The sequence below is a fragment of the Romboutsia sp. genome (assembly GCF_056995035.1).
The window spans coordinates 1-57,671 of record NZ_JBXKIW010000073.1 but is presented as its reverse complement, the minus strand read 5'-3'; the positions used below and the strand labels follow the sequence as shown (position 1 = coordinate 57,671).

At 27.3% G+C, this 57,671-nt stretch carries 49 protein-coding genes (1 of these 49 running past the window's edge); 42 read left to right on the top strand and 7 right to left on the bottom strand.

The window, feature by feature from the left end; genetic code table 11:
* The 5 genes from asnS to AC11VW_RS11330 form a co-directional block, all read left to right on the top strand.
* Positions 1–368, top strand: the 3' end of a protein-coding gene (gene asnS / locus AC11VW_RS11350) for an asparagine--tRNA ligase (protein WP_484301534.1). It extends 1,033 nt beyond the left edge of the window; 368 of the gene's 1,401 nt are visible here — the last part of the coding sequence; the start codon falls outside the window, past its left edge; the stop codon is at positions 366–368.
* 149 nt (positions 369–517) lie between these two features.
* The gene (gene hcp, locus AC11VW_RS11345; protein WP_484301533.1) at positions 518–2,176 is read left to right on the top strand and encodes a hydroxylamine reductase; all 1,659 of its coding nucleotides are present in this window, start codon (positions 518–520) and stop codon (positions 2,174–2,176) included.
* A 98-nt stretch (positions 2,177–2,274) separates the two neighbouring features.
* Complete coding sequence (locus AC11VW_RS11340; RefSeq protein WP_484301532.1) at positions 2,275–2,463, top strand: ferredoxin; 189 nt, start codon at positions 2,275–2,277, stop codon at positions 2,461–2,463.
* A 168-nt stretch (positions 2,464–2,631) separates the two neighbouring features.
* Complete coding sequence (locus AC11VW_RS11335; RefSeq protein ID WP_484301531.1) at positions 2,632–2,820, top strand: hypothetical protein; 189 nt, start codon at positions 2,632–2,634, stop codon at positions 2,818–2,820.
* A 328-nt stretch (positions 2,821–3,148) separates the two neighbouring features.
* Positions 3,149–4,006 (top strand): alpha/beta hydrolase, encoded by an 858-nt coding sequence (locus tag AC11VW_RS11330; protein WP_484301530.1) that lies wholly within the window; start codon positions 3,149–3,151, stop codon positions 4,004–4,006.
* A 163-nt stretch (positions 4,007–4,169) separates the two neighbouring features.
* On the opposite strand, the gene AC11VW_RS11325 is transcribed toward AC11VW_RS11330, so the two are convergent.
* The gene (locus AC11VW_RS11325) at positions 4,170–5,753 is read right to left on the bottom strand and encodes an oligosaccharide flippase family protein (RefSeq protein WP_484301529.1); all 1,584 of its coding nucleotides are present in this window, start codon (positions 5,751–5,753) and stop codon (positions 4,170–4,172) included.
* Positions 5,754–5,954: 201 nt separating this feature from the next.
* On the opposite strand from AC11VW_RS11325, the gene uvsE reads away from it, so the two are divergent.
* Together uvsE and AC11VW_RS11315 are read left to right on the top strand one after the other, a co-directional pair.
* A complete protein-coding gene (gene uvsE, locus AC11VW_RS11320) occupies positions 5,955–6,914 on the top strand; it encodes a UV DNA damage repair endonuclease UvsE (RefSeq protein ID WP_484301528.1) in 960 nt (319 codons plus the stop codon).
* 30 nt (positions 6,915–6,944) lie between these two features.
* Positions 6,945–8,678: an FUSC family protein gene (locus AC11VW_RS11315; protein WP_484301527.1), complete on the top strand. Its 1,734-nt coding sequence runs from the start codon at positions 6,945–6,947 to the stop codon at positions 8,676–8,678.
* Positions 8,679–8,920: 242 nt separating this feature from the next.
* On the opposite strand, the gene AC11VW_RS11310 is transcribed toward AC11VW_RS11315, so the two are convergent.
* Positions 8,921–9,469, bottom strand: a complete 549-nt coding sequence (locus AC11VW_RS11310) for a TetR/AcrR family transcriptional regulator (protein WP_484301526.1) — start codon at positions 9,467–9,469, stop codon at positions 8,921–8,923.
* A gap of 269 nt (positions 9,470–9,738) precedes the next feature.
* Between AC11VW_RS11310 and AC11VW_RS11305 the strand changes: the two genes are divergently transcribed.
* The 9 genes from AC11VW_RS11305 (at position 9,739) to AC11VW_RS11265 (ending at position 21,054) form a co-directional block, all read left to right on the top strand.
* On the top strand, positions 9,739–10,575 hold the full coding sequence (locus AC11VW_RS11305; protein ID WP_484301525.1) for a DegV family protein: 837 nt from the start codon (positions 9,739–9,741) through the stop codon (positions 10,573–10,575).
* A 246-nt stretch (positions 10,576–10,821) separates the two neighbouring features.
* Positions 10,822–12,132 carry an ABC transporter substrate-binding protein gene (locus tag AC11VW_RS11300; protein ID WP_484301524.1) on the top strand — a complete coding sequence of 437 codons (1,311 nt, stop codon included), beginning with the start codon at positions 10,822–10,824 and terminating at the stop codon, positions 12,130–12,132.
* A gap of 144 nt (positions 12,133–12,276) precedes the next feature.
* On the top strand, positions 12,277–13,200 hold the full coding sequence (locus AC11VW_RS11295; RefSeq protein ID WP_484301523.1) for a carbohydrate ABC transporter permease: 924 nt from the start codon (positions 12,277–12,279) through the stop codon (positions 13,198–13,200).
* Positions 13,200–14,018, top strand: a complete 819-nt coding sequence (locus AC11VW_RS11290) for a carbohydrate ABC transporter permease (protein WP_484301522.1) — start codon at positions 13,200–13,202, stop codon at positions 14,016–14,018. The genes AC11VW_RS11295 and AC11VW_RS11290 overlap by 1 nt, the downstream gene beginning before the upstream one ends.
* A 26-nt stretch (positions 14,019–14,044) precedes the next feature.
* The gene (locus AC11VW_RS11285) at positions 14,045–15,697 is read left to right on the top strand and encodes a glycoside hydrolase family 13 protein (protein ID WP_484301521.1); all 1,653 of its coding nucleotides are present in this window, start codon (positions 14,045–14,047) and stop codon (positions 15,695–15,697) included.
* Between the two features lie 51 nt (positions 15,698–15,748).
* Entirely contained in the window at positions 15,749–16,750 is a 1,002-nt protein-coding gene (locus AC11VW_RS11280; protein ID WP_484301520.1) for a LacI family DNA-binding transcriptional regulator, read from the top strand.
* Between the two features lie 98 nt (positions 16,751–16,848).
* Positions 16,849–17,520, top strand: a complete 672-nt coding sequence (gene pgmB / locus AC11VW_RS11275; protein WP_484301519.1) for a beta-phosphoglucomutase — start codon at positions 16,849–16,851, stop codon at positions 17,518–17,520.
* A 33-nt stretch (positions 17,521–17,553) separates the two neighbouring features.
* Positions 17,554–19,842: a glycoside hydrolase family 65 protein gene (locus tag AC11VW_RS11270; RefSeq protein WP_484301518.1), complete on the top strand. Its 2,289-nt coding sequence runs from the start codon at positions 17,554–17,556 to the stop codon at positions 19,840–19,842.
* Between the two features lie 324 nt (positions 19,843–20,166).
* A complete protein-coding gene (locus tag AC11VW_RS11265; protein ID WP_484301517.1) occupies positions 20,167–21,054 on the top strand; it encodes a glycoside hydrolase family 73 protein in 888 nt (295 codons plus the stop codon).
* Between the two features lie 109 nt (positions 21,055–21,163).
* On the opposite strand, the gene AC11VW_RS11260 is transcribed toward AC11VW_RS11265, so the two are convergent.
* Positions 21,164–22,087 carry a CPBP family intramembrane glutamic endopeptidase gene (locus AC11VW_RS11260; protein ID WP_484301516.1) on the bottom strand — a complete coding sequence of 308 codons (924 nt, stop codon included), beginning with the start codon at positions 22,085–22,087 and terminating at the stop codon, positions 21,164–21,166.
* A 199-nt stretch (positions 22,088–22,286) separates the two neighbouring features.
* Here AC11VW_RS11260 and AC11VW_RS11255 point away from each other — a divergent pair, with 199 nt between their 5' ends.
* The 7 genes from AC11VW_RS11255 (at position 22,287) to AC11VW_RS11225 (ending at position 28,896) form a co-directional block, all read left to right on the top strand.
* Entirely contained in the window at positions 22,287–22,643 is a 357-nt protein-coding gene (locus tag AC11VW_RS11255) for a GntR family transcriptional regulator (RefSeq protein WP_484301515.1), read from the top strand.
* Between the two features lie 11 nt (positions 22,644–22,654).
* Positions 22,655–23,347, top strand: a complete 693-nt coding sequence (locus AC11VW_RS11250) for an ABC transporter ATP-binding protein (protein WP_484301514.1) — start codon at positions 22,655–22,657, stop codon at positions 23,345–23,347.
* Entirely contained in the window at positions 23,340–24,161 is an 822-nt protein-coding gene (locus AC11VW_RS11245; protein ID WP_484301513.1) for a hypothetical protein, read from the top strand. The genes AC11VW_RS11250 and AC11VW_RS11245 overlap by 8 nt, the downstream gene beginning before the upstream one ends.
* A gap of 16 nt (positions 24,162–24,177) precedes the next feature.
* Positions 24,178–25,422, top strand: a complete 1,245-nt coding sequence (locus tag AC11VW_RS11240; protein WP_484301512.1) for a hypothetical protein — start codon at positions 24,178–24,180, stop codon at positions 25,420–25,422.
* 272 nt (positions 25,423–25,694) lie between these two features.
* Positions 25,695–26,336: a hypothetical protein gene (locus tag AC11VW_RS11235; protein ID WP_484301511.1), complete on the top strand. Its 642-nt coding sequence runs from the start codon at positions 25,695–25,697 to the stop codon at positions 26,334–26,336.
* A gap of 212 nt (positions 26,337–26,548) precedes the next feature.
* On the top strand, positions 26,549–28,006 hold the full coding sequence (locus AC11VW_RS11230) for a DEAD/DEAH box helicase (RefSeq protein ID WP_484301510.1): 1,458 nt from the start codon (positions 26,549–26,551) through the stop codon (positions 28,004–28,006).
* A gap of 26 nt (positions 28,007–28,032) precedes the next feature.
* Positions 28,033–28,896 (top strand): RelA/SpoT domain-containing protein, encoded by an 864-nt coding sequence (locus AC11VW_RS11225; protein WP_484301509.1) that lies wholly within the window; start codon positions 28,033–28,035, stop codon positions 28,894–28,896.
* A gap of 111 nt (positions 28,897–29,007) precedes the next feature.
* Here the strand turns inward: AC11VW_RS11225 and AC11VW_RS11220 are convergent, their stop codons facing one another.
* The gene (locus AC11VW_RS11220; protein ID WP_484301508.1) at positions 29,008–30,102 is read right to left on the bottom strand and encodes a sensor histidine kinase; all 1,095 of its coding nucleotides are present in this window, start codon (positions 30,100–30,102) and stop codon (positions 29,008–29,010) included.
* 328 nt (positions 30,103–30,430) lie between these two features.
* On the opposite strand from AC11VW_RS11220, the gene AC11VW_RS11215 reads away from it, so the two are divergent.
* The 9 genes from AC11VW_RS11215 (at position 30,431) to AC11VW_RS11175 (ending at position 42,496) form a co-directional block, all read left to right on the top strand.
* A complete protein-coding gene (locus tag AC11VW_RS11215) occupies positions 30,431–31,825 on the top strand; it encodes a sigma-54 interaction domain-containing protein (RefSeq protein ID WP_484301507.1) in 1,395 nt (464 codons plus the stop codon).
* A gap of 277 nt (positions 31,826–32,102) precedes the next feature.
* Positions 32,103–33,167, top strand: a complete 1,065-nt coding sequence (ord, locus tag AC11VW_RS11210; protein WP_484301506.1) for a 2,4-diaminopentanoate dehydrogenase — start codon at positions 32,103–32,105, stop codon at positions 33,165–33,167.
* A gap of 88 nt (positions 33,168–33,255) precedes the next feature.
* Positions 33,256–33,564 carry a 2-amino-4-oxopentanoate thiolase subunit OrtA gene (gene ortA, locus AC11VW_RS11205; RefSeq protein WP_484301505.1) on the top strand — a complete coding sequence of 103 codons (309 nt, stop codon included), beginning with the start codon at positions 33,256–33,258 and terminating at the stop codon, positions 33,562–33,564.
* Complete coding sequence (gene ortB / locus AC11VW_RS11200) at positions 33,557–34,978, top strand: 2-amino-4-oxopentanoate thiolase subunit OrtB (protein WP_484301504.1); 1,422 nt, start codon at positions 33,557–33,559, stop codon at positions 34,976–34,978. The genes ortA and ortB overlap by 8 nt, the downstream gene beginning before the upstream one ends.
* A gap of 52 nt (positions 34,979–35,030) precedes the next feature.
* The gene (locus tag AC11VW_RS11195) at positions 35,031–35,405 is read left to right on the top strand and encodes an ornithine aminomutase subunit alpha (protein ID WP_484301503.1); all 375 of its coding nucleotides are present in this window, start codon (positions 35,031–35,033) and stop codon (positions 35,403–35,405) included.
* A complete protein-coding gene (oraE, locus tag AC11VW_RS11190) occupies positions 35,399–37,603 on the top strand; it encodes a D-ornithine 4,5-aminomutase subunit OraE (RefSeq protein ID WP_484301502.1) in 2,205 nt (734 codons plus the stop codon). Before AC11VW_RS11195 ends, oraE begins: the two co-directional genes overlap by 7 nt.
* Positions 37,603–38,994, top strand: a complete 1,392-nt coding sequence (locus tag AC11VW_RS11185) for a GlmL-related ornithine degradation protein (protein ID WP_484301501.1) — start codon at positions 37,603–37,605, stop codon at positions 38,992–38,994. Before oraE ends, AC11VW_RS11185 begins: the two co-directional genes overlap by 1 nt.
* Positions 38,979–40,073, top strand: coding sequence for an ornithine racemase Orr (gene orr / locus AC11VW_RS11180; RefSeq protein WP_484301500.1), 1,095 nt, complete (start codon positions 38,979–38,981; stop codon positions 40,071–40,073). Before AC11VW_RS11185 ends, orr begins: the two co-directional genes overlap by 16 nt.
* A gap of 716 nt (positions 40,074–40,789) precedes the next feature.
* Positions 40,790–42,496, top strand: coding sequence for a sensor histidine kinase (locus tag AC11VW_RS11175; RefSeq protein ID WP_484301499.1), 1,707 nt, complete (start codon positions 40,790–40,792; stop codon positions 42,494–42,496).
* A 47-nt stretch (positions 42,497–42,543) separates the two neighbouring features.
* Here the strand turns inward: AC11VW_RS11175 and nhaC are convergent, their stop codons facing one another.
* Both nhaC and AC11VW_RS11165 read right to left on the bottom strand, forming a co-directional pair.
* The gene (nhaC, locus tag AC11VW_RS11170; protein ID WP_484301498.1) at positions 42,544–43,977 is read right to left on the bottom strand and encodes a Na+/H+ antiporter NhaC; all 1,434 of its coding nucleotides are present in this window, start codon (positions 43,975–43,977) and stop codon (positions 42,544–42,546) included.
* A gap of 450 nt (positions 43,978–44,427) precedes the next feature.
* On the bottom strand, positions 44,428–47,589 hold the full coding sequence (locus AC11VW_RS11165; RefSeq protein ID WP_484301497.1) for a DEAD/DEAH box helicase: 3,162 nt from the start codon (positions 47,587–47,589) through the stop codon (positions 44,428–44,430).
* Between the two features lie 426 nt (positions 47,590–48,015).
* Here AC11VW_RS11165 and AC11VW_RS11160 point away from each other — a divergent pair, with 426 nt between their 5' ends.
* The 5 genes from AC11VW_RS11160 to AC11VW_RS11140 all read left to right on the top strand — a co-directional run bounded on the left by AC11VW_RS11160 (position 48,016) and on the right by AC11VW_RS11140 (position 53,277).
* Entirely contained in the window at positions 48,016–48,870 is an 855-nt protein-coding gene (locus tag AC11VW_RS11160) for an N-acetylmuramoyl-L-alanine amidase family protein (protein ID WP_484301496.1), read from the top strand.
* Positions 48,871–49,032: 162 nt separating this feature from the next.
* A complete protein-coding gene (locus AC11VW_RS11155) occupies positions 49,033–49,974 on the top strand; it encodes a DNA-processing protein DprA (protein WP_484301495.1) in 942 nt (313 codons plus the stop codon).
* 154 nt (positions 49,975–50,128) lie between these two features.
* Positions 50,129–50,656 carry a hypothetical protein gene (locus AC11VW_RS11150; RefSeq protein WP_484301494.1) on the top strand — a complete coding sequence of 176 codons (528 nt, stop codon included), beginning with the start codon at positions 50,129–50,131 and terminating at the stop codon, positions 50,654–50,656.
* Between the two features lie 96 nt (positions 50,657–50,752).
* On the top strand, positions 50,753–50,974 hold the full coding sequence (locus tag AC11VW_RS11145; RefSeq protein WP_484301493.1) for a YdbC family protein: 222 nt from the start codon (positions 50,753–50,755) through the stop codon (positions 50,972–50,974).
* A gap of 428 nt (positions 50,975–51,402) precedes the next feature.
* Positions 51,403–53,277: a sensor histidine kinase gene (locus tag AC11VW_RS11140; protein WP_484301492.1), complete on the top strand. Its 1,875-nt coding sequence runs from the start codon at positions 51,403–51,405 to the stop codon at positions 53,275–53,277.
* 61 nt (positions 53,278–53,338) lie between these two features.
* Here the strand turns inward: AC11VW_RS11140 and AC11VW_RS11135 are convergent, their stop codons facing one another.
* Positions 53,339–53,743, bottom strand: coding sequence for a 3D domain-containing protein (locus AC11VW_RS11135; protein WP_484301491.1), 405 nt, complete (start codon positions 53,741–53,743; stop codon positions 53,339–53,341).
* 243 nt (positions 53,744–53,986) lie between these two features.
* On the opposite strand from AC11VW_RS11135, the gene AC11VW_RS11130 reads away from it, so the two are divergent.
* The 5 genes from AC11VW_RS11130 to AC11VW_RS11110 form a co-directional block, all read left to right on the top strand.
* Positions 53,987–54,457, top strand: a complete 471-nt coding sequence (locus tag AC11VW_RS11130; RefSeq protein ID WP_484301490.1) for a ferritin-like domain-containing protein — start codon at positions 53,987–53,989, stop codon at positions 54,455–54,457.
* 127 nt (positions 54,458–54,584) lie between these two features.
* Complete coding sequence (locus AC11VW_RS11125) at positions 54,585–54,998, top strand: cytochrome b5 domain-containing protein (RefSeq protein ID WP_484301489.1); 414 nt, start codon at positions 54,585–54,587, stop codon at positions 54,996–54,998.
* 11 nt (positions 54,999–55,009) lie between these two features.
* Positions 55,010–55,888: a hydrogenase small subunit gene (locus tag AC11VW_RS11120; protein ID WP_484301488.1), complete on the top strand. Its 879-nt coding sequence runs from the start codon at positions 55,010–55,012 to the stop codon at positions 55,886–55,888.
* Positions 55,889–55,899: 11 nt separating this feature from the next.
* On the top strand, positions 55,900–57,306 hold the full coding sequence (locus AC11VW_RS11115) for a nickel-dependent hydrogenase large subunit (protein ID WP_484301487.1): 1,407 nt from the start codon (positions 55,900–55,902) through the stop codon (positions 57,304–57,306).
* On the top strand, positions 57,303–57,671 hold a 369-nt coding region (locus AC11VW_RS11110; protein WP_484301486.1), incomplete at its 3' end, for a hydrogenase maturation protease. The genes AC11VW_RS11115 and AC11VW_RS11110, both read left to right, overlap by 4 nt.

The following is a 57,671-nucleotide window of genomic DNA, read 5'->3' as shown; positions in this document are numbered from 1 at the left end:
TAACAGAGCAAATATTCAAAGCACCAGTATTTGTTACTGATTATCCAAAAGATATAAAAGCATTCTACATGAGAATGAATGAAGATGGAAAAACTGTTAGAGCTATGGACTTATTAGTTCCTGGAGTAGGAGAAATAGTTGGTGGTTCTCAAAGAGAAGAAAGAGAAGACAAGTTATTAGGAAGAATAGAAGAAATGGGATTAAATAAGGAAGATTACTGGTGGTACTTAGAACTTAGAAAGTTCGGAACAGCTACTCACTCAGGATTTGGATTAGGATTTGAAAGAATACTAATGTATATGACAGGTATGTCTAATATAAGAGACGTAATACCATTCCCAAGAACTCCTAAGAATGCTGAATTCTAATATGAATTTATAATAAAAAAAATAAAGGTATAGTGAAATTTCAATCATTTCACTATACCTTTATTTTTTTTATGTAGCATTATAGGAATATATTTATAGCAAAATTGGAAATAATAGATAAAGTAGTTTAATAAAAGGAGGTAGTTGAAATGGATAATGCAATGTTTTGTTACCAATGTGAACAAACAGCAGGAGGCAAGGGCTGTACTAAAATAGGCGTTTGTGGAAAAACACCAGAAATAGCAGGACTTCAAGATTTACTTATATACCAATTAAAAGGTATAAGCTGTTATGCAAGAGAGCTAATGGAAAAAGGCGAAAAGATAGATAAAGAAATAGTTAGCTTTGTTGAAAATAGTCTATTTACAACTTTAACGAATGTTAACTTCGATGGTGATGCTCATGAAAAAATGCTTAGACAATCTCAAGAAATAAAGCAATCGTTAAGAAGTAAAGCAACAAATTGTAAAGATTGTTGTGAGCAAGCTACATATAACTTAAGTGATGCTAGAAATCAAATGCTAGAAGATGCTAAATTTGCAGGGATAATGTACGATCAAAACTTAGATGCAGATATACGTTCTTTAAGACAAACTATAATATATGGACTAAAAGGTATAAGTGCATATGGACATCAAGCAAGAGAACTAGGATACTATAATGATCAAGTCGATGAATTTTACTTTAGAGCATTAGCTGCTACTACAGATGATAAACTATCACTTGAAGACTTAATAACATGGACTATAAGAACTGGGGACATGAGTGTAGCTATTATGCAAAAATTAGACGAAGCAAATACTACAATTTATAAAAATCCAGCTCCTCATAAAGTAAATGTTAATGTTAAAAAAGGACCATTCATAGTAGTTTCAGGACATGATCTAAAAGATTTAGATATGTTACTTAAACAAACAGAAGGTAAGGGAATTAACATATATACTCATGGAGAGATGATACCTTGTCATGGATATCCAGAACTTAATAAATATCCTCATTTAGTAGGAAACTTTGGTGGTGCATGGCAGGACCAACAAAAAGAATTTGATAATATACCAGGATGTATACTTATGACTACTAACTGTCTTATGAAACCTAGAGATTCATATAAAGATAGAATATTTACAACAAGTGTAGTAGGATGGGATGGAGTTAAGTATATAGGTAAAAATGCAGATGGACAAAAAGACTTTAGTGAAATAATAAATAAAGCTCTAGAACTTGGTGGATTTACAGAAGATCAAGAACCTCACGAAATATTAGTTGGATTTGGTCACAATGCTACTTTAAGCAATGCACCAGCTATAATAGATGCAGTTAAATCTGGTAAGTTAAAACACTTCTTCTTAATAGGTGGATGTGATGGAGCAAGAGCAGGAAGAAATTATTTTACTGAGTTTGCTCAGCAAGTACCTAAAGATTGTATAATACTTACGTTAGCATGTGGTAAATATAGATTCAATAAATTAGAATTTGGAGAAGTAGCAGGACTTCCAAGATTATTAGATGTAGGTCAATGTAATGATGCATACTCAGCAGTAAGAATAGCTCTAGCTTTAGCTGATGCATTTGATACAGATGTAAATAGCTTACCACTTTCTATAATACTATCTTGGTATGAACAAAAAGCTGTGGCTGATTTATTAGCATTATTATCATTAGGTATAAAAGGAATATATCTAGGACCGACTTTACCAGCATTTATAAGTCCAAATGTACTTCAATATTTAGTTGATACATTTAATATAAAACCTATAAGTACACCAGAAAAAGATTTAGCATCATGTTTAGAAGTGCCAGCACAATAAGTTCATAAAAAAATGTTTGGCCCACGTAAATTTTGGGTAAATATATAATACACTGCATAAGCAGTTAAAATAAAAGATAAAAAACGGAGGACGTAAAAATGAAAGCATTTGTAGATAAAGACGTTTGTATAGGATGTGGAGCATGTACAGGAGTATGCCCAGAAGTATTTGAAATGGATAATGATGGACTAGCAGTAGCTATGAAGAATGAAATAAGTTCAGGTTTAGAAGAATCAGCAGTAGATGCTCGTGAATCATGTCCAGTAGATGCAATAACTGTAGAATAATTCATAAATTAACTCAATATATTAAATTATCAATTTATAGAAAGTGAAAGTTATGGAATAATAATTCCTGAAGCTTTCACTTTTTTATTTAAAAAGTAACAAAAGGTAAGTTAAATGAAATCAAATTCATGTTATAATTAGACATTATAAGCATAGCAGGAGGATAGTATGACAAAAATAATGAATATAATAATGATAGTTATAGATTTAGCATTAATTACGTATTTCTTTAATTACGCAATAAGCACTACAGATATGATAATAAGGCTAATTAGTTGTGTTGCAATAACAATGGAAATATTCTTTATCAGAAGACAATTTAATGTAGTAAAAAATTCAAAACAAGCAAACCGATAATAGAATAAAGGGTTTATAAAATAAAGTGTGTACTCTTCAAAATAATGATGATAATTAAGAAATAAAATATCATTACATAGAAGAAGGGTATGCATTTTTTTGAAGTGAACCAATTAGTGAAAATAAGTATAACACCCTATATTACTATAGGCAAAGGAGAGAAAAATATAAATGAGGTTATAAAAACTATAAATTATAGGAAGTTGTTGCATAGGAGATAGAATGTAAAATTATGAAGAAAAATTGAAGATTTAAAATATTTAATTTAGTGAAAAGTCACCTCATATATGATAAACTAGAATAGTATTTAAAATGTTGGAGGTATAATATGAGTGAAGGAATAGATGAAAAAGAGCAAAGAATAGATGATACTTTCAGTATAACCATGGAACTTCAAAGGCCTTTATTTGTTGATGATGAAGTAGAAGAAATTGATAACAAAAATAATAAAGAGTCTAATATAAAAAGAAATTTATTCATAGGAATAGTTATATCAATAGGAATAGTTATAATGGGAAGTGGTATATGGTTAAGTAAATCATATTCACCACAAGATAGATCAAAAGCTGCTTTAGTCAGTGATGAAGATATCGAAGTGAAAATTGATGATTACATATCGTTTACACCAAAAAATGTAGAGCCAACAAAAGGTTTTATACTATATCCAGGAGCTAAGGTAGAACCTGAAGCATATGCACCATTTTGTAGGGCTATAGCTGCAAAAGGATATGAAGTCATAATACTTGATATGCCTTTTAATATAGCGCTACTTGGTCAAAATAAAGCTGAAAAAGCTATAAAAGATTATAGTGATATAACTCATTGGGCTGTAGGTGGACACTCATTAGGTGGTGTAGTAGCTTCTAAGTTTGCAACTGAAAATAATATGGTGGATGGAGTTGTACTGCTAGCATCATATCCTAATAATGATAATTTAAAAAATATGGTAAAAAACGTATTATCAATATGGGGAAGTAAAGATGGTGTAGTAAACTTTAAACAACTTATTGAATCAAGAGAAAAGCTACCTGAGGATACAACTTATGTAGAGATAGAAGGAGCAAATCATTCTCAATTTGGAGATTATGGGCTTCAAAAAGGAGATAATGAAGCTTTAATAACTAGCGAAGAACAAATGGAGATAACATATAAAAATATAGTAGAGTTTTTAGAAAGTATAAACTAATAAATAGCATAAAAAATACTATGGATGTCATAATCCATAGTATTTTTTATAGCACATAGGGAATTATATTCATTTTAAAACTGTGGATAAATATAATTTTCGTATATGTGCTTCAAAAAAGTATTCCTTATAAATCTTCAATTGAAGACTTTTTTATATAACACTAAAAGCGTTTAGATATTCCTAAATCACTTATTTTATCAGGTTTAATATCGTTTTTAAATGAATCTAAAAACCACATTATATCATTTTTTTGTATACATTGAAAAATAATTAAGAAAACAAAATACAATAGAATAACTAAAATAACTTGAAGTACAATCATTGTAGTAATTCCAAGATAATCGAAAGATAATCTAATAGCATAACTAGATAAGGTTACACAAAGAGCAGGTTTTATTACCCAATCTCCTAAAAGAAATTCTAATTTAGTCACTTTTAATAGTTTATTTATACTAAGAAGAGAATTCAACAAAGTACCAGTAAATAAGACTATAATAAATCCATTAACACCAGTCTTAGGTATTAAAAATAAAATTAAAAATATTCTTACACCCATGTCAATTAAGTTGTACTTTAAAGTACTCATTTGCTGGTCAAGGGCATTTAAACTTCCATCTACAACTCTATCTAAATACATAAAAGGTATAAGTGGAGCAAGTATTCTCATCATAAATCCTGCTTCAGTATCATGATATATAGTTAACCCTAATTCCTTATAAAATATTATAAATAATCCTGATGCAAAGATGGCTATTAACAAAGTGAATTTAAAAACTCTTGAAATGATATTATTTACTCTTCTATGTTGGTTAAGAGCTTTTGCTTCAGCTATTTCTGGGATAATAAGAGTTGAAAATGAAGCTAAAAATATTGCTGGAAAATATAGTATAGGTAAAACCATACCTTTAATCATACCAAAGGTAGACAAAGATACAGAAGTAGAAGAACCAAATCTTCTAAGTGCATCAGGTATAAGTATATCTTCTATAGTTTTAAGTCCTGTTTGAATATAAGCGCTACAAGCTATAGGAAATGCTATTTTTGAAACAGCACCTAATGAACAAGTAGAATTTTTAGTATATGTATTTTTATAAGGATGTTTCTTTTCAAATATGTACAATATATAGCAATATACTGTTGAGGCAATAACAGCAAGAGATATACCCACTGAAATTAAAGCACAAGTATAATCTAATCCTTTAGGTAAATAAATACTTAAAAATGAAGCTATAATTATCATTAAAGTAGAAACTTCTATTATATCAGATGTAATACTTTTTATAACTTTTCTCATACCATAGAAATATCCATGAAAACAAGCTCCCATACCAACAAAAGGTAAACTACAAGATAATATTTTAAGAGGAATTATAGCCCTTTTATCTTCTAGCCATACAATACTAATAAATTCAGCACCTTTATATAATAGCAAAGCAGTTAAAGCACTAAAAAACAAGCTATATATAAATGCTTTTTTCATTATACTTCTTATTTTTTGTATGTTACCCTTACCTAGCTCTTCTGCAATTAGACGAGTGGTAGTTACCCTAATACCAGAGATTGCAAAAGTAGAGGTCATTATGTATATACTCATAATCAATTGATATAGCCCCATACCTTCAGCACCGATTTTGTTAGATAAGTATACTCTAAATGAAGTATTTATAAACCCAAGTGTAACTGTAGTTAAAGTTAAAATCAATGCATTTATTATTAGCTTTTTTCTTTTCAAAGTTTTATTCATAATTTTATCTCCTGTAAGTCAAAGTAAATACTTAAAAATAAGCATGTTCATATATATGAAAAAATAATATTAAATATTATGGAAATAAAAATAAAAGTATATTTAAATGTGTTGGAAATATTATAGATAACATTATTAAAGAATAGTAAATCTTAAAAATAGTAAAAATAAGAGCAGATATAATATTAAGGAGAAACTTAAATGAGAATAAGACTAGGATACGTAGCTATAGCACTAAATTTATCTAAGGTAACTTCATCAAGCACTTTGACTTTTGCAAGATACTCAAAGATTAATAATGAAGAAGAAAAACTAAAAAAATTAAAACAAATAACATATTCAAATATAAAAGCATTAGAAGAAATATTAAATTATAATATTGAAAATGACTTACATTTTTATAGAATAACATCAAATTTAATACCATTAGCAACGCACCCACAAGTAATGTGGGATTATAGAAAATACTTTAAGGATGATTTTAAGTATATAGGCAAAATAATAAAAGAAAGCAATATGAGAGTAGATACTCATCCAGATCAGTTTAATGTAATAAATAGTGATAAAGAAAATGTAGTTTTAAACACTATGAAAACCTTAAATATGCAAGTTGATTTATTTGAGGATATAAACTATGAAGATGGAAAAATGGTAATACATATAGGTGGAGCTAAAGGTGGTAAGGATGAAGCTATAGAAAGGTTTATAGTAAATTTAGAAAAATTTCCTAAAAGAATAAGAAATAGATTAATTCTTGAAAATGATGATAAGAGTTTTACTGCTAAAGATGTATTAGAAATTTGTAAGACTACAAAGCTTCCAATGGTTTTAGATGCTCATCATCATGATTGCAAAAATGATGGTGAATGTTTAAGAGATTTAATGCCAGATATATTTAATACTTGGAATAAAGAAAATCTAGTTCCTAAAATTCACTTTTCTAGTCCAAGGGAATTTGAGAAGGATAGAAAACATGCAGATTATATAGATGCACAAAATTTTGCAAGGTTTTTAGATTTAGCAAAGGAAACAGTAAATAGAGATTTTGATGTTATGATAGAAGCAAAACAAAAAGATTTAACCTTAATAAAGCTTATGAAAGATTTAAAAGAAATGAGAAGTGATTTTAAGTATATAGATGAAAGTACAATAGAAATATGATTATATGAATTAAAATAAGTAGGTGTTTATATGGACAAAAAAATAGTAAAAGAATCTTTGTTGAAAGCTTTATTTATAGCAACAACACAAATGACTTATGCAAAAGTATTTGGAATGAACAATATGTTAGTTGGAATGATAATGGCAATGGGAGCTGTTTCATTTTTAATGAGAGATTTAACAGCAACACTTTTATATAGAACGGCTACATTTTTAATATTAAATGTTCTATTAGGGATATTATCGTATATATCAATTATAAATATTTGGACAGGAATTCTAATAAATTTTTCAACTATCTTTATAACTACATATATATATATGAATGATTTTAGAATGCCTACATCGTATATATTTTTAATGTCATATATATTCATGTGGGCAATGCCTGTAAATCTTAATGAATTACCTAATCGTTTATTAGCTCTTAGTTTAAGTATACTTATTATAATAGTAGGTCAAATAATATTTAATAGAAATAAATTTAAAAAAGAATCTAGCCTAATAATAACAGATATAGTAAATGACTTACAAAACCATATAGAAAATATACAAAATAGCGGATATGATATAAACAAAAGTATACAAATAAATAAAAAAATAAGAAATTTATTAACATTAATAAATGAAAGAAGTCATAGACGATTTATACATTCAAAACAAGAAAATAATCAATTTAATGTAGCAGTATTTTTAGATAGATTAAATTTAGTAATAAACCATATTGTTAAGTTTAAAGAAGATAAATATATAAAAAATAATTATTTACAAGATTTAAGAATTCAAATCAACAATATAAAAGAATTTAATGAAAATACAAAAGGTATAGATAAAATAAATGAGGATATAGATTATTTTATAAATAAGTATCAAAAAATAGAAAATAAGCCTATATTTGTGTATGAGATTATATATTTATTAAAAATATTTAAGCTTAATATAAATAATTCCGAGGAATGTAAGGATAAAATTTTAAACAAAATATATAAAACAATAAATATTCCGAGTGAATTTAAGTTATTTAATACTATGAAAGAGAATTTTAATATAAATTCCTTAAAATTTATATATTCTATAAAATTAGCATTAGCAATATCCTTATCTATGTTTTTAGTACAATTTTTTAATATAGAAAATGGAAGATGGATAGTAATTACTATATATGTAATAATACAACCTTATAAAGAAGATACCGTAGTTAAGGCTAAGAAAAGATTTGTGGGAACTCTTATTGGAGTAACTTTATTTTTCGTTATATTTAGTACAATACACGATAGCATTCCTAAAATTATAATATTGATAATAGCATTTTTCTGTTATTTTTATTTTGAAGAATATGACAAAAAGGTAATTAGTATGACTATAATATCATTAAGTTCAGTATCATTAGTTGACAATATAAATATTTTATCAATAAACAGATTAATATTTATAATGATAGGTATACTAATAGCCTTAATAATTAATAGATATTTTTTCCCTTATAATATAAGTGATTCTATATATGAACTTAAAGATAAATATAAAAAGAATAGTAAAGAAATATTAAAGGAATTAAATAAAGTGCTTAAGGGTAATGGAAATTTAGATAAATTAATAAAATTATCTCTTATTGGAAATCAAATAGAAAGTAAGCTTATAGCTAATAATAATAGAATTAAAGATAAAAATATTGAAAAGCTTATATATGAGCATAGTATAAAAATGAGCGATGCAAGATTTTTACTTTTGAGCTTATATAATGACAAATATCAGTTTAAATAAATCAATTATATAAACTGATAAGAAAAAGTTTTAGATATATAAGTTACTAAAGATTCTACAAACTTAAAAAGCTTATCTTCTATTTAAATAAGGTTTTTAGGTTTGTAAAATCTTTTTTATAACACATAGGAAATTATATTCATTTTAAAGCTATGGATAAATATAATTTTCGTATATGTGTTTCAAAAAAGTCTTCCTTATAAATCTTAAATTGAAGACTTTTTTATAATTTTAAAATTTAATTAACACCAATGATTAACTAAAAAATTAGCTATACTTTCAAATGGTATTTCTTCAGTTTTTAGCAACCCCTGAACAACTAAACCATCAACAATAGATACTAGTAAAAAAGAAAGAGCATCAGCATCTTTTGTACCTGTTTTTAAAATTTCGGATTTAAGTGTATTTCGCCATTCTTTATATTTAAATTTAATTTTTTCTTTTAAATATTCATTGTCTGTTATTGCTTCACAAAGAATATACATATGTATACGACCACGATCTTCGATAGCGGATATTTTTTCCAATATGAGATTTATCATTTGATCTTTAGAATTTTGAGAATCCATACTTTGTACGCATTTTAAGACTGCATTAGTAATAATTTCTAAGTGCATATTAGCTATATCAGATATTAAATCATCTTTTGAAGAATAATGATAATAAAGAGTACCTTTACTTATATTCACAGCTTTTGCAATATCTGCTAAACTAGTATTTTTAACTCCATTTTTTTTTATTAACTCTGTTGCAGTTAATAAAATGTTTTCTTTCATATTATTTGGTTTCATAAAATCAACCTTTCTATATATAACTGCCATTTTAATAAATCAATTATAAACTTATAAAAATTTATTGTCAATCAACCAAGATATGACTTTCATTTGTAGTCTAAAATAAAAATTTTAAATCAAATTGAATGAATTTTTAATTATTGACTTTTAAAATAAGTAAAGGTACAATAAAAATAAGAATCGGTCGACTGACTGACTGACGGACTAAAATAGAGATTGTAAGTAATTAAAAAATTAAATGGATATAAATAAAGTGAGGGAAAGATATGAGTAGAATAAAGATAATAACAGATAGTTCTTGTGATTTAAATAAAGATATAGTACAAAAATATAATATTGGAATTGTAGGCCTTAATGTATCATTTGGGGAAGAAACATATATAGATGGAGAAATGGACAAGGATACTTTTTACAAGAGAATGGCAGAATCTAAAGAACTTCCGAAAACATCTAGTCCTTCACCAGAGAGGTTTATTAAGAGTTACGAAGGTAAAGAGGAGATATTAGTACTTACAATATCATCTAAGTTATCAGCTACATACTCAACTGCAGTACTTGCAAGGAGCATGTTTTTAGAAGAAAATTCAAATAAAAGAATAGCAGTTATAGATACTCAAACTGGATCTGTAGGGCAAGGTATTTTAGTTTTGAAAGCAGCTCAGTTAGCTCACGAAGGAAAATCTCTAAGTGAAATAGTAGAGACAATAGAAAAAATAAAAAATGATCTAGTATTCTTTGGTTATCTTGAAACTTTAGAGAATGCTATAAAAGGTGGCAGAATAAATCCTCTAGCTGGAAAGTTAATAAATGCTTTAAACTTCAAGATTATAATTCAAGTTGTAGATGGGTTAGTTAAACCAGTTGATAAAGCAAGAGGAGATAATAATTGTATTAAAAAGGTAGTTGAAAGTGTTTGCTCAAGAATAACTAAAGGTGAGAAAAAGGTATTAGCCATAGGTCATTCTAATTGCTTACAAAAAGCATTAAAGGTTAAGGAAATAATGCTTGAAAACCATGGATTTGAAGATATTACAATAAGTGATGTGGGTTCTGTTATGGGGACGTATACTTCAAAAGGAGCAATTTTAATAAGCGTTTTATAAAATGATTATTTGATATATATTAGATGATAAAGTTCTTACAAATATGTAGTGTGTTTATTACATGTTTAGGAACTTTATTTTTATATTTAGAAAATAAATTAAAATTTGATATAAGCTATAAATTTTATAAAAATAAAATATAAAAAAGATTCAGAAAGCGGTTGCACGGATGGAAATGCCATGCTATAATTCAAGTACAAAGGTAATGCAAACGATTGCTCGAATGAAAAATAGGAGGGGTATAACATGGGATTAAAAAGAATTTTAAGTTTAGTAACAGTAACAATGTTAGTAGCAAGTAGTGTTGTTGGATGTAGTTCAAGTAAAGGAGATACTGCTAAAGAAGGAGATCAAATAAAGGTAGATATATTCCAATTTAAGGTAGAAGCAAAAGATGCACTTGAAAAAGCTGCAGAAGTTTATGAGGAAAAAAATCCTAATGTAGACATAAACGTAGAAACTGTAGGAGGAGGAAATGATTATGGTGCTGCACTAAGATCAAAATTCCAATCAGGTCAAGAACCTACTATATATAATGTAGGTGGCCCACAAGATGTTAAAGACTGGTCATCTAAATTAGAAGACTTATCAGATCAACCTTGGACTAAAGAGGCATTTGATGGAACTTTAGGTGCAGTAACAACTGATGAAGGAACATTCGGTATGCCATTTAATCAAGAAGGATATGGTTTTATATATAATAAAGAAGTATTTGAAAAAGCTGGTATAGACCCGGCATCTATAACAAGTTATGAAGCTTTAGAAAAAGCAGTTAAAACATTAGATTCAAAGAAAGATGAGCTAGGGCTTGAAGCTGTATTTGCACTTCCAGCAAAAGAAAAGTGGCTTACAGGACTTCATTTATTAAATACTGCGTTATCTAATGAATTTGAAAATGGAACTAAAGCTTATGAAGCTAAAGAATTAGAATTTAAATATAATAAAGAGTTAAAAGATTTATTAGATTTACAAGTTAACTATGCGTTTAAGCCAGATGGTAAAAATTCATCTTTAAATAGTGTTGACTATGCTATGCAAATTGAACAAAAATATTCAACTGGTAAAGTAGCTATTGTTCAAAATGGGAACTGGGCATATGGTGGAATAAAAGGTGTTAATGCTGATATAGCAGATAATTCAGGTATACTACCAATGCCACTTAAGGGAGTTAAAGAAGATTGTATACCAGTAGGAGTTCCAATGTATTGGGCTGTAAATAAAGAGAAGTCTGATGCAGAAAAAGATGCAGCTAAAGATTTCCTAAATTGGTTATATACTTCTGATGAAGGTAAGAAAATGATAATAGAAGATTTTAAATTCATACCAGCATTTAAAGGATATGAAAGTGATGAATTACAACCAAAAGATCCATTATCAGCAGCTGTATTAAAGTATTCTAACGAAGGAAAAACTATGCCATGGGTATTCATGGGATATCCAAGTGGATGGGGAGAAAATGTAGTTGGTGCTAATATACAAAAATATTTAGATGGAAGCATGACTTGGGAAAACTTAGTTAAGGATGCAAAATCTGCATGGTCAGAAGATAGAAAATAGTATTAAATAAATGACATGTTATGAGTGAATAGGAAAGTACAAATGTACTTTCCTATAATTGAAATGCAGGATAATATAATTATATTCTTAAGTTGAAATTTAAAATATGTTTTCGTTTTCAAAAAGTTAAAGGGGGAGAATTTTATGGCAAGTAAAGAAGCACAATTAGAAAAAAAGAAACAAATCGCCAAAAATAAAATTAGAAATAGTAAACATGGGTTAACATTTTGGGCATTTGTAGGACCTAGTTTATTTGCATTTGCATTAGTAATATTAATTCCATTAATACTTGGTATATATTATTCATTTACTAATTGGAATGGAATAGGTTCGGATATAGAGTTTATAGGGTTTGAAAATTATATAAAAACATTTTCTGATGAAGGATTCAGAAATTCGCTTTTCTTTACAATTAAATTTACTTTCGTATCAGTTATTAGTATAAATGTTATAGCATTTGGATTAGCACTTTTAGTTACGAGAGAATCGAAAATAAGCAACTTACTTAGAACAATATTTTTTATGCCTAACTTAATAGGTGGTTTAATTTTAGGATTTATATGGCAATTCATATTTGTAAATGTATTTAATGCTGCAGGTCAGGCACTAGGACAAGAATGGATGATGGGATGGCTATCAAATGCAACTACAGGATTTTGGGGAATGGTAATTATAATGGCTTGGCAAATGGCAGGTTATGTAATGGTTATATATATAGCAGGTCTTCAAAATGTTCCACCAGAGTTAAATGAAGCGGCAAAAATAGATGGAGCAACAGCTCTACAAAGAATAAGACTTATAACTTTCCCAATGATAAAGCCAGCATTTACAATAAGTTTATTCTTAACACTTTCAAACTCATTTAAATTATTTGACCAAAACTTAGCTCTTACTAATGGAGGTCCAGGAAATGCAACTCAAATGCTTGCACTTAATATTTATCAAACTGCATTTTCATATAATAAAATGAATTTAGCACAAGCAAAGGCAGTAATATTCTTTATATTAGTTACAGTAATAACACTGGTTCAAGTTTATATAACTAAGAAAGATGAGGTGGAGGCATAATGAAAAATAAATTAAGCAAATGGGCATTAGACATATTAGGGATAGTATTAGCCTTAATATGTTTGTCACCATTTTATATAATAATTGTAAACTCTTTCAAAACTAAAGGAGAGCTATTTGGAAGCACATTGTCTCTTCCAAAAAACTTTAGTTTTGATAACTATATAAGCTCTTGGGAACAATTAAACTTTATAAAAGTTTTAGGAAATTCATTGTTAATAACAATAATTAGTATAGTATTTATAGTAGTATTTGCATCTATGGCAGCGTGGATGTTACAAAGAACAAATTCTAAACTAGCTAATATAATACTATTTTTATTTATATCTTCAATGTTAGTAACTTTCCAATCAATAATGTTACCTCTTGTAAATATAATGGGTAAATTAAAACTTCTTAATATACCAGGAATTATATTTATGTATATAGGATTTGGATCAGCTTCAGCAATATTCTTATACCATGGGTTTGTAAAAGGAATACCAAAAGAATTAGATGAAGCAGCATTAATAGATGGATGTAGTAAATGGCAAACTTTTAGATATATAATATTCCCGCTTTTAAAGCCAATATCTATAACTGTTGCAATACTTAACACAGTTTGGATTTGGAATGATTTCTTATTACCTTCATTAGTAATAAATACACCAGAAACAAGAACTATACCACTTTCAATGTTCTTCTTCTTTGGTCAATATACAAAGCAATGGGACTTAGCGCTTGCAGGATTAGTACTTACTATAATACCAGTATTAGTATTCTATTTCTTCGCACAAAAGCACATAATAAAGAGTGTTACATCAGGAAGTATAAAATAAATTAATTCTTCAAGGGGGATAGTAATATGAAAAAAACTTGGTGGAAAGAAGGAGTAGTATATCAAATATATCCAAGAAGTTTTATGGACAGCAATAATGATGGAGTCGGAGATATAAAAGGAGTAATTGAGAAATTAGATTATTTAAAAGAATTAGGGATAGACATTATATGGTTAAGTCCAGTATACAAATCTCCTAATGATGATAATGGATATGATATAAGTGATTATGAAGATATAATGGATGAATTTGGGACTATGCAAGACTTTGATGAACTTTTAAATCAAGCTCATCAAAGAAACATTAAAATATTAATGGACTTAGTAGTAAATCATAGTTCTGATGAACACAAATGGTTTGTAGAAGCAAGAAAATCTAAGGATAATCCATATAGAAATTACTACATGTGGGCAGATCCTAAAGATGGAAAAGAACCAAACAACTGGGGATCATTCTTCAGTGGAAGTGCTTGGCAATATGATGAAGAATCAAAACAGTATTATCTTCATCTATTTACTAAAAAGCAACCAGATTTAAACTGGGAAAATGAAAATATGAGAAACGATATTTATTCTATGATGAAGTTTTGGCTAGACAAGGGCGTAGATGGATTTAGAATGGATGTTTGTAACTTATATTCAAAAGATACTGATATGTCAGATATCGCAGAAAATGGAGCAGAAGGTCTTTATATAAATGGTCCGAAGGTTCATGATTACTTTAAAGAGATGAATGAGGAAGTATTCAGTAAATATGATATAATGACGGTTGGAGAAACTCCAGGAGTAAGCCCTGAACATGCTAGAGCTTATGTTGGAGAAGACAGAAATGAGCTTAATATGTTATTCCATTTCGAGCTTATGGACTTACCCAATCAAAGTGACAAATTCTATAAAAAGTCATACAAGTTAACAGATGTAAAAAACATATTTATGAAGTGGTATGATGGACTTCATAATGTAGGATGGAACTCTTTATTTATGAATAACCATGATCAACCAAGAATGGTATCTAGATTTGGTAATGATAAACAATATAGAGTAGAATCTGCAAAAATGTTAGCTACATTAATACATACATTCAGTGGAACACCATATATATATCAAGGTGAAGAAATAGGAATGACTAATGTAGGGTTTGAAGATATAAATGACTATAGAGACGTAGAAACTTTAAACTATTATAATGAAAAAATAAAAAATGAAGACAAAGAAGACGTTATAAAAAGAATAATGCCAACATCAAGAGATAATGCAAGAACTCCTATGCAGTGGGATGATAGTTTAAATGCAGGATTTACAAAAGGAAATCCTTGGATAAATGTAAATCTAAATTATAAACAAATAAATGTTAAAAAATCACTAGAAGATAAAGACTCTATTTTCCATTATTATAAAAGTCTAATTAATTTAAGACACGAAAGTGAAACAATAGTGTATGGAGATGTAGAACTTATTTATCCTGAAAATGAAAATATATTTGCATATAGAAGAAATTTAAAGGATGAAAATATTGTAATTGTGTTGAATTTCTATGAAAATAATGTAAACTTTAAGATACCGGAGTTTTTACAGGAAAGAGAATTAGAAGTTCTATTATCTAACTATAATGATAAAATAATTGAAAATAATAATATAAAATTAAGACCATACGAGGCAATAGTATACAAGGTTGAATAATCAAAAGTACACAAACTAGATGTATGAAGGGTTGTTGTATAGGAGGAAAATATGAAAGTTACAATAAAAGATGTGGCAAAAGAAGCAAATGTAGCTACGTCTACGGTATCAAGAGTGTTATCAAATAATCCAAGAATAAGTAACGAAACTAAAATAAGAGTGCAAGAGGCTGTAAAAAAATTAAATTACAAACCAAATCCTATAGCTAGAAGCTTAGCAAATAATAAAACAAGAATACTAGGGGTAGTACTTCCAAATGAAGTGGAAGATTTACTAGCAAATCCTTTCTTTATAAATGCTATGAAAGGAATGAGTATGTATGCACAAAATAAAAATTATTATATAACATACGCATTTAGTAAAAATGAAGAAACAGAGCTGGAAAGTATAAAAGAAATGACACAGAGTCATCTAGTAGACGGAATTATAATGCTAAGAGTTAGAGAAAATGATGAAAGTGTTGAATACCTAAAAAATGCTAATTTTCCATTTGTTGTAATAGGAAGACCTGAATATCCAGACGAAGTACTATGGGTAGATAATAATAATTTCCAAGCAATGTATAAAGTTGTTAATAAACTTATACAAAAAGGCCATAGAAGAATCGGTTTTGTTGGAGCAATCAAGAATCTTAACATGTCAAAGGATAGATACAAAGGCTATGAAAAAGCTCTTAAAATGAATGGAATAGAATTAGATGAAAGTATTGTAACACATAAGGATGAATTTAAAGAATGTGAAGGTCAAAATTCATGCAGAGAAATTATAAAAAATAAAGATTTAACTGCAATAGTATCTACAGATGACATTTTGGCATTTGGAATTATGAAAGAGTTAAAATCTAATAAAATAGAAAATATATCTGTAGTAGGATTTAATAACACTCAATTAGCAGAATATCAAAAACCACCTTTAGCATCTGTGGATATAAATGCTGATAGGCTAGGATATCAAGCTGCAAAATTACTTATAAATACATTGGAAGAAAAAAATGATGACAACAGACATTATATTGTAAATACTGAATTTATAGAAAGAGAATCATTTATATAAATGATTCTATACAATAAAACCTAACTTGCTAAATATAATTAATATATAAAGCTATGTTTAGCAAGTGTTACAAATAGTTTGTTATAGGGGGCAAATTTATGATTGAAGCATTTATATTTGATTTAGATGGAGTTATAACAGACACAGCTCATTATCATTATTTAGCTTGGAAAGAGCTAGGTGAAAAGATTGATATAAAAATTGACGAAGAATTTAATGAAAGCTTAAAAGGTATAAGTAGAATGGAATCTTTAGAAAGAATACTTATACATGGCAATAAGCAAAATGATTTTACAATAGAAGAAAAAGAAAAAATGGCACATGATAAAAATAAGTATTATGTAGAGTTAATAAAAAATGTAACTCCAAAAGATATACTACCAGGAATCAAAGACTTATTAAATGAGATAAAAAATAATAATATAAAAATAGGTCTAGCATCTGCAAGTAAAAATGCAGTAATGGTTCTTGAAAATTTAGATCTATATGATTATTTTGATTTTATAGCAGATGCAGCTGAATGTAAAAATAGTAAGCCAGATCCAGAAATATTTATTATGGCAGCAAATGGACTAAGTGTAGACCATGTAAATTGTATAGGGATAGAAGATGCAAGTGCAGGGATTGAAGCTATAAATACTGCAAATATGTATTCAGTTGGAATAGGGGATAAGTTGATTTTAAATAAAGCAAAGCTTATATTTGAAAATACTAGTCAATTAAGCTTTGAAGAGATTATAAAAAACTACAAATGCGTTAGGTATTGTTAAAATATAGATAAAGTATTGTTTTAGGGGGATTTTATGAAACGTTTATTTGAAAATATAAATGAATGGAAGATTATACAAAATAAAATAGAGTTTGAAGAAAATAGATTAGCAGAATCAATAATGAGTTTAGGTAATGGATATATGGGGATGAGAGGTAACTATGAAGAAAGTTACAGTAAAGATAGTCATAGAGGATCATATATTGGTGGCGTGTGGTATCCAGATAAAACTCGTGTAGGGTGGTGGAAAAATGGATATCCTAATTATTTCGGAAAGGTTCCAAATAGCATAAATTATATAGGCATAGATATTTATGTGAATGGAGAGTTACTTGACTTAGCAAAAGCAGATTTAAGAGAATTTTATAGAGAACTTGATATGCAAAACGGAGTATTAACTCGTAAATTTATAGCTGGTGTTTGTGGCAATGAAATTGAAGTAAATGTCGTAAGATTTTTAAGTATAGCGACTAAAGAATTAGGTGTTATAAAATACGAAGTTAAATCATTAAACTTTGATGGAGAAATAAGTTTTGTACCATACTTAGATTCTAATGTAAAAAATGAAGATTCAAATTATGAAGAAGCTTTCTGGGTTAATGTATCATCAGATGCTAAACAAAATAATGGTAGTGTAGTAGCAAGAACTAAAGAGAATGTATTTGGTACAGAAGTATTTACAGTCGCAGCTGCTATGAATATAAAATCTAGTAAGAAACCTACATCAAATACTTATATGAATAAAGAATATTATAGTGCAAACACTTTAGTATTTGATATCAAAAAAGATGAAAATATAAGCATTGAAAAATATATAGCTATAACTACTACTAGAGATTATGAAGAAAATGAACTCATTAAAAAGTCTACTGATATATTAAATAAAGAAGTTTCAAAAGGATATGAAGCGTTATTAAAAGAACAATGCAGTGCATGGAATAAAAGATGGGAAAGTGCAGATATAAAAATAGAAGGAGATACACTTGCCCAACAAGGAATAAGATATAACTTATTCCAGTTATTTTCAACATATTATGGTGATGATGCAAGGCTAAACATTGGCCCTAAAGGATTCACAGGAGAAAAATATGGTGGAGCAACTTATTGGGATACAGAAGCATATTGTTTACCAGTATATCTTGGGGTAGCTCCAAAAGAAGTATGTAGAAACCTTTTAGTATACAGATATAACCAATTAGATAAAGCTATGGAGAATGCTAAAAAGCTTGGACTTGAGGGAGCATTATATCCAATGGTTACATTTAACGGAGAAGAATGCCATAATGAATGGGAAATAACGTTTGAAGAAATTCACCGTAATGGAAGTATGATTTATGCAATATATAACTATACAAATTATACAGGGGACTTTGATTATATAAAAGAAAAAGGTATAGATGTAATAGTTAAAGTTGCAAGATTCTGGGCAAGTAGAGTTCATTTAAATGCTAGGAAAAATTTATATATGATTCATGGGGTTACAGGACCAAATGAGTATGAGAATAATGTAAATAATAACTGGTATACAAACTACCTAGCTAAATGGTGCTTAGAGTATGCAAGCCAAAATATAGCTTGGTTAGAACAGGAGAATATAGAATCTGTAAATAGAAATAATGTATCTAAAGAAGAGGTAGAAAAGTGGTTAAACATAGGATCTAAAATGTATTTACCATATGATGAAGAATTAGATATAATAGTTCAACATGATGACTTCTTAGATAAAGAACTTATAAAAGTAGAAGATTTGTCAAAGGAAAACTTACCATTAAATCAAAAATGGTCTTGGGATAAAATACTTAGATCATGTTTTATAAAGCAAGCAGACGTACTACAAGGAATCTATTACTTTGGAGATAAATTTACTAAAGAAGAAAAGAAAAGAAACTTTGATTTTTATGAACCATACACAGTTCATGAATCATCATTATCCCCAAGTATATATTCTATAATAGCATGTGAGATAGATAATTTAGAAAAAGCATACGAATTATACTCAAGAACAGCAAGACTTGATTTAGATAATTATAACAATGATACAGAAGATGGACTTCATATAACTTCTATGTCAGGTGCATGGCTTTCTATAGTTCAAGGATTTGCAGGTATGAAAACGTTTAATGAAACTTTATCATTTCATCCTAAACTACCGGCAAATTGGGATGGATATAGCTTTAATATAAATTATAGAGAAAATTTATTAAAAATAGAAGTAAATAAAGAAAGTGTAAATATAATAAACTTACATGGTGATGCTATTGATATTACTATAAATGAAAAAGTATATAATATAAAAGATAGAAAAAATATTTTATTAAGATAGATTAATAAAGTATTTTTAGCTGAAAATTATAGAAATATAGTAAATATCAATGTAGTAAAGTGATTTATAAAAAGATTAGTATTTACGATAGAAAATAAAAAGTATATCTTTATTTGTATAAGAACAAATAGGATATACTTTTTTTATAGCGTGTAGCAAATTATATCCATTTTAAAACTGCGGATAAATATAATTTTTGAATAGATACTTCAAAAAAGTCTTCATTATAAATATTTAATTGAAGACTTTTTTATTTTGTAACATTTATAAGACAAAAGTATTATATACTATACTTAATTAAAGTACATTAAAGGAGAGACATATATGAAGAAAGTAAGGTTGATAATTTTAGTAATTACAATGGTGATTGGAGTAGGATACTTTTTTATTAGAAGTAACTCATTAAAAGAAATAAATAAAACTCAAATAAACATAAGTGACTATATAGATTATGTAGATGGAGTAAGTGCAAATAATGTACAAGTTAACTGGAAGTATGTTGCTGCAATAGTAGGAGTTATAGAAAAAAATAATTTTGAAAAAGCAACATTAGCTGAAATAAAAGAAGTAGCTAATATGTTTATAACTGAAGATAATAAATTAAATTCAGTGGAAATAGTCTTAGAAAAATTGGATTTTAATAATAATGAAAAAGATAGGACATTTAAATATATAGACGATTTAAAATATTATGGTATAACACCGAGTAAGTTACAGATAGATACAAAATATACAAGATTTATAGATAGTATAAAAGAAGGTGCTATAGAAAACTATAAAAAGTATAAAATCTTACCATCAATAACAATAGCTCAAGCAATACTTGAAACAGGATGGGGAGAATCAGATTTAGCTATTAAATACAACAACTTATTTGGTATAAAAGCTAATAAATCATGGAAGGGAGAGTATGTAACATTACAAACAAAAGAATTTTCAAATACTATAATAAACGATAAATTCAGGAAATATGAAGATAAGAACCAATCTATATATGAGCATGCAAAATTTTTATATGAAAACAAAAGATATAAAGATAATGGAGTTTTTGAATCTAATACATATAAATATCAAGCAAATGCACTTCAAGAAGCCGGATATAGCACTCTTATGAATGAAAATGGAGAAAAAATATATGCAAAAAAGTTGATACAATTAATTCAACAATATAATTTGCAGCTGATAGATAGTGAAGCACAACGTATTGACTAAAATAATAATTTATATTAATAAAAAACTCTCTCAAAGTAAATTTAGTACGCTTTGAGAGAGTTTTTTATTAATATTGAAATTACAAATATAGGATATATGAATTATTAAATTAGTTAATAGCTGATTTTAATAAATAACCTTTTTTGTCTAGTAAAAATACAATGAAAATAGAAGCAAGTAATACGAAAGTACTTATGATACCTGCCTCAGGACCAAAAACTCCTCCTGTAACAAAATCATTTCCTACTAAATTAAAATCGATTAAACTTCCTACTTCAACATTTAATCCACTAACTTCAAAACCAAATAAATTGCCTTGGGCAAAGTTCCAAGCACTGTGCATTCCACAAACCGCCCATAAATCATTAGTCTTAATAACATAAATTCCATAAAATAATCCAACCAATATAATGTTTAATATAGCAATATAATTTACATTAGGATTACCTAAATGCAATAATCCAAAGAACGTAGAGGAAATTATTAAACCTAAGATTATGTTGTATCTAGCACCTATAATATTCATTAACCATCCTCTTGTTACAATCTCTTCAGTTCCACCTTGAATTATCCATCCTAATAAAACAATTAAAATACTTGATAAAGCTGACACTCCTACTGGCTGGCTAGGGTGTTTTTCAATAGTTATATATCCAAATACAGATAGTATTACTACTATAATACCCATCATAGCAATACCTATGAAAAATCCAAATGCATATTTCTTTAACCAATTATTTTTACTAAATCCTATAGATGAAAAATTTCTTTTTTCTATCTTTGTAACTCTAAAAAATACAAACAAAGATATAAAAGCAAAGCTAAGTAAAGAAATTAATAAAGATACTATATCTTGATTTGATATAAAAAGTTCAGTTTTATTTAATAAAAATAAAAAAGGCAATGTAATAAGTCCTCCAACAAGAGAACCTCCAAACATGAATATTAATGCTAATATTATAGCCCAAATAAAGTTTGGTAGTTTTTTACTTCTATTAGCCTCATTTACAAGGTTTGTGCTTTGTGTAAACATAAATTTCTCCTTTATTGAAAATTTTAAAGTATTTATTCTTAATATTAATTATATAGCTATTTATACTAGATGGCAGAAAATATATAATATTTATTAATAAAATAAAAATTAAATTTTACTTGCAAATAAACTGTACCATGCATATAATACAGTTATAAGGTGTATTACTTTAATAATACAGTAGTACGGAGGTGTATATATGAATTTTATAGCAAACGATAGAGAACCAGTATATCTTCAAATAATAAGATATATAAAACAATCAATAGTAAAAGGGTATCTTAAACCAGGGGACCCAGTACCATCAAGAAGAGAAATGGCAGTAAGTATAAAAGTAAATCCCAATACAGTACAAAAAGCATATAAGGAGATGGAAGATATGGAGATTATAAAGACAGTTAGAACATATCAAAGTACTATAACAACTGATGAAAAGATAATAGATAAAATGAAAAAAGATCTTATACATGAATCATTAGAAATTTTTATAGAAAATATGAAAGCAATAGACGTAGAGAAGGATGAGATTATAAAAATCATAAAAGATTCATATTAGGAGGGGAAATTATGATAGAGGTAAAAAATGTTACTAAAAAATATAGAAAATCAAAAGCACTTGATGATATATCATTTACTATAGATGATGGGAAAATAACTTGTGTATTAGGAATAAATGGAGTAGGAAAATCAACAATATTAAAGTCTATAAGTGGTCTTGTTAAAATAGATAAGGGAGAAATTCTTATAGATGGAGAAAAGCCAAATTATAAAACTTATAACAAATTAGCATTTGTACCAGATATAGATATACATTTTCCACAAATGACTATAAAAGAAAGTTTTGAATTTATGAAAGACTTTTATAAAAATTGGAATTATGAAAAAGCTTATGAAATGCTACAAATGTTTGATTTAAGTGATGATAGACGCATATCTAAATTATCAAAGGGAAATAAGGCAAGGGTTAAGATAATACTAGGATTTGCTCAAGATGCAAAATACATATTGTTAGATGAGCCTTTTTCAGGAATTGATATATTTAAAAGAGAAGAATTTATAGGAATAATGGCAAAATATATGCGTGATGACCAAAGTATTGTTATAACAACTCATGAAATAGCAGAGATACAAATGATTGTAGATGATGTAATACTAATAAATAATGGCAAATTAGTATCTAAATTTAATGCAGAAGAAGTTCGTGAGATTGAAGGGAAGTCTATAATAGACAAAATGAGGGAGGTTTATAAAGGTGAATAATATATTAAATTTATACAATATAGAACTTAAAAGAATATATAAATTATATCTTGGATTGTTAGGACTTTTAATAGTTGGAAATATGATATTAGTTAATAATTCTATAAACAGAATTATACTTGAGGTTGCTAGTGAAACTAATTCTAAAAAAAGTATAGGATTAATGAAACTAAAAGAAGCTAAATTTATATTATCTGAACATGCACTTTATAAGCTACAGGGTGATACAACTTTATTATTAGGATTAGTAGTCATACTTTGCTTAATATATGGCTTAGTTATATGGTATAGAGATTTTATTGGTAGAAATAAAACAGGATATGCATTGTTTATGCTACCTCAAAATAAATTTAACATATATATAGCTAAAGCAATAACATTAGTAATTATGATATATGGAGTTATTATAACTCAGATGTTAGCATGGTTTATTGATATTAGTATAATAAAAGTCTTAGCTAATATTAATAATCAAGAATTTATTTATTTTTTAGATATATTTATGACTCAAAATAATATAATAACTTTAATTCAACCATATTTTATAGATTTTATAATGATAAATGTAATAGGGGTAATACTTGCAGTATTGGTTATATTTACAGGTGTTATGATTCAAAAATCTTTTAAAATACCAGGAATAATACTTGGGTGTTTATATGTATTTGGATCAATGTATTTATATGGGTATTTAGGTACATTTGCAAATTATCAAGATCAAAGATTAATGATTCATGGAATTTATTACATAATATTATTTGTAGTATCAGTAGGATTATCATATACCCTTTTAAATAAAAAAGTATATGTATAGAGGAGGGGGAATTAAAATGAATAAAAAAATATCAAAAATTGTATTAGTTACAACTGTAGGAACTATGCTTGCAACTAGTGTATGTATAGGATTAAATAATAAAGAAAATTATGAAGTTACAGATATAAATGGAAATAGAGAAGCTTTAGGAAATGTAAATATAGTATATCAACAAGATAAAGGATATTACAAAACTACAGAAGTAATAATGTCAAAAGATAAAATAAAAGTTGATAATTATGCAAAAGGAGTTCAAACAGGATTTCCATTAAATAATTTTTATAAACAAAATAGAAATTTATTTAATGCTTCAAGTTCAAATAACGAATATAGTACGTACAAAGATGATATAAGTATAGGATATGCAAATGTAGAAAGTCATTATAATATGAGTAATGAAGAAAAGTTAATTGTAAGTGTAAAAGATAAAAATTTAAAAACTAATAAAATTAAATCTTATGAAATACATTTAGGTGGAAAAGTTAGCCAAGAATCTAATTCAGATTATAGTGGCATTCCTCTAAAATATAATGGTGAATTATATGTAATTGTTGGGATTAACAAAGAGCGAAACTATCCATTTGGAGAAGAAGCAAATGTTTATGCTAGTAAGGAATGTTTAGTAAATATTTATAAATTAAACTTAGAAAATGAAACATCAGAGCTTGTAGTTAGTAGAATAATAGGTAAAAAAGATGACTTAGCAAGTATAGGAACTGATTTTTTCACATATGAAAACGAGTTTTATTTTACAAAAGAAAGCTATGAAAAAGTTAGTGAAAAAGAATATAAGAAAAAATATGAATTAATTAGCTATGATTTGAAAGCTAAGAAATTTAATTTTACAAATCTTCCTATAGAGTCATCATCAGAAAATGATTCTCTAGATAGGACTTACATAGAAGGTGATAAAGTTTCATTTTTATCTTATAATAATAAATCAAGTGAATTATCTATGAAGATAAGCATTATGGATTTAAAAAGTAAGAAGTTTATAACTGAAAATGAAAACTATATTTTAAAATTACCAAATGAAAAATTTGATCATAATATAGAACAAATTAGAGATATAGACAATAAGTTGTATATAACAGTTGATGCTTCTGAAGATTCAGAGAAAGTAAAACCTAGAGAGCCTCTTAATAAAGAATATGTATATGTTATAGATAAAGTAACTAAGAAAACTTTGTATACGGGTGTTGTAAAAGATGAATCTGCTCCTTATATACATACAAGTATTGTAACAAATGATGAACTTTAATATATAACTAAATAAAAATTACACTATTTAATCATAATTATATAAAAATTAAATAGTGTAATTTTTATATAATAAAGAGATTTAAGAATAAGATTCAAGCTAGTTTTAGACCAGTAGCACTTATAATTTTCATTTTATATAGAATATATAAAATGAAATTCATAAGAAAAGTTTTATTAATAATTAATAAAGATTAGCATATCAATTGGAGTCATAAAATATATAAATCCCCCATATAAAATTATAAAAATATAATTTTATATGGGGGATTTATGAATAGTCTAGATATAAAGATAAATGAGATAAAAAGTAATCTTATAAATAAAAATATAAAGGCTATAAGAAAAAATAAATTAAAAACTATAAAAAATGAAGACATAAAAAACATAAAACCAGAAGATACAAATCTATTAGAAGAATACAATTATTATGTAAAACTATTAAAAAAAGTTAAAAAATATATAAATAAAAATGAAGATTTATTAACGATACTCAATGCAAAAAATAATAAGGTAGGGAAAATAATATATATAGTAGTTAGTATTAATATAAAAGAAATAAGTATAGGCATACCAATAGACATAAGAATAATAACTGGAGATACAAATGATACATACATGGATTGTACATACTATGAGATGAAAGAACAATCAAGATTATATATAAATGATTTTAAGTCAACAAAACCCAATCAAGGTTATGGAGGAATTTTATTGAAAAGTTTAGATAATATTGTAAATGAAGTAAATAAATGTTTAAGAATATACAATTTAAAAGATATAAAGATAATAGAGGGGCATTTAGTTGCAAATAAAAATATTATTAACGAAAGTGATTTGAAAAATATGTATATAAAGTATGGATTTGAGATAGATAGCAAAAATAAGATAAAAAAGAATGTATATATGTTCTAATAAATAATCTAAACTAATTAAATCAATTAATTATAGCTAACTATTAAATTTCAATTGTCACGATATCGTGAAAGTGTAGATACTCAATTAGAATATATATTATATATAAAATAAGAATAAATAGATTTGAATTTTAAAATATCCATTTTGTATTAGTATATTTAATTTATGGTATAATGAATAGTTACATATGAAAAAATAAGGAGCGAAAAATGAATAAGAAATTTATAGATTTTAATTTAAATAAAGATATATTGAAAGCATTGAATAATTTAGATTATAAAAAACCTTCAAAAGTACAAGAGCAAACAATACCAAAGCTTTTAAATAAAGAAGATATAATAGTTAAATCAAAAACAGGAAGTGGAAAAACTGCAAGTTTTGCAATCCCTATATGTGAAAATATAGATATAGATAGTACAAATGTCCAGGCACTTGTAGTAGTACCAACTAGGGAGCTAGCCCTTCAAGTTAAAGATGAAATATCTAGTATAGGTAGACTTAAAAAAATTAGATGTAGTGCTATATTTGGAAGACAACCTATAAAGGAACAAATCTCAAGTTTAAAGCAAAGAGTACATGTAGTAGTGGCAACTCCAGGTAGAATAATAGATCATATTGAAAGAGGAACTATAAATATACAAAACATAAACTATTTAATAATAGATGAAGCTGATAAAATGCTAAATAAAGGGTTTATAGAACAAATAGATGTCATATTTAAAAACTCTCCAAATAATAAGACGATAGGTCTGTTTTCAGCTACAATAGATAAAGATATAGAATACATCTGTGAAGAATATATGAAAGATACCGTAATGGTTGATATAGAAAATCATGAACAAATTAATAAAAAACAAATAGATGAAAATTATATAAAAGTTGAAGAAAGTGATAAGTATGAGGTTTTAAAAAAACTAATATATGCGGAAAATCCAAAATCATTAATGATATTTTTAAATACAAGAGAAAGAGTCATGAAGCTTTACAGTCAAATGAGAAAAGATAAGTTTTTAGTAAGGGAACTTCATGGAGAAATGTCTCAAGAAAAGCGTATATATGCAATAAAAGATTTCAAAGAATTTAAATTTAATATACTAGTAAGTACTGATGTAGCATCTAGAGGTATTCATATAGATGACATTTCCTTGGTAATAAACTATGATGTACCAAGAGATAAAGAAAATTATGTTCATAGAATAGGGAGAACAGGAAGAACAGATAAATTTGGAAAAGCTATAACTATGGTAAGTAGCAAGGAAGAAAAATATATCGATGAAATAGAAAGTTACATTGGATATAATATTAAAGAGATAAATGAACTTAAAGAAGATAAAGCTAAAACAGGAAAAAATATATTCGAAGAAAATCAAAGAAAAATGTTAAAAGAAAAAAGAGTTAAAAATCCAGAGAAAAAAATTCATAGTGAAGTTACTAGGATATATTTAAATGGAGGAAAGAAAAAGAAAATAAGGGCTTTAGATATAGTTGGAGCAATAAGTAATTTGCAAGGAATAGAGGGTCAGGACATTGGAGTTATAGAAGTACAGGATTTATGTTCTTATGTTGATATTTTAAATCACAAAGGAGAACAGCTATTAAAAAAATATAAAGAAATAAGCATAAAAAAGAAAATGGTAAAGATAAAAAGAGACAACCAAAATCAGTAAATTATGATTTTAAAGGGAGGATATAAATGCTTAATAAAAAACAATTTTTAAGCAACTATAATATAAGTGAAGAATTTTTAATTCAAAATAATATAGAGTGGGATACATTAACAGAAATATACAATGATTTTAATAAATATAGAAAAAGCTATGAAACACAAGCTGATTTAATAGCAAACATACTAAGAGGGCATAAAAAGGTTCATTCAGTTAAAACAAGGGTTAAGGAAGCAGAGCATTTAATTGAAAAAATAATAAGAAAGACTGAAGATAGAAAAAGAAAATATGGAAAAGATTTCGAATTTACTGTTGATAATTATAAAGATGAAATAACTGATTTACTAGGAATAAGAGTAATACATATATTTAAAGAAGATTGGGAAGAAATACATGATTTTATAAGTATAATGTGGAATGTAAATGAAATAGTAGCAAATATAAGAGAAGGAGACAACGCTAAAACATTCGAAGAATTAGATATAGAAGTTTGTTCAAGACTATCAGGATATAGATCAGTTCACTACTTAGTAGAATCTTATCCAACAACAAAAAAGGTCATATCAGAGATACAAGTAAGAACAATATTTGAAGAAGGATATGGAGAAATTGATCATCAACTTAGATATTCTTTAAATAAAATACCTGAAGTATTAGAACAAAATCTAATGTTACTTAATAGAATAGCAGGGAGTTCGGATGAAATGGCATCTCTTATAAATATGTTAAGTAAAAGTTTTGATGAAATTGAGTTAAATCATAATAATACTATAAATATAAAAGATGAAAAGATAATAAGCTTAAAGCAAAAAATAGAAAATAGTAAAACGATAGATGAAAAAGAGAGAAAAGAGTTAATAAGTGAGATAAATCAAATATTACAAAAATCTTAGAATTATTTAAATAGAGTAAAATAAATATCGGATATTAAGTATAATGTATATTCTTATATCCGATATTTTTATAAAATTATTATTTAAATATTGTAAAATCAAGTCTAATATTTATTTGAAAATATCTGATAATTCTATGTTAGTAGAATTGTTAGTAGATGATATTTCATTATAAATATGATTAGCTAAATTAGCTTTAATAGGTAACGTTATAATAAAAGAAGTACCTTTACCTAATTTAGAATCAACATTAATTGTACCATCATGTAATTTAACAAAAGATTTTACAACTGATAGGCCAATTCCACTTCCTTCATTTTGTCTAGTAAGTCCATTATCTATTTGGATAAATTTATCAAAAATTTTAGATAAATTTTCCTCATCTATACCTATGCCATTATCTTTAACAATAAAATTAAGATTATTTTTATCAGCTATAATAGTTGCAAATATATCTCCGCCAGGGTTAGAAAATTTTATAGCATTTGAAAGTAAGTTAAGCACTATTCTTTCAATTTTTTCACAATCAGTAGACATCATCAATTCTTCTATATTTGTATCAAAGACTATATTTAAATTTTTAGTATTTGCATAGGGAATAACTGATAATACTGCATCTTCTATTAACTTAATAATATCAGTAGTTTTGAGTTTTAAATCAGCAAAACCAGAATCAATTTTCGCAATATCTATAATATTATTTATTAGTCTAAGCAATCTATTCGAATTTTGAGTAATTATATTTAGGTTATTATTAATACCTTGATCATTATTAATATTTTCCTTAGCTAATAATATTTTTAAAAGCTGATTAGCTGATATTATAACTGTTAGAGGAGTTCTAAGTTCATGACTTATATTAACTATAAAGTTACTTTTAGAAATATTTGCATCCTCAGCAATTTTTTTTGCTTTATTTAATTCATTTTTATATTTAAAAGTCTTTATACTGTGTAAAATTAATGCAAATATAATTAATATTAAAATTATTATGGTAAAAAACATAGCTAAAATAAGATTTTTATGTACTTCATAAGTATTATAAGAAATTTCCTTTAATTGATTATTAAAGCTTATAAATTTAGGTGAAGAAGAACTAATAAATAAAATATTTTTAATAGGATAAGCATATATATTCATTGGAGTTAATAAATAAATAGATACTAATATAATCAAGAGTATAAATTTAATAGAATCTTTTTTCATATTCACACATCCTTATTAGTTAAATATAGTTTATACGTAAAATTATAACAGAAAAATCAGAAAATTGTAAAAATATGCATGAAAATAAAAAATATTTATTTTAATATAAATCTTTTATAATAGTTTGCTAAAAAAAACAAATATAATTCACTTTAATTTTATTTAGAAATTTAAATATAAAATTTGAATATTTATAATTTTTCAATAAACATATATTAATAAAAAGGAGAATTATGATTAATGTGAAACTATTAATAGAATGATGCTTTTTTTAATTAGGTCCAAAATAGATAAAAATTATATAGTATAAAAATAGGGGGCGTAATTTATGAGAGAAGATATATATAGTGAAGTAATTGAAAAAATAATAGAAAGTATTGATGAAGGAATACATTTTATAGATAAAGAAGGAAATACGATTATATATAATAATTCAATGGCAAAACTAGAACAAATGGACAAAAAAGATGTATTAAACAAACCATTTGTAGATGTGATTCAAAGTATGGAAATAAAAAATAGTACTTTACTTAAGGCATTAAGAAATAAAGAACCTATAAAAGACAATGTTCAAAAATATTTAAATAAAGATGGAAAAGAAATTACCACTATAAACACCACTATACCTATAATGGTAGAAAATAAACTTATAGGAGCTTTAGAAGTATCAAAGGACATGACTCAAATTCAAACTCTATCAGAACAGATACTAAAATTGGGAGAAGTTAAAAATAATAAATTACATAATCCTGAAAAGTTAGGTTACAATTTTGATGATATAATAGGAGAAAGTGATTCTATTAAAAAGGCGCTTGAAATATCTAAAAAAGCTTCTAAAAGTGATGCTACAGTTCTTATATATGGAGAAACTGGTACAGGAAAAGAGCTTATAAGTCAGTCTATACATTATTATAGCAAAAGGCATGACCAGCCATTTATAGCACAAAATTGTGCAGCACTACCAGAAAGTTTATTAGAAGGAATATTATTTGGGACTGTAAAGGGAGGATTTACAGGAGCAGTAGATAGACCTGGACTATTTGAACAAGCTAATAAAGGAACTATGTTATTAGATGAGATAAACTCAATGCCATTACAACTTCAAGCAAAGTTACTTAGAGTACTCCAAGAAGGTTATGTAAGGCGGGTTGGTGGTACTAAAGATATACCTGTAGATGTTAGAGTTATAGCTACAACAAATGAAAATCCAATGGATATATTAAATGAAGGAAAGCTTAGAAAAGATTTATATTATAGATTGAACGTAATTTATATCCAAATACCTCCCCTTAGACAAAGAGGTAATGATATTATATTACTTGCTGATAAGTTTATAGAAAAATACAATAAAAAACTAGGGAAAAGTATAAAGTATATATCAGATATAGGAATGAGAAAACTTAAAAATCATTATTGGCAAGGTAACGTTAGAGAATTAGAAAATACTATATATTCTAGTATGAGCATGATGGATGATGAAGATGTATTAACTGAAGACATGATAAATATAAATGAGTATAAAACTAACATAGCCGAAAATGTATATGTTATAGATGTAGAGGCTAAACCATTAGATTGGATTGTTGCAGATATTGAAGAGAGATATATAAATGAAGCTTTAGACAAAGCTAATGATAATGTAACAAAGGCAGCTGCTATTCTTGGCTTGTGTAGGCAAAACTTACAATATAAAATGAGAAAATATAATATAAGAAGAAAATAATACGGAGTAAACAACAAAGAGCAAAAAAGTTTGCATTATATGCAAAATTTAATGCTCTTTTTTATGTTTAAAGACTTATATATATTAAAATTTTTTTATTATTAAGAATATTAAAAAAATAATCGATTAGAAATTTTCAGAAAAAATACTCATTTCAATGGGTTGAAGCTAGATTTTCAAAAAAGAAATTTAAAATAAAAATTTAAACTTAAAAATGGCATGTAAGTTGCTTTAATAAAAGACAGAAAAGATATAAATAATAAGGGGGAATTTAAAAATGAGAAATGTTAAAGTTGGAATTTGGGGATTTGGAGCAATGGGGAGCGGAATGGCTAAAATGCTTCTTAAGAAAAAAGGAATAGAAATAGTTGCTGTATGTGATATGCATCCAGAAAGAGTTAACAAAAGTATATATGATGTATTAGGATGTGAAAGAGGAGAAAGTAAAGAAGTTATAATAAATTCTGACCCTAATGTAGTATTTACTGAAGAATGTGCAGATGTTGTTTTATTAGCTACAGACTCTTTTACAAAAGGTGCATTTGATAAAATAAAACTTATATTAGAAAAGAAAATAAATGTTATATCTACTGCAGAAGAAATGGCTTATCCTAAAGCTCAAGAGCCGGAATTAGCGCAAGCACTAGATAAAATAGCTAAAGAAAATGGAGTATCAGTACTTGGAACAGGAATAAACCCAGGATTTGTACTTGATTTATTAATACTTGCATTAACAGGAACTTGTGAAGAAGTAGATTACATAAAAGCAGCTAGAGTTAATGATTTATCGCCATTTGGAACAGCAGTTATGATAGAACAAGGCGTTGGAGTTACTAAAGAAATATTTGAAAAAGGTGTAGAAGATGGATCAATAGCAGGTCATGTTGGTTTCCCTGAATCTATAAACATGATAACTGAAGGTATAGGATGGAATTTAGAAAAGATAGATCAAACTAGAGAGCCAATAATGAGTAATGTATATAGAAAAAGTGAATATGCAGAAGTTCAAGCTGGAAATGTAGCTGGATGTAAACAATGTGGATACGGATATGTTGACGGTAAAGTAAAAATAGAAATGGAACATCCACAACAAATATTACCTCACTTAGAAGGATTATCAACAGGAGATTATGTAAGCATAAAAGGTGTACCAAATATAGATTTACAAATAACACCAGAAATACCAGGTGGAATAGGAACAATAGCTATGTGTGTAAACTCTATACCTCATGTTATAAACGCAATTCCTGGTCTTAAAACAATGTTAGATATACCAGTTCCAAGAGCTATGATGGGGGATGTACGTGAATTGGTTCAATTAAAAGAAACAGTAAAAGCTTAAAACTTATATTTGAAAATAAAATCTATATCCGTGCTAGCTAGCTGTCTCAAACCTAGTTAGCACGATAAATATAAAGGAGAATGTTAGTATGGATGCTAAGCGTGGAGATTGGGTAATAATTCATAATGTAGTACTTAATCCAAGTGAAAGAGCACCACAAATTCCAGATGATACAAAATCAAATCCTCTTGAAACTTGGGTTAAAGGATTTATAAATGAAGATGCAAATATCAGGGATTTAGTGAAAGTTACTACTATTACAGGAAGAGGTGTAGAAGGTAACTTAGTAGAGGTAAACCCTTATTATACTCATGATTATGGCAAATGTATACCAGAGTTACTTCAAATAGGAATTAGTGCTAGAGAGATACTATTTGGAGGTGAGTTAAATGAATAATGATAATAACTATCAAGCTGTAATGAATAGAAAAAATGAAATAATGAAAAATGCTATAGGAATAGATTACTCTATATTTGAAAACGAAGGTGTATCCTTTGATTATGAAAAGATGATGAAAGAAACAGGATATTCATTAGATGAAATAGAAAAAATTCAATCGGATCATGCAGTAGGAAATACACCGATAATAGAACTTAAAAATATCACAAATCTTGCTAGAAAAGTTGCTCCTAAAGGAAAAGGTGCAAGAATATTTATAAAAGATGAAGCGGCTAATGCATCAGGAAGTTTCAAGGCAAGAAGAGCAGCAACTGCTGTATATCATGCTAAAAAAATGGGATACAAAGGTGTAATAGCAGCAACTAGCGGAAATTATGGAGCTGCAGTAGCATCTCAAGCTGCTATGCAAGGACTAAAATGTATAATAGTTCAAGAATGCTATGATAGTAGAGGTGTTGGGCAGCCGGAAATAATAGAAAAAGCAAGAAAGTGTGAAGCATACGGTGCAGAAGTTGTTCAATTAACAGTAGGTCCAGAGTTATTTTATACTTTCTTATTAATGTTAGAAGAAACAGGATACTTTAATGCATCATTATATTCTCCATTTGGTATAGCTGGAGTTGAAACGCTAGGTTATGAAATAGCTATGCAATGTAGAGAAAGAATAGGAAAAGATCCAGATGTAGTAGTTTGTACTAATGCTGGAGGAGGAAATCTAACAGGAACGGCGAGAGGTCTTATAAAAGCAGGAGCAGCTGATACTAAAGTAGTAGGTGCTAGTGTTAATTTAAAAGGTCTTCATATGGCAAGTGATACACAATTTAACAAGAAATCATTTACAACAGGTCATACAGGATTTGGAATACCATTTTGTACTTGGCCGGATAGATCAGATGTACCAAGATCTGCAGCAAGACCACTTAGATATATGGATAGATATGTAACTGTAAACCAAGGTGAAGTATTCTATATGACAGAACTTTTAGCTCAACTTGAAGGATTAGAAAGAGGTCCAGCAGGAAATACGTCTTTAACAGCTGCATTTAGTTTAGCTCAAGAACTTAATGAAGATCAAATTATATTAGTTCAAGAAACAGAGTATACAGGAGCTGGAAAACATATAAATCCACAGCTTACATTTGCTCGTGAAAATGGAATAGAAATTAAATTTGGAAATCCACAAGATGAAATATGTGGGCAGAATTTAATATTACCTTCTCATCCAAACTTAATAAAAACTAATGAAATAAATATGGATAAAATAAGAAAATCTTATATTAAAAATGCTATAGAGAATAATAATGTTTCTTATTTAAGTGAAAAGGATATAGAATTCTTAGCTATAGATGCTAAATGTAGTGAAGAATTTGTAAAGTCTGTAGCGGAAGAGATAATTATAAAAAGTATATAAGAAATATATAAATAGATATTTAAATAAGAAAAGTATAAATAGGGGGATAATCATGAAAAAGAGATTAGATGATTTTCAAGATAGAAGAGCTCATTTAGTGAACCTAAGCGATGAAGAGCTAAAAGCAAGATTTTGGCAATTAGCAGGAGAAATAGTTGAACCAATGGTAGAGTTAGGTAAAAAAAATACAACACCATCAATAGAAAGATCAGTTCTTTTAAGAATGGGATTCTCATCATTAGAAGCTAAAGAAATAATAAATGGAGTATTAGAAAATGGTCTTATAAGTAAAGGTGCAGGTCATGTTGTTTATAAGTTAGCTCAAAATAATAAAATAAATGTACGTGAAGCAGGAGTAATGTTAGTTAACGGTCAAGGATGGGATGAAGTAGTTAATTTATTTGCTAAGGAGGGAGTATCATGCTAAAAGAAAATAAAAAATTAGATGTAGAGTATATACTTAAAGATTTAGAAAATTATAGACCAAAGAGAAAAGGATGGACTTGGAGAGAAAATGAAAAAGATTTAGAAATGGGACCTTTTAAATATCAAGATTGTTCAGCACCTTTGAAAGAAAGTGTAGCACTTCCATCAGCTAAATATTTTAACAATATAGACCCACAACCTAAAGCTGTTATAACTACTGAAGTAGCTTCAGGAAGATTTGAAGATGATATAAGAAGAATGAGAATGGCAGCTCACCATGGAGCAGATCATATAATGGTTATAAGAACTGCTGGTCAATCTCACTTTGATGGACTTATAGAAGGTACACCACAAGGTATAGGTGGAGTTCCAATAACTAGAAAACAAGTAAGAGCGCAAAGAAAAGCTCTTGATTTTATAGAAGAAGAAGTAGGAAGACCAATAAATTACCATTCTTATGTAAGTGGAGTTGCAGGACCAGAAGTTGCTGTAATGTTTGCTGAAGAAGGAATAAATGGAGCTCACCAAGATCCACAATATAACGTACTTTATAGAAATATAAATATGATAAGATCATTTGTTGATGCTTGTGAAGCTAAAAATATAATGGCATTTGCTGATATGGCTCAAATAGATGGAGCTCATAATGCTAATGCAACTGCAAGAGAAGCTTGGAAGGTTATGCCAGAGCTAATGGTACAACATGCCCTAAACTCAGTATTCTCTGAAAAAGTTGGTATTAAAAAAGATAATATATGTTTATCAACAGTACCTCCAACTGCACCACCAGCTCCATGTTTAACTCTAGATTTACCATATGCAGTAGCTTTAAGAGAATTATTCTCTGATTACAAAATGAGAGCTCAAATGAATACGAAATATATGGATTCTTCAACTAGGGAAGCCACAGTAACTCATGTTCTTAACTTATTAACATCAGTTTTAACAAGAGCTGATATACAATCTACAATAACTCCAGATGAAGGAAGAAACGTTCCTTGGCATATGTACAATATAGAAGCTTGTGATACTGCTAAACAAGCATTAGTTGGTATGGATGGATTAATGGATATGATAGAGCTTAAAGAAACTGGAGCTTTAAGAGATAAATCAAGAGAGTTAAAAGAAAGAGCAGTATTATACATGGAAGAAATCTTAGAAGTTGGTGGATACTTCGAAGCTGTTGAAAAAGGATTTTTCGTAGACTCAGGAAATTACCCAGAAAGAAATGGTGATGGAATAAGCCGTAAGATAAAAGAAGGTGTAGGAGCTGGAACAGTTTATGAAAGAGATCAAGATTATTTAGCTCCAGTAACTGCTCATTTTGGATACAATAACGTAGCTCAATACGATGGAACTTGTGCGATGGATCCAGCTAAGTTAATAGATGGATGTACATTTGAAGATCCAGATAAAATAATATACATAGATGAATTAGATGATATGGACAATGTAAATGTAAGACTTAAAGAAACTGAAGAGTTTAGAAACTCTACTAAGATAAAACCAGAAATGGAATGGTGTGCTGATGGTACTGTTATGCTTACTATGATGTTGCCAACAGATAAGAGAACTGCTGAGTTTGCAGCACTTGAGTTTGCTAAGAAAATGAATTTAGAAGATCCAGAGGTAATAAATAGAGAGGTAATGCACTGTGCTGAAGGAACTAGAATAGAAATAAAAGGTAAGGTTCCATTTAGTATAGATACAGCTGATTTAATCATACCAGAAGAGCAAAAGATAATGACTGATGATGAAATAAGAGCTGATATAGAAGCTAATCCATTAAAAATAGTTTGTGCAACAGTAGGAGAAGATGAACACTCTGTTGGACTTAGAGAAGTAATAGATATAAAACATGGTGGGATAGAGAAATATGGTATAGAGTGTCATTACCTAGGAACTTCAGTACCAGTTGAAAAATTAGTAAATGCGGCTATAGAATTAAATGCTGATGCAATATTAGCTTCAACTATAATAAGTCATGATGGTATACACTACAAAAACATGAAAAAAATGCATGAATATTGTATAGAAAAAGGAATGAGAGATAAAGTAATATTAGCCGCTGGAGGAACTCAAGTTACGCCTGAAATAGCAGTTGAACAAGGAATGGATGCAGGATTTGGTAGAAGCGACAGGGGAGTAAATGTTGCTACATTCTTAGTTGAAAAAAGAAGAGAGTTACAAAATAAATAATGAGAATAGATGTATTAGTTGCTGAGATAGGCTCTACAACAACAGTTGTAAATGCCTTCTCAGGCATACACACAGATAACCCTAAGTTTATAGGTCAAGGGCAAGCACCAACAACTGTATTTGAAGGCGGAGATGTAAGAAATGGTCTTAATGGAGCTATAGATGATTTATCTAAAGCTTTAGGTGTAGAAAGTATAGAGTATGATGACATGTTTGCAACATCTAGTGCAGCAGGTGGGCTAAAGATGACGGTACATGGGTTAGTTTATGATATGACTGCAAAAGCAGCTAAAGAAGCAGCCTTAGGTGCAGGAGCGGTAATACACAAGGTAACTGCAGGGAAACTTAGAAGAACGGATATAAAAGAAATCAAAGAAATAAAACCTAATATAATACTAATAGCAGGTGGAGTAGATTATGGTGAGCGTGATACTGCAATATATAATGCAGAACTTATAGCAGGATTAAATCTTGGTGTTCCTGTAATATACGCAGGCAACATTGAAAACAAAGAAGAAATAAAATTAATATTTGAAGATACAAATTATAAACTTTATATAGTTGATAATGTTTATCCAAAAATAGATTTATTAAATATAGAACCAACAAGAGAAGTAATACAAAATGTATTCGAAGAACATATAACAAACGCACCAGGAATGGAGCATGTAAAAGACTTAGTCAATGAACATATAACACCAACTCCAGGAGCTGTTATGGAAAGTGCAAAGTTACTTAAAAAACACATTGGAGATTTAATTGTTATAGACGTAGGAGGAGCAACGACTGATCTTCACTCTGTAACAGAAGGAAGTGAAGGTGTTAGTCGAATATTAGTAAACCCAGAACCTGTTGCTAAAAGAAGTGTTGAAGGCGATTTAGGTGTTTACGTTAATATGGAAAATATAGTTAATTTAATTGGAAAAGAAAATTTACAAGAAGAATTAATAGATATTGATATAGAAGAAGTAATGAGTAATTATTTAGCAATTCCAAAAACACCACAGCAAATAAAATTTGTAGAGAGGCTGACAAAAGAAGCAGTACTTCGTGCTACAAAAAGACATGCTGGAACTATAAGAAATGTTTATGGAGCAAGTGGAAAAAGTAAAATAGCAGAAGGAAAAGATTTAACGGAAGTTAAATATGTAGTAGGAACAGGTGGTGCGCTTACACGCTTACCTCAAAGAGTAGAAATAATGAAGTATATCTGTGAGTATAACAAAAATAAAGATGTACTTTTTCCAAAAGAAAAAGCAAAGATATTAGTTGACAATGATTATATAATGGCATCTCTAGGAGTTTTATCTAAAAAATATGAAGAAGCATCTCTAAAGCTTATGTTAAAAAGCTTAAATCTAGAGGAGGAAAGCGAATGTACCCTAGGTTAGAAATTAATATTCCTAAATTAAAACATAATGTATCTGTGTTAAGTGATATATGTAAAACTCATAACTTAGATATGGCAATGGTAACAAAAGTATACTGTGCAATACCAGAAGTAGTTAAAGAAATAAGTTTTGATAATGTAAATTACTTAGCAGATTCTAGAGTTGAGAACTTAAAGAATTTACAAGATATAAATATACCTAAAGTATTACTTAGAATTCCAATGCTTAGTGAGATAAAAGATGTAATAAAATATGTAGATATTAGTTTTAATTCAGAGTTAAAAACTATATATAAGTTAAATGAAGAAGCTAAAAATCAAAATAAAGTTCATAAAATAGCATTAATGTTTGACTTAGGAGATTTAAGAGAAGGATATTTTGATGAAGATGAATTCTTTAGAGTAGTAGAAGAAGTTTTAAAGTTAGAAAATATAAAATTATTTGGAATTGCTACTAACTTAACTTGCTATGGAGCAATAATGCCGTCAGAAGAAAACCTAGGAAGGCTAGCAAACTTAGCAAGAAGAATTGAAAAAGAATATAATATACCTTTAGAATTTGTATCTGGTGGTAACTCTAGCTCAATAGATTTATTGCAGTCTTTTAAAATGCCACATGGTGTAACTAATTTAAGATTGGGAGAAGCAATAGTACTTGGACGTGAAACAGCGTTCGGTAAAAGTATAGAAAATACTCACCAAGATGTATTTAAATTAGTTTGTGAGATTGTAGAAATAAAAGAAAAACCATCATTACCAATCGGAGAAATAGGTATGGATGCTTTTGGAAATGTACCAGAGTATGAAGACAAAGGAATTTTGAAAAGAGCAATAGTTGGCATTGGCAAACAAGATATAAATATAGATGGTATAATACCAATAGATAAAAAGATAGAAATACTAGGAGCAAGTTCTGATCATATGATACTTAATGTAACAAATTGTGAAAATAAGTATGAGGTTGGAGATAAAATAGAATTCTTAGTAGAGTATGGTGGGCTTTTAACTGCATGTACAAGCAAGTACGTACATAAAGAGCTAGTATATAATGAATGCACACAAGTTGAAATGGTATACTAGAAAAATTAAAAAATATAAACGAAAAGCATAGTGACTATCTATGCTTTTTTTGTATAATGAAAGAAAAATAACAAATTATATAAAAAAATGAAAAAATGTGTTTTAATCTATATGATTTTTTATTTTAAAGTATGAAATTAAGTGTTATTAAAATATAAAACATTTATTGTAAAAAAATGTAGAAAAATGTAAAAAAATGCAATAACTACTTTACTTAGTTTAAAATTTAAAATATAATAACATAGCAATAAAACATCAACTAAAGCGATAGAGGAGCTGAAATCGCTTATAAAAAAGAGAATTGCATTTAAAATGAAAGCTATAGTACTATTAACAATGATGTTTATATGTAATTGTACACTTTTTACAGAGGTACATAATAGTATACGATTTAAAGAGATATATAAATAAAAAACTCGTATCTACATAGGTGCGAGTTGTTGACATGCTAAGGATTTTGTAATTAAATTGCTTTACATAGTTATAAATTCAAATTACTTGAAGATTAATAGAGTAGTAAAAATGTTGTTTTACAAAGTTATAGTTAAATATAGTTTTAATAAAATTACAAATAATGTTTTGTGGAAAAATATGTAAAATTATTGTATAATTATAATTATAATTATAAAAAAAATATAAATTCACAACGAAAAAATACAAGGAATACATCTGAAAATATATAAATGTATATTATGATGTTTTGTGGGGGTATGTAAATGAAACAATTTTTAGATTCAATAGACACGTATGTATTTATTTTAAATAAAAACTCTGAGATTATATTTTGTAATAAAAAACTTTTAAATAAGATTAAATGTACTCAAGATGAAGTAGACAAGTTAAAAATAATTAGAATAAATAATCAAGATAATGAATCTATAAAAGATATAATAAATAATATAATAAAAGATGAAGAATTAAACTTAGATTTGAGAATATATATTAATGAAATTACGATTGAACTAAAAAGTAAAATTACCAGTGGACATTTTTATAGTGACGACATGGTATTTGTTTCAAGTAATGAGGTTAAATTTATAAATTATAAAGAAACAGTAGAAAATATAACTATAGAAAATAATATAAAAGAAGAAATAGAAAGTAGTGATAAGTTAATAGAAATATTAAATTCTATATTAGAAAAGATTGAACAATGTAAAACAGTTAATGAGATATTTAAGGATATAGATATAAAACAAGTAATAGAAAATTTATTATATGAAATGTATAAAGTTAACTTAATGAAAAAAGATTTTAAGTTGATTTTAGATATATTTGCAGATTCGATAGGATCAATGGATAAAAATGGGTACTTAAAAACTACAGACCAAAGGTGGTCTAACTATTTAGATTGTAGTGAAGAAGATTTTTCAGAATGCAATCTAGTGGATTTAGTTCATGAAAATCACAAAGATAAGTTAATAAATATATTAAATATTGATAATGAAGATGTAAATATTATTGAAAATAAAATAAAATGTAAAAATGGAAAATATAAATGGTTAAGATGGAATATTAAATTGGTAAAAGAAAAAGAATTATTTGTATTTATAGTTAGAGATATTAGCAAAGAAAAATCTGAAGAAAAACAAAGAAAAAAATTAGAAGAGGCTATTCATCTAGAAAATATAAAGAATGAATTTTTTTCAAATATGTCTCATGAATTTAAAACACCACTTAATATAATTTTAGGAACAATGCAATTATTAGATAGAAATGTTAATAATGGAAATATTGAATGGGATAAAAATATTGATTTAAATAGATATATAAAATTGATAAGACAAAACTCTTATAGACTTTTAAGGTTGATAAATAATATTATAGATATGACTAGAATTGAAAATGGATACTATGAGTTAAAGCTTGGAAATCATGATATAGTAAGTGTTGTAGAAGATATAACTTTATCAGTTGCTCAGTATACTGAAGGCAAAGGTGTAGATCTTATTTTTGATACTAATTGTGAAGAACATATTATAGCTTGTGATCCAGAAAAGATAGAAAGAATTTTATTGAACTTATTATCAAATGCAATTAAATATACAAAGGAAAATGGAAGTATACGTGTCAATTTAGTTGCTCGCAAAAACGATATCAGTATATCGGTTAAAGATGATGGACAAGGTATATCTAAGAAAAAATTACCTGTTATATTTAATAGATTTGTACAAGGAGATAGCATTTTAACTAGGACTTGTGAAGGTAGTGGGATAGGTCTATCGCTTGTAAAATCATTAGTAGAGATACATGATGGGAGAATAAAGGTTAATAGCGAAGAAGGAATTGGAACTAATTTTGAATTCTATTTACCTAATAAAATAACAACTTATCATGAGGATAAGTTAAATAGAAGTTACATTTCTGAGAGTAATAAAATTGAGATGTGTAATATAGAGTTTTCAGATATATATGAAATGTAGCATATAAATTAATAAAAGCGTCGGGATATCCGACGCTTTACCATTTTTTAAGCTGGATTTTCATTTTCAGCTTTCATTTCAGATATTTCTTCAGGCGATAACTTTGCAACTTTGAAGTTAATAGCTATTAAGAACAGCGAAACTAAAGGGTTTATTATATTTAAGAACGCATAAGGTGCATAAGCGAAAGTACTAATGCCTAGTGTTCCATATATGTAAGCACCACATGTATTCCAAGGAACGAGTGCAGAACTTAGTGTACCACTATCTTCAAGAGCTCTTGATAACATTTTTGGATGTAGCCCTCTTTTTCTATATTCGTCTTTATACATTCTACCAGGTATAACAATTGATAAATATTGTTCACCGGCAACTGTATTAGTCATTGCACAAGTAAGCATTGTGGCAAATACAACACCAAATGTTCCTTTTGCAAATCTTAAAATAGAAGAAGCTAGAACTTCCAACATGCCTGTTTTTTCTAAAATTCCACCTAAAGATAATGCACATATAGTAAGAGATACTGTAGACATCATAGACATTAATCCACCTTTAGATAGTAAATCATCAACGGCAGCAACGCCACTATTAGATACGTATCCACTGTGAGCGGAATTTATAATATCACCAATAGATGCCCCTTGGAATACTATTGCAAATACAAATCCTAAAATTGCACCAGCAATAAGTCCTGGTATAGCAGGAACTTTAAATATTACAAGTCCTATAACTATCATAGGTGGTATGAATAAAACTGGAGATAAAGTATTAAATGAACTTGCTAAAGTATCTCTTATCAAGCTTATTTGAGACATATCTAAATCCTTACCTACATATTTCATGCCAAGTATTGCATATAAAATCAAACATATTACTAATGCAGGAATTGTAGAGTAAAGCATAAATTTAATGTGCTCAAATAAAGTAGTTCCAGCCATAGCAGGAGCTAGGTTAGTAGTATCTGATAATGGAGATAATTTATCACCAAAGTATGCACCAGAAATTATTGCACCTGTTACAAGTGGTGCTGGCATTCCAAGTCCCTGTCCAATTCCTAAAAGAGCAACCCCAACAGTTCCAATTGTAGTCCAAGAAGATCCAGTTGCTATAGAAACTATTCCACATATTACAGTAGTTGCAACTAAGAATATTTGGGGAGATAAAATCTCAAGTCCCCAGTAAATCATAGCTGGAACTATACCACTGATTATCCAAGTACCTATAAGTACTCCAATTATCATGATAAGTAAAATAGCTTGCATAGCCATCTTAATAGTAACAAACATACTTTCTTCTAGTTCATTCCACTTGTATCCCAGTTTACATACGGCAACAAGTGCTGCAATGATAGTTCCTCCGATTAATGGTACATGAGGAGAAGCCCCATATTTAAATATTGAAATACCTAAAAATAAAATTAAACATGCAATTGGTATTAGCGCATCGAACAGTGTAGCTTGTCTTTTTTCTTTCTCTTTCATAAAATATAAGAACCCCCTTAAAATTTTTTACTCATAGATGAAAGTTATAAAAGAATATACTCTGCTGTTTAATAAAGCAAATAGCATGCCATATAATGTAAAATATATATTAAGTGAAAAAAAATAATCGAATAATTCAAATAATTTAGATAATTCAAAGAATATGTACAAAAATATTAATATATTAAAAAATAGAATTTGAATTTAAAATTTGAAAAATGGTTTCAAGGTCAGAAATAGCAAATAATTAATCAAAATAGCAAAAAAAATTGCATTCAAATTAGTTAATATATTAAATTATAATTAAAATCACTGGATGATGTAGTAAGAAACATTCGTAAGCTTAATATAATCATGATACCTTAATATAGTTAAAGTAAATAATTAAATATAAAAAAATAAAACAGTAAAGGGAAGTGGAGAATATTTTCACTTCCTTTTTTACTGTTTTTAAGCAAATAGGTCAATTATATCTTTATCAGAAAGGCTTTTTAAGACATTTTGATTAGAAAGGTCTCCATTAATAAATTCTTCAATAAGTTCATTTTTACTTTCTTGAAGTTTTACTATCTTTTCTTCTATAGTTCCTTTTGCGATAAGCTTTATAACTTCAACAACATTTTTCTGACCAAACCTATGAGCTCTGTCACTTGCTTGGTTTTCAACAGATGGATTCCACCATGGGTCAAAGTGTATAACTACATCAGCACTAGTTAAATTAAGACCTGTACCACCGGCTTTTAAGGAAATTAAAAATACTTTATTTTTATTTCCTTCATTAAATTCATTAACTAAATTTAATCTTTCTTTAGCTGGAGTTTGCCCATCTATATAAGAATAAGAAATATTATTTTTATTAAGTTCATCACCTAAATTTTTAAGAACCGATGTAAACTGTGAAAATAAAGGTATCTTATGATTATCAGCTATATAGTCTTTTAAAAGTTGTATAGTAGTATCTATTTTTGAACTTTTCTTATTATAATCTTCTAAAAGTATTTTAGGATCTAAACAAAGTTGTCTCAATTTTGTAAGATAAGAGAAAATTACTATCCTATCTTTTTTAATATCTTTATTATTCATTTTTTCACTAAGATCAGATACATAAGCACTATAGATTTTTCGTTGGTCTTTGTTTAGTTCAACAAAGAATTTCTTTTCTATTTTTTCAGGAAGTTCTTTCATAACTTCAGATTTAGTTCTTCTGAGTATAAATGGCTTTATTAATCTTTTTAAGTTGTAACTATTGTCGTCACTGTATATAAATAAATCTTGGAATTTACTTCTACTATATAAATATCCAGGCATTACAAAATCAAATATTGACCAAAGTTCCATTAAGTTATTCTCAATAGGAGTACCAGTTAGTGCAAATCGAACTTTAGCTTTAACACTTTTAACAGCCTCAGTACTTAATGCAACAGGATTTTTAATATTTTGAGCTTCGTCAATTATACAGTAATCAAAAGTTTTTTGATTGTAGTAATCTAAGTCATTTCTAAGTGTTCCATAAGTTGTTATAACTACATCGTAGTTATCCATTTCCTCAAAAGCTTTTTCACGTTCTTTTTTGCCTCCATGAACTAATAATACCTTCATAGTTGGTGCAAAGGTTTCAAATTCATTTTTCCAGTTATATATTAAAGAAGTAGGGGTAACTATTATACTTTTACAGTTTTTATCAGTTTTAGATAGTAAAAAACTAATAGCTTGTAAGGTTTTACCAAGACCCATCTCATCTGCAAGTATGCCACCAAATTCGTAGTGATTTAGTGTGTTAAACCAATTAAGACCAGATACTTGATAATCACGTAAAGTAGCATCAAGTTCATTTGGAATAGTTGACTCTAAGGTTTTTATATTTTCAAACTTCTTAGAAATATCTTTTATTAAATCTTTACCAGTTATAAAATCTAAGCTTTTATTTTCAAACATATCATTTAGATATAGAATTTTGCTATTATGAATTTTAGATATATCATCATTTCCAATGAAATCTAAGTTTTCAAGTAGTTCGAAAAAGTCTTTAGTTTCTTTTTCTTCTAGGTTTAAGAAACTTCCATCTTTCAATTTATAAAATTTACTTTTTTCTTTAAAAGCAAGTAATATACCTTTATATTCATCTTTATTAATATCTTCTATATTAAAAGAAAATTCTAAATAGCCTTCAACTCCATCTCTTATAGAAGCTTGGATAGAAGATGAGTTGTATATTTTTTTAGCTTTGAACTTTTCAGAGTAATAAATATCACCAAATTTTTTAAGCTTTATTATTTCTTTACTTAATAAAGTATATAAATCTAAATCAGTTCCCTTGAATATATAAGTTTTATTATCTAAAACAAAATTTAAGTCAATAAGCTTATTTTGAAATTCATTTTCTTTATCTAAATCTCTTAATACAAATTTTTTTCCATTTTGGTCATTATAAACAAATTTTAAATCACAAATAATGTTAGCACCATTTAAGTCAAAATAAAATTCGGCTTTAAATTCACTTATTATATTATTTTTTATTTCATCATCTATTTTTACCTTTTTAGAAAACTGTGATATTTTAGGAATTAAGTTACTTAATACACCTTGAGTATCTTCTTTTTCAAAAACTATATCTTTAGTTTGATTAAGAGCAGAATAAATTTTATTATAATTTAAAGCTTGTTCTCCATAAAGTAGATATAGATTATCGTTATATAATAAAACATCTCCTTTATCTGTTAGTGGAGTAGGCAAATCATCATTAGATATAAGTTTTATCTTTCCAGCATCATTTTTTACATCAAAAGAAATTGGAAGTACATCCTTTATTATTTTAGGACTATATTGTTCATTGTTAAAGTTAAGTGTAAAACATTTATTTTTTAAAGTTTCTAAAAATGCTTTAAATTCACTTTTTCCGATATGCATCATTTTAGGGTTAGAAACGCTAAAATAAGATGCTAAATTGCTTCCATAGTTTTCGATAGTATCTATTAAATATTCATCATCAGGATAAAAATAATGAATATTTGGGTTGTAGGTAAAATTTTTACCGTATTCTAAAACATAATTATTAGCTTTAGCGCATGCAAAGTCACTTAAGTTTTTAAGAACGTACATTTTATCTTGACCTATTTTAAAATCTGCATAGATTTTATTATGTTCTATAGATATATTTACATCTAAGTTAACTAATTCTCTTTTAGAATCATCAAAGTGAAATAGCAACTGTTTATTAGGCTGTGTAGGAACTTTGATAACAGGATCCTTTTCCTTAATTTTAGCAACTAACCCTGTAGCCTGTTCTCTTTTAGCAAGTTGTATTCCATATATAGAAGTTGCAGCTAAGTGTTTACATATAAATACACGATTATTAGTGCTTCTTGATCTAAAGTCTTCACAAGTGCATCTAGCTTCAACTATTTTTAATTCTTTAGTATTTACAGATATACAACTTGGATAAACTTCATTGTAATACTCAGATTCGCAAATTCCTTCAAAAGATATTTTATCTTCATTTATATTAAAAGTAACATAATCGACTAGTCTTTTATTAAAATATTTAATTCCTCTTATCCATCTTGATGGGTCTGTTTTTGATTTTATTAAATCCTGTATCTGTTTAAAGTCCAATTAATTTCACCTTACCCTCATTGTGTATATAAAACATTATAGTCTATAACGCTTTAAATTACACAAAAATATTTAAAATATAAATCATTATTCAAGAAAAAATTATGATTTAAAATACGTAAATTAATAAGTTCACGAACCTTTAATATACTACATTTTGGTATGTTTATACAAGTTAAAATTATTGAAATATTAATCACATTTTTAAATGCTATTTAATATAATAATAAGAGTATCAAAATTGGTTACAAAATATTTTGTATAAGGTTTTGTAATTAATTTTAGTAAAATACTTTTTTAGAAGATTTCTATTTATTTAGTTAAAATAAAATTAATATTGTAGTTATTAAAGTCAAGTAATGTAATTAGCATAATAAAGTTTATTAAGTACTATGAAATTTATAAAATAAAATAGGAGATGATCGTGTGAAATTACTAATTTTAGATAGTGGGCATAATGAATATGTAGCTGGTAAAGAAGCCCCAGACAAGTCGATGAAGGAATGGGAATTTAATAATGATATGCAACATAAAATTAAAAAATTAGCACAAAAGCATGGACTTAGTGTATATTTAACAAATCCAAATCCAGAAAAAAAAGATGAAATAGGACTAGCTAAAAGAGCAGAACTTGCTAATTCTTATTGGAAATCTCAAGGCAAGCCATTAGCATTATTTTTTAGTATACATTCAAATGCTTATAAAAATGAGTTTAATGAAGCCAGAGGAACTGAAACTTATGTAGCATCTAATGCAAGTCAAGACTCTAAAAATGCTGCAAAATATGTACAAGATGCAGTGTATAAAATGATTAAATCAATAGACCCACAAGCTAAAGATAGAGGAGTTAAGGTTGCTGATTTTACAGTTATATACAAAACTCAAATGCCATCAATTCTTGAAGAATATGATTTTTATACTAATAGAGATGATCTTAAGATTTTAAAAGAGAATAGAGATGAACTAGCAGAGGCTACTATGCAGGGAGTATGTAAGTATTTTGGAATAGCGTATATGCCAACAGAACCACCAGTAGTGCCTAAGTTATATGAAAATTGTGTAGTATATAGTGGTCAAGTTGATGAAAATATAGCTCAAATATTAAGTTGGCATTTAAAGAATTGTATTGTAGTAGATTTAAGTATGTACAAAGAAGATTTAGGTAAAAATATTTATGTAATAGGAGAGGCGTGTACAAAGTTAAAAGGTGACTATAATTTTTATGGAAAAGATAGATGGAAAATATTGGATATGGTTATGAAGTATGTGAAAACTAAATAAAAGCTAAATTATATGCTACTACTAATTTTAATATTACTAGTAGCATATTTTTAGTTATTGTAAAAATATTACATTTAATTTATATTATAATCAATAAATGTAAAGGGGAACCTAGTATGGAAGATTATTTTAAATATAAGGTACGTTAAGGAGATTTTTGAGATGGAAAATATAATATTAACCTTATCGTGTTTGCCTAAGGTTGGAAAAAAAACGATACTTTATTTTATAAAAGAGATGTTAGAAAAACCTAGAGATGAGAAAGATTTATTAGATAGATTTATAAAAATAAAGAGCAATAATAGACGTATAATAGTTCCCACATTAGAACAACTAAAAGAGGCTATAAATAAAAGTGAAGAAATAGTCCTAAATTCACAAAGACAAAATATAAAAACTATAGATATATTAAATAAAAACTTTCCTAAAAAATTGAGATATATAGATAATGCTCCATCAATACTTTTTTATAAAGGTAATTATAATAGTTTAATAAATGATAAATCTGTTGCAATCATAGGTAGTAGAAAAGCTGATATGAAGGGATTAGAGGAATCCTATAGACTAGGGGCTGTATTTGGTGATGGAAAGTATAGTGTTGTAAGTGGTTTAGCTATAGGATGTGATGAACAAGCTCACAGGGGATGTTTAGACGTTAGAGGAAACACAGTTGCAGTACTACCCTGTGGATTAGATGATATATATCCAGTTAGTAATAGAGGATTAGCAAATAAGATATTAGAAAATGAAGGATGTTTAGTTAGTGAATATCCTATTGGTATGAAATCATTTAAAAACAACTTTATAGAAAGAGATAGAATCCAAAGTGGATTAAGTAGTGCGGTTATAGTGTGCCAAGCTAATGTTGATTCAGGAACTATGTACACTGTTGATTTTGCTAGAGAGCAAAATAGAATTTTAGCATGCTTAGATACTGAAGCTAGTGGTAATCAAAAACTTATTAAAGAAGATGATTGCATTGTAATTAGAAATAAAGAAGATATAAGTAGACTGAAGTTAGAAATAGACAAGTTTAATAATTCGTTTTTGGTAAATAATAGTAAAGAAGCAAATGAGCAATTAAAATTAGAATTATTAAAATAACAAATATTTGGAGATAGTATTAATATATAATATAAAATGTAGAAAAATGTAGAATTAAGATTTAAAAAAGTTTTGTTTTATGATATATTATACTGTATTGCTAAAAATATAGATCTTACTTTATGAAAATAATAGTAATGAAAGGAAATATATCATGGAACCAATTAGAATTAATACTACAGATTTTAAATTAAGTAATTTTATAAATTATTATACAGATAATGCAAGAGAGATGCTTTTTGAATACTCTGATTCAGTTATTAGAGTAAACTTAATTGATAAAGATTATATGGATGTAATAACATTTGATGAAGAGTATGAAGAACTACAAGAAGCAAATGATTACAAGTCAGTTTTATTAGATGAAGAATATTCACTACTATTTATAGTAGGTAAAACTCATGAAGGTGCGGAAAAATTTGAGTTTATAGACGGTAAAAAGTATAGCATGAAACATTATGTAGATGATTTATATACAGATAAAAATAGTATAAAAGATATCGGTGATTTAAAGTTGAACTTAGATTATTTAGTAGGACTTTTAATAGATGTAGAAGATGGAGAATATGTAATAAGTATTGTTAACTATGAAAAGGGATTAAGCCCAAGAATAGATGAAGTAGAAGAATCAGGTGACTTAGAAGATATAGTTAAGAATTTAATAAATAGATTTACTGCATAAATAGAGAGTATGACTTTAAATATAAAAGTCATACTTTCTTAGTATATAAAGTTAAAAATATGATACAATAAGTAAAAAATAGTAAGGAGATTTAAAATGGCAGGAATAAAGTTTGAAATATGTGAAGAAATAGGTGTTATAGCAGATTCATCAAAAGGGTGGACTAAGGAATTAAACCTTGTAAGTTGGAATAATAACGCTCCTAAATTTGACATAAGAGATTGGTCTGAAAATCATGAAAAAATGGGTAAAGGAATCACTTTAACTAATGAAGAGTTGAAAGTTCTTAAAAATTTATTAAATGGGATTGACTTATAATATTAAAAACATAAAGTAATAGATTGAATTATTTTATATAAATTAATGATTATAAATTACATAGTAATTACAAAATAGACTTAGCCATTAGGATTAAGTCTATTTTTAGTTACCTATTGCTATTAGCAGGATAAGATAATCCTATTGGCTTATACATATTATCCATTACATTAATAACAGAAAGTGAATTTTCTAAAGTATTTAGATATTTTTTAGTGAAGTCACATTTGTGTTTAAATTTTATGGCAGTATATATGCTTCTATAATAAAATGTATGCAGATTTATATCATTTGCTAATTTTGAATGCAAATATTAGACATGAATAGTGGAAAGTATATATTCAAATATGAATTAATACAAAAAATCCCATTTTATACTGCTATGTATTATAATTAATATAGAATGTATTAGTGTAATAGGAGGTCTTATGCTAGAAAGAGATGATTACTTAAAAATGCTTTTTAATAGTCCTATACCATGTATGTGGGTCAACGTTGTAAAATATGAGAAAGAAAAAGCCTTTGATATAACTGTATTAGGAATAAATGAAAAATTAAGGGAGATTAGTAATAAAGAAATTAAAGAAAATTACACATATAAAATAGACAACGAAGAATATGATAATTTAAATTCCATAATAGAAAATTTAGATAAAGATAAAAAAACTACATTAGTAGATTTTGTACAGACTCTAGAATCTTTTTATCAAATAGATATAAATTGCATATCAGAGAATAAATACATAATTTGGTTCACAAAAAAAATAGAATTAGATGAAAATATTAGAATTTTATTAGAGAAAATGGATGCATATGTATGGTGTAAAGATGCATTAGGACGCTATGTATATACAAACATGAAATCAGAATTATATCCTAATGCTAATGAGCCTAATTTAATAGGAAAAAATGATTTTGAAGTGCTTCCCGAGGAAGTAGCAAATGTTTTTGTGGCTTCTGATAAAAAATTATTAAATATGGAAGAAGAAAGTATAGAGGCTTTAACATTTTTTAATGAAAAATGTTATGATGGGTTAAATCAGCTTATTAAAAATGAGAATGGTGATATACTAGGAACCATTGGAATTTGTATAAACACATTAAGACAAACAAAACATATAACTAATACTATATCTGATGCTAAGATACTAGAATTAATAAGTGATACTATACCAGATAGTATATTTTACAAAGATAATAATGGCATATTTAGACATTGTAATAAAGTATTTGCAAAAAATAGAAACTTAGAGAAAGAAGATATAATAGGTAAGACAGAAAAAGATATAAGTACACCAGATGAAAAGATAAAAAAATACTACCTTGAAGACCAGGAAATAATGAAATCTAAAAAGCCATCCATATCTACCCACTCATGGGTATCTAATGATGGAAGAACTACATGTTTTGAAACAATAAAGGTTCCTTTTGTGGATGAAAATCAAATGGTAGGAGGCGTATTAGGTATATCAAGGGATATATCTCATAGAAAAGAAGCAGAACTAGAATTTGAAAGACTTAGAATGGAGTTTTTTGCTAACTTATCTCATGAATTTAAAACACCTCTAAATCTTATATTTAGCTCAATTCAACTAATTGAATTTATGATAGATAGAGGCGAAAATAGTATTGATTATAAGAACTACACTAAGATAATAAAACAAAATGGATATAGACTTTTAAAAATGGTAAATAATTTGATAGATAGTACAAGGCTTAGCTCGGGATGTTTAGAGTACAATCCACAAAATTATAACATAGTTGAGTTTGTTGAAAATATATGTAATTCAGTTCAGTATTATGCCAATCAAGAAAATATACAATTAATATTTGATACTAACTCAGAAGAAAGAGTTATGGCTTTTGATTTAGAAAAAATGGAAAGAATAATACTTAATTTGCTTTCTAACTCTATTAAATATAATAAAGAAAAAGGAAGCATAGAAGTTAGTTTAAACTTTGAAAAAGAAGATTTATATATAAAAGTAAAAGATAGTGGGGTAGGAATACCAGAAAATAAGCTAGATGATGTATTCAAATTATTTAAGCAAATTAATAATAGGATAACGAAGCTAAGCGAAGGTAGTGGAATAGGTTTATCTATAGTTAAATCATTGGTAGATTTACATAATGGGAGTATAAATGTACATAGTAAAGAAGGTATAGGCAGTGAGTTTACAATAAAATTACCTATAAATATATGTAGGAATGAGGGAAATCATAAAAAGCCAATTAAGTATAATAGATATGTAGAAACTATTGATATAGAATTTTCAGACATATACACATCAATAAAAGTATAGTTAAATTTAAAAAGGATAACATCTTATTTTTAGATAAGATGTTATCCTTTTATTATATATATTAATTTAATATTTTAATTTCTATATTTTTAACTCCCCATTCATTACAATGAGCTTCGGTATCCATAAAAATATCTATTCTATTTCCTTTTATAGCACTTCCACAGTCCTCGGCGACAAATATTTTGTCAAACTGGGGTATATAGACTTTAGTTCCATAAGGTATGACCTTTGGATCCACGGCAATAGTTCCCCATTTAGGAGTTGTTCCTGTAGAAGTTATAGTATCTCCTGCATATGCAGTCGCTTTGGCTGTAAGAGTTGTTTTTATGCTTATATTTTTAGTAGCTGCGAGATTATTAGAAGACATAATTTTTGATTTACTATTTTCTACTGCAAATGCATTAACGCCTGTAATTGAGATTAATGACGCACAAGCTAAAGCAGTTATTAATAATTTTTTCATAAAGTCACCCCTTAGGTCTAAGTATTGTCGCACATACATTTGTTTGTTGTGTTTTACTTACATCTACTATTATACATGAATGTAACTATTTTGTAACCTTTTTAGAATAATTACATTTAATTTCTATTTATGGATTAAATTATTTTGAACAGATAAAATCTAAATAATTTAAAAAATAGGAACAAATATGTCATAAGCTGAATAATATTATAGTGAAATATATTATAATAGGGAGGAAATTTAATGTTTAATTATAATTATCCAACATCACAATCATTTATGAACTCAATAAATCTAATGCAACAATCTGTAGAAGGTGAAAAATCTGACGCATTATTTTATGAATGGCTAATAAATAACATTCCAACAGATATACTAACAAAATCTCAAGTAAAGAGCATAAAAGATACTATAATATCTATAAGAGATGATGAAATATCTCACAATAAAATGTATAAGAAAATGTACAAACAACTAACAGGAATGGATGCAAAACCAGTAGAAGAAGAATTTGTACCACCAGAAAATTTTGTAGAGGGAATACTTAAGGCTTTAAATGGGGAATTAAATGCAGTTAAAAGATACAGAGAAATAATGAATGGAATGCCAAATCTTTACTTTAGGGACAAAGTGTTTAATATATTGACTGATGAATTAAGACATGGAAGTTTATATAACTATATTTATACAACTGTACTAGATGCTCAAAAATAAAATTATAAAATAAGACAAATAGGCTATCAAATTTTGATAGCCTATTTGTCTTATTTTATAATGCTTAATCATATATATTATAGATGATTTATTTTAAGTTTTGATAAATTATTAAGGAGGTATTATTATGACAAGTCAAAGAGACTTAAGAATTAACCAACTTAAGTACATGATAAAATATACAGAAAATATTATATATTATAGTATACATCCACATCAAAAATATTATTATAAAAATCAACTAACACATCTAAAAAGACAATTACAAGAATTACAAAATCAGAAAAATAATAGTGAAAAAACTACAGGCAGAGAATTTACATTAGAAGAATTAGCTCAATATGATGGAAGCAAGGGAAAAGATGCTTACATTGCAATAAATGGAGTTATATATGACGTTAGCTATGAAGCATCATGGGGAGGAGGAACGCATGCTGGATTAGTAGCTGGAAAGGATTATACAAAAGAATTTGCATATTGTCATAATTCTGAGCTTAAGTATATTAAGGATTTACCAGTAGTAGGTAAGCTTAAAGAGTGAGGTGATAAAATTTGAAAAAGAAAAGATGTGCGTTGAGAGATAAAGATGGTATTCAAAATTCTTTAATAGAAAGAGCAATAGAAGAAATAAAAGATAATAAAGCTAAAAAAGTTAATGTTATATGGCTAGAAACATCAGGGTGTGCAGGAGAGATAATTTCATTTCTTAATGCAAGAGATCCTGATGTTATGTATTTTCTAAAAGAAATGGTGAATTTGAAATTTAGTAACAGTTTAATGGCAGCTGAAGGAGAAAGAGCATATGAACAATTCTTAGAAACTTTAAAATCTGAATTTATACTTTTAGTTGATGGTGCAATACCTATTAAAGACAATGGATTATTTAATATAATTGCTAAATATAAAGGAAAAGCAATAACAGCTATGGAAGCTGTAAGTACTGCAGCAAAATATGCTAAGTATATTATAGCTGTTGGAACTTGTGCATCTTATGGTGGTCCAACAGCTGCAAATCCAAATGTTTCATTAGGTACTTCAGTTTCTTATTTTTTAGATGAGTTAAATAAAAAAAATATAAAAATTCCTGGATGTCCTGTTCATCCAAGTACAGTAACAGCTACAATAGCGCATCTTATATACTTTGGAGAACCTGAACTAGATGAAGATGGTAGACCTATAGTATTTTATGGGCATACTATTCATGACAATTGTCCTCGTAGAGGTTATTTTGATAACAAGCAATTTGCAGATAAATTTGGACAGTTGGAATGTATGTTTAAGTTAGGTTGCAGAGGCCCTATTACAAAAACATATTGCCCTATAGGAAGATGGAACAATACAGATAATTGGCCTATAGGAAACAACACAACTTGTATAGGTTGTGCTGCACAAGGATTTCCAGATACTATGCAACCAACTGTTAGATATTAGGGGGCGATATTATGGCAAAGATTGTTATAGATCCAGTTACAAGAGTAAGTGGTTTTTTAGAAATAGAAGTAGAAATAGAAGGTAATAAAGTAATCGATGCAAAATGCGGTGGAATGCAGTTTAGAGGATTTGAGAAGATGCTTCAGGGAAGATTTCCACTTGATGCGATAAGATTAACATCAAGAGTATGTGGTATTTGTTCAACTCATCATACCCTTACTTCAAGCCTTGCGCTAGAGCAAGCGCTAAATATTATTCCAGATGAAAATGGAAGAATTATAAGAGAAATAACTAATGGTTTTGAATTTTTACAAAATCATTTAAGACATTTTTATCAATTTAGCATACCCGATTATGTAGACTTACCTAACATAAATCCAATTCATAAAGATTATAAAAGTGATTTTAGATTACCAAAAGACATAAATGATAAAATAAGCAAAGATTATGAAAAATCCCTTTTTCAAAGTAGTAATGCTCATAGGGCATTAGCAGTAATTGGAGGAAAAGCACCACATAATCATGGAATATTTGTAGGTGGAACAACTACTGATATGAATATAAAAAAGTTTGAAGAAGTAAAATCCTTACTAAGTGAAATAAAAGAATTTATAAGTAATAATTTAATTGAGGATGTATATAACATATCTAATTATTATAGTGATTATTTTAAAAATGGTATAGGATATGGAAATTTAATGGATTATGGTTTATTTGATAATTATAAAGATTCCTCAATGAGATATTGTGATTCAGCTATATTAATAGATAATGTTAAATCTAATGTAGATATAAGTAAAATAACAGATTGTGTAACTCATGCTTGGTTTAATGCAAATAATGAAATATTAACTCCAACAGACCAACCACCAAATCCAAATCCGTATAAACCTAATGCTTATAGTTGGGTTACAGCACCTAGATATGATGGAAAGTGTATAGAAGTTGGGCCATTAGCAAGAATGACTTTAAGCGGAAATTATAATAATGGAATTTCTACAATGGATAGAATAGTAGCAAGAGCTTTAGAAGCAAAAAAAATATGTGGAGTTTTAGAACAACTTTTAACTATTGTAAAATTAGGAAAAGCAAAACAAGAACAGTATGATATGCCAGACAAAGCAGAAGGAGTAGGTCTTACAGGTGCTTCAAGAGGAGCATTAGGTCATTGGATATCTATTGAAAATAAGGTTATAAAAAACTATACAATGATAACTCCATCAGCATGGAATTTATCACCTATGGATGATAATGGTGTAAAAGGAGTTTTAGAAAAATCACTTATTGGAACTTATATACAAGATGTCAAAAATCCAGTTGAAATAGGAAGAATAGCAAGATCATTTGATCCATGTCTTACTTGTGCAGCTCATATAACTAGTGATAAATATTCTCCTATTACTATAAAAATAGTATGATTAAAGTTTTTGCAATAGGAAATATACTTTTAGGTGATGATGGTGTTGGAGTTAAAGTTGTAGATAAAATAGAAAATGAAATAAAAAGTCTTAGTAAAGATATAGAAGTTATAATAGGTGAAACAGATTTTATGTATTGCTTAATAAATATTGAAAAAGAAGATTTTGTAATAATAGTTGATAGCACTTGCCTTGAGATTGATCCAGGGAGTGTTACAGTTTTTGATTTTAAAGAGTGTGATAAATTTGTGGGAGATTTAAGTACACAACATGAAGAAAATCTTTTAAAGATACTTCGTATAAATCATAGAGAAATAAAAGGATGTTTAATAGGCATAGAGGTATCATTAGTAGATTATTCATTA

Bases quoted from the DNA above. Each gene is read 5' to 3' on its own strand.
- hcp (WP_484301533.1), top strand. From the start codon at position 518: ATGGATAATGCAATGTTTTGTTACCAATGTGAACAAACAGCAGGAGGC.
- AC11VW_RS11340 (WP_484301532.1), top strand. From the start codon at position 2,275: ATGAAAGCATTTGTAGATAAAGACGTTTGTATAGGATGTGGAGCATGT.
- AC11VW_RS11335 (WP_484301531.1), top strand. From the start codon at position 2,632: ATGACAAAAATAATGAATATAATAATGATAGTTATAGATTTAGCATTA.
- AC11VW_RS11330 (WP_484301530.1), top strand. From the start codon at position 3,149: ATGAGTGAAGGAATAGATGAAAAAGAGCAAAGAATAGATGATACTTTC.
- AC11VW_RS11325 (WP_484301529.1), bottom strand. From the start codon at position 5,753: ATGAATAAAACTTTGAAAAGAAAAAAGCTAATAATAAATGCATTGATT.
- uvsE (WP_484301528.1), top strand. From the start codon at position 5,955: ATGAGAATAAGACTAGGATACGTAGCTATAGCACTAAATTTATCTAAG.
- AC11VW_RS11315 (WP_484301527.1), top strand. From the start codon at position 6,945: ATGGACAAAAAAATAGTAAAAGAATCTTTGTTGAAAGCTTTATTTATA.
- AC11VW_RS11310 (WP_484301526.1), bottom strand. From the start codon at position 9,469: ATGAAACCAAATAATATGAAAGAAAACATTTTATTAACTGCAACAGAG.
- AC11VW_RS11305 (WP_484301525.1), top strand. From the start codon at position 9,739: ATGAGTAGAATAAAGATAATAACAGATAGTTCTTGTGATTTAAATAAA.
- AC11VW_RS11300 (WP_484301524.1), top strand. From the start codon at position 10,822: ATGGGATTAAAAAGAATTTTAAGTTTAGTAACAGTAACAATGTTAGTA.
- AC11VW_RS11295 (WP_484301523.1), top strand. From the start codon at position 12,277: ATGGCAAGTAAAGAAGCACAATTAGAAAAAAAGAAACAAATCGCCAAA.
- AC11VW_RS11290 (WP_484301522.1), top strand. From the start codon at position 13,200: ATGAAAAATAAATTAAGCAAATGGGCATTAGACATATTAGGGATAGTA.
- AC11VW_RS11285 (WP_484301521.1), top strand. From the start codon at position 14,045: ATGAAAAAAACTTGGTGGAAAGAAGGAGTAGTATATCAAATATATCCA.
- AC11VW_RS11280 (WP_484301520.1), top strand. From the start codon at position 15,749: ATGAAAGTTACAATAAAAGATGTGGCAAAAGAAGCAAATGTAGCTACG.
- pgmB (WP_484301519.1), top strand. From the start codon at position 16,849: ATGATTGAAGCATTTATATTTGATTTAGATGGAGTTATAACAGACACA.
- AC11VW_RS11270 (WP_484301518.1), top strand. From the start codon at position 17,554: ATGAAACGTTTATTTGAAAATATAAATGAATGGAAGATTATACAAAAT.
- AC11VW_RS11265 (WP_484301517.1), top strand. From the start codon at position 20,167: ATGAAGAAAGTAAGGTTGATAATTTTAGTAATTACAATGGTGATTGGA.
- AC11VW_RS11260 (WP_484301516.1), bottom strand. From the start codon at position 22,087: ATGTTTACACAAAGCACAAACCTTGTAAATGAGGCTAATAGAAGTAAA.
- AC11VW_RS11255 (WP_484301515.1), top strand. From the start codon at position 22,287: ATGAATTTTATAGCAAACGATAGAGAACCAGTATATCTTCAAATAATA.
- AC11VW_RS11250 (WP_484301514.1), top strand. From the start codon at position 22,655: ATGATAGAGGTAAAAAATGTTACTAAAAAATATAGAAAATCAAAAGCA.
- AC11VW_RS11240 (WP_484301512.1), top strand. From the start codon at position 24,178: ATGAATAAAAAAATATCAAAAATTGTATTAGTTACAACTGTAGGAACT.
- AC11VW_RS11235 (WP_484301511.1), top strand. From the start codon at position 25,695: ATGAATAGTCTAGATATAAAGATAAATGAGATAAAAAGTAATCTTATA.
- AC11VW_RS11230 (WP_484301510.1), top strand. From the start codon at position 26,549: ATGAATAAGAAATTTATAGATTTTAATTTAAATAAAGATATATTGAAA.
- AC11VW_RS11225 (WP_484301509.1), top strand. From the start codon at position 28,033: ATGCTTAATAAAAAACAATTTTTAAGCAACTATAATATAAGTGAAGAA.
- AC11VW_RS11220 (WP_484301508.1), bottom strand. From the start codon at position 30,102: ATGAAAAAAGATTCTATTAAATTTATACTCTTGATTATATTAGTATCT.
- AC11VW_RS11215 (WP_484301507.1), top strand. From the start codon at position 30,431: ATGAGAGAAGATATATATAGTGAAGTAATTGAAAAAATAATAGAAAGT.
- ord (WP_484301506.1), top strand. From the start codon at position 32,103: ATGAGAAATGTTAAAGTTGGAATTTGGGGATTTGGAGCAATGGGGAGC.
- ortA (WP_484301505.1), top strand. From the start codon at position 33,256: ATGGATGCTAAGCGTGGAGATTGGGTAATAATTCATAATGTAGTACTT.
- ortB (WP_484301504.1), top strand. From the start codon at position 33,557: ATGAATAATGATAATAACTATCAAGCTGTAATGAATAGAAAAAATGAA.
- AC11VW_RS11195 (WP_484301503.1), top strand. From the start codon at position 35,031: ATGAAAAAGAGATTAGATGATTTTCAAGATAGAAGAGCTCATTTAGTG.
- oraE (WP_484301502.1), top strand. From the start codon at position 35,399: ATGCTAAAAGAAAATAAAAAATTAGATGTAGAGTATATACTTAAAGAT.
- AC11VW_RS11185 (WP_484301501.1), top strand. From the start codon at position 37,603: ATGAGAATAGATGTATTAGTTGCTGAGATAGGCTCTACAACAACAGTT.
- orr (WP_484301500.1), top strand. From the start codon at position 38,979: ATGTACCCTAGGTTAGAAATTAATATTCCTAAATTAAAACATAATGTA.
- AC11VW_RS11175 (WP_484301499.1), top strand. From the start codon at position 40,790: ATGAAACAATTTTTAGATTCAATAGACACGTATGTATTTATTTTAAAT.
- nhaC (WP_484301498.1), bottom strand. From the start codon at position 43,977: ATGAAAGAGAAAGAAAAAAGACAAGCTACACTGTTCGATGCGCTAATA.
- AC11VW_RS11155 (WP_484301495.1), top strand. From the start codon at position 49,033: ATGGAAAATATAATATTAACCTTATCGTGTTTGCCTAAGGTTGGAAAA.
- AC11VW_RS11150 (WP_484301494.1), top strand. From the start codon at position 50,129: ATGGAACCAATTAGAATTAATACTACAGATTTTAAATTAAGTAATTTT.
- AC11VW_RS11145 (WP_484301493.1), top strand. From the start codon at position 50,753: ATGGCAGGAATAAAGTTTGAAATATGTGAAGAAATAGGTGTTATAGCA.
- AC11VW_RS11140 (WP_484301492.1), top strand. From the start codon at position 51,403: ATGCTAGAAAGAGATGATTACTTAAAAATGCTTTTTAATAGTCCTATA.
- AC11VW_RS11135 (WP_484301491.1), bottom strand. From the start codon at position 53,743: ATGAAAAAATTATTAATAACTGCTTTAGCTTGTGCGTCATTAATCTCA.
- AC11VW_RS11130 (WP_484301490.1), top strand. From the start codon at position 53,987: ATGTTTAATTATAATTATCCAACATCACAATCATTTATGAACTCAATA.
- AC11VW_RS11125 (WP_484301489.1), top strand. From the start codon at position 54,585: ATGACAAGTCAAAGAGACTTAAGAATTAACCAACTTAAGTACATGATA.
- AC11VW_RS11115 (WP_484301487.1), top strand. From the start codon at position 55,900: ATGGCAAAGATTGTTATAGATCCAGTTACAAGAGTAAGTGGTTTTTTA.